This is a genomic window from uncultured Tessaracoccus sp. (assembly GCF_947286155.1).
Lineage (GTDB): Bacteria > Actinomycetota > Actinomycetes > Propionibacteriales > Propionibacteriaceae > Arachnia.
This window is the reverse complement of the sequence record NZ_CAMYPD010000021.1, coordinates 1-44664: the sequence shown is the minus strand read 5'-3', so window position 1 is coordinate 44664 and position 44664 is coordinate 1. Positions and strand designations below refer to the sequence as shown.

At 65.0% G+C, this 44664-nt stretch carries 44 protein-coding genes; 10 read left to right on the top strand and 34 right to left on the bottom strand.

Going from position 1 to position 44664, the window contains the following annotated elements; genetic code table 11:
- Positions 1–251: 251 nt before the first annotated feature.
- From Q0X68_RS07050 to dxr, 5 genes are read right to left on the bottom strand one after another with little or no spacing between them, the layout of a single operon-like run.
- Positions 252–2024: a proline--tRNA ligase gene (locus Q0X68_RS07050; protein ID WP_297749518.1), complete on the bottom strand. Its 1773-nt coding sequence runs from the start codon at positions 2022–2024 to the stop codon at positions 252–254.
- Positions 2025–2080: 56 nt separating this feature from the next.
- Entirely contained in the window at positions 2081–2917 is an 837-nt protein-coding gene (locus tag Q0X68_RS07045) for a DUF4081 domain-containing GNAT family N-acetyltransferase (protein ID WP_297749515.1), read from the bottom strand.
- 23 nt (positions 2918–2940) lie between these two features.
- Entirely contained in the window at positions 2941–4083 is a 1143-nt protein-coding gene (ispG, locus tag Q0X68_RS07040) for a flavodoxin-dependent (E)-4-hydroxy-3-methylbut-2-enyl-diphosphate synthase (protein ID WP_297749512.1), read from the bottom strand.
- Positions 4084–4102: 19 nt separating this feature from the next.
- Entirely contained in the window at positions 4103–5386 is a 1284-nt protein-coding gene (locus Q0X68_RS07035; protein WP_297749509.1) for an RIP metalloprotease, read from the bottom strand.
- Positions 5383–6576 (bottom strand): 1-deoxy-D-xylulose-5-phosphate reductoisomerase, encoded by a 1194-nt coding sequence (gene dxr, locus Q0X68_RS07030; RefSeq protein ID WP_297749506.1) that lies wholly within the window; start codon positions 6574–6576, stop codon positions 5383–5385. Before dxr ends, Q0X68_RS07035 begins: the two co-directional genes overlap by 4 nt.
- 64 nt (positions 6577–6640) lie before the next feature.
- Here dxr and Q0X68_RS07025 point away from each other — a divergent pair, with 64 nt between their 5' ends.
- Entirely contained in the window at positions 6641–7327 is a 687-nt protein-coding gene (locus tag Q0X68_RS07025; RefSeq protein ID WP_297749503.1) for a phosphotransferase, read from the top strand.
- A gap of 9 nt (positions 7328–7336) precedes the next feature.
- Here the strand turns inward: Q0X68_RS07025 and gdhA are convergent, their stop codons facing one another.
- From gdhA to rpsB, 7 genes are all read right to left on the bottom strand, one after another.
- Complete coding sequence (gene gdhA, locus Q0X68_RS07020; RefSeq protein ID WP_297749500.1) at positions 7337–8674, bottom strand: NADP-specific glutamate dehydrogenase; 1338 nt, start codon at positions 8672–8674, stop codon at positions 7337–7339.
- Positions 8675–8800: 126 nt separating this feature from the next.
- Positions 8801–9922 carry a 23S rRNA (adenine(2503)-C(2))-methyltransferase RlmN gene (gene rlmN / locus Q0X68_RS07015; protein WP_297749497.1) on the bottom strand — a complete coding sequence of 374 codons (1122 nt, stop codon included), beginning with the start codon at positions 9920–9922 and terminating at the stop codon, positions 8801–8803.
- A 1-nt stretch (position 9923) separates the two neighbouring features.
- On the bottom strand, positions 9924–10793 hold the full coding sequence (locus tag Q0X68_RS07010; RefSeq protein WP_297749494.1) for a phosphatidate cytidylyltransferase: 870 nt from the start codon (positions 10791–10793) through the stop codon (positions 9924–9926).
- A complete protein-coding gene (gene frr, locus Q0X68_RS07005; RefSeq protein ID WP_366127930.1) occupies positions 10790–11347 on the bottom strand; it encodes a ribosome recycling factor in 558 nt (185 codons plus the stop codon). The genes Q0X68_RS07010 and frr overlap by 4 nt, the downstream gene beginning before the upstream one ends.
- Before the next feature lie 23 nt (positions 11348–11370).
- Positions 11371–12084: a UMP kinase gene (pyrH, locus tag Q0X68_RS07000; RefSeq protein WP_297749491.1), complete on the bottom strand. Its 714-nt coding sequence runs from the start codon at positions 12082–12084 to the stop codon at positions 11371–11373.
- A gap of 97 nt (positions 12085–12181) precedes the next feature.
- Complete coding sequence (gene tsf / locus Q0X68_RS06995; protein ID WP_297749488.1) at positions 12182–12991, bottom strand: translation elongation factor Ts; 810 nt, start codon at positions 12989–12991, stop codon at positions 12182–12184.
- A 38-nt stretch (positions 12992–13029) separates the two neighbouring features.
- Positions 13030–13965 carry a 30S ribosomal protein S2 gene (gene rpsB, locus Q0X68_RS06990; protein WP_297749485.1) on the bottom strand — a complete coding sequence of 312 codons (936 nt, stop codon included), beginning with the start codon at positions 13963–13965 and terminating at the stop codon, positions 13030–13032.
- Between the two features lie 303 nt (positions 13966–14268).
- Between rpsB and Q0X68_RS06985 the strand changes: the two genes are divergently transcribed.
- Entirely contained in the window at positions 14269–15171 is a 903-nt protein-coding gene (locus Q0X68_RS06985; protein ID WP_297749482.1) for a peptidoglycan DD-metalloendopeptidase family protein, read from the top strand.
- A 14-nt stretch (positions 15172–15185) separates the two neighbouring features.
- On the opposite strand, the gene Q0X68_RS06980 is transcribed toward Q0X68_RS06985, so the two are convergent.
- Positions 15186–16079, bottom strand: coding sequence for a tyrosine recombinase XerC (locus tag Q0X68_RS06980; RefSeq protein ID WP_297749479.1), 894 nt, complete (start codon positions 16077–16079; stop codon positions 15186–15188).
- Between the two features lie 66 nt (positions 16080–16145).
- Between Q0X68_RS06980 and def the strand changes: the two genes are divergently transcribed.
- The 3 genes from def to Q0X68_RS06965 all read left to right on the top strand — a co-directional run bounded on the left by def (position 16146) and on the right by Q0X68_RS06965 (position 19211).
- On the top strand, positions 16146–16760 hold the full coding sequence (gene def / locus Q0X68_RS06975; RefSeq protein WP_297749476.1) for a peptide deformylase: 615 nt from the start codon (positions 16146–16148) through the stop codon (positions 16758–16760).
- A gap of 12 nt (positions 16761–16772) precedes the next feature.
- Entirely contained in the window at positions 16773–17750 is a 978-nt protein-coding gene (locus Q0X68_RS06970; RefSeq protein WP_297749473.1) for a bile acid:sodium symporter family protein, read from the top strand.
- A 330-nt stretch (positions 17751–18080) separates the two neighbouring features.
- The gene (locus Q0X68_RS06965; RefSeq protein ID WP_297749470.1) at positions 18081–19211 is read left to right on the top strand and encodes a hypothetical protein; all 1131 of its coding nucleotides are present in this window, start codon (positions 18081–18083) and stop codon (positions 19209–19211) included.
- A gap of 184 nt (positions 19212–19395) precedes the next feature.
- On the opposite strand, the gene Q0X68_RS06960 is transcribed toward Q0X68_RS06965, so the two are convergent.
- From Q0X68_RS06960 to Q0X68_RS06915, 10 genes are all read right to left on the bottom strand, one after another.
- Complete coding sequence (locus Q0X68_RS06960) at positions 19396–20289, bottom strand: NAD(P)-dependent oxidoreductase (protein WP_297749467.1); 894 nt, start codon at positions 20287–20289, stop codon at positions 19396–19398.
- Positions 20265–21293, bottom strand: coding sequence for a cytochrome P450 (locus Q0X68_RS06955; protein WP_297749464.1), 1029 nt, complete (start codon positions 21291–21293; stop codon positions 20265–20267). The genes Q0X68_RS06960 and Q0X68_RS06955 overlap by 25 nt, the downstream gene beginning before the upstream one ends.
- Positions 21293–22702, bottom strand: coding sequence for a class I adenylate-forming enzyme family protein (locus tag Q0X68_RS06950; RefSeq protein WP_297749462.1), 1410 nt, complete (start codon positions 22700–22702; stop codon positions 21293–21295). The genes Q0X68_RS06955 and Q0X68_RS06950 overlap by 1 nt, the downstream gene beginning before the upstream one ends.
- Positions 22699–23433, bottom strand: a complete 735-nt coding sequence (locus Q0X68_RS06945; protein ID WP_297749524.1) for a glycosyltransferase family A protein — start codon at positions 23431–23433, stop codon at positions 22699–22701. Before Q0X68_RS06945 ends, Q0X68_RS06950 begins: the two co-directional genes overlap by 4 nt.
- A gap of 1 nt (position 23434) precedes the next feature.
- Entirely contained in the window at positions 23435–24430 is a 996-nt protein-coding gene (locus Q0X68_RS06940) for a 3-oxoacyl-ACP synthase III family protein (RefSeq protein WP_297749459.1), read from the bottom strand.
- Positions 24430–25692, bottom strand: a complete 1263-nt coding sequence (locus tag Q0X68_RS06935) for an SPFH domain-containing protein (protein ID WP_297749456.1) — start codon at positions 25690–25692, stop codon at positions 24430–24432. The genes Q0X68_RS06940 and Q0X68_RS06935 overlap by 1 nt, the downstream gene beginning before the upstream one ends.
- 13 nt (positions 25693–25705) lie before the next feature.
- A complete protein-coding gene (locus Q0X68_RS06930) occupies positions 25706–26140 on the bottom strand; it encodes an NfeD family protein (protein ID WP_297749521.1) in 435 nt (144 codons plus the stop codon).
- 57 nt (positions 26141–26197) lie between these two features.
- A complete protein-coding gene (locus Q0X68_RS06925) occupies positions 26198–26983 on the bottom strand; it encodes an ABC transporter ATP-binding protein (protein ID WP_297749453.1) in 786 nt (261 codons plus the stop codon).
- Positions 26984–27049: 66 nt separating this feature from the next.
- The gene (fabI, locus tag Q0X68_RS06920) at positions 27050–27823 is read right to left on the bottom strand and encodes an enoyl-ACP reductase FabI (RefSeq protein WP_297749450.1); all 774 of its coding nucleotides are present in this window, start codon (positions 27821–27823) and stop codon (positions 27050–27052) included.
- 17 nt (positions 27824–27840) lie between these two features.
- Positions 27841–28548, bottom strand: coding sequence for a beta-ketoacyl-ACP reductase (locus Q0X68_RS06915; RefSeq protein ID WP_297749447.1), 708 nt, complete (start codon positions 28546–28548; stop codon positions 27841–27843).
- A gap of 87 nt (positions 28549–28635) precedes the next feature.
- Between Q0X68_RS06915 and Q0X68_RS06910 the strand changes: the two genes are divergently transcribed.
- The 5 genes from Q0X68_RS06910 (at position 28636) to Q0X68_RS06890 (ending at position 33823) form a co-directional block, all read left to right on the top strand.
- The gene (locus Q0X68_RS06910; RefSeq protein WP_297749444.1) at positions 28636–28950 is read left to right on the top strand and encodes a DUF3099 domain-containing protein; all 315 of its coding nucleotides are present in this window, start codon (positions 28636–28638) and stop codon (positions 28948–28950) included.
- On the top strand, positions 28947–29714 hold the full coding sequence (locus Q0X68_RS06905; RefSeq protein ID WP_108871700.1) for an SURF1 family protein: 768 nt from the start codon (positions 28947–28949) through the stop codon (positions 29712–29714). Before Q0X68_RS06910 ends, Q0X68_RS06905 begins: the two co-directional genes overlap by 4 nt.
- A complete protein-coding gene (locus Q0X68_RS06900; RefSeq protein ID WP_297749440.1) occupies positions 29711–30493 on the top strand; it encodes a putative RNA methyltransferase in 783 nt (260 codons plus the stop codon). Before Q0X68_RS06905 ends, Q0X68_RS06900 begins: the two co-directional genes overlap by 4 nt.
- 66 nt (positions 30494–30559) lie before the next feature.
- On the top strand, positions 30560–31915 hold the full coding sequence (locus Q0X68_RS06895; protein ID WP_297749437.1) for a glycoside-pentoside-hexuronide (GPH):cation symporter: 1356 nt from the start codon (positions 30560–30562) through the stop codon (positions 31913–31915).
- A 9-nt stretch (positions 31916–31924) separates the two neighbouring features.
- Complete coding sequence (locus tag Q0X68_RS06890; protein WP_297749434.1) at positions 31925–33823, top strand: alpha-glucosidase; 1899 nt, start codon at positions 31925–31927, stop codon at positions 33821–33823.
- A gap of 6 nt (positions 33824–33829) precedes the next feature.
- Here the strand turns inward: Q0X68_RS06890 and Q0X68_RS06885 are convergent, their stop codons facing one another.
- The 11 genes from Q0X68_RS06885 to Q0X68_RS06835 all read right to left on the bottom strand — a co-directional run bounded on the left by Q0X68_RS06885 (position 33830) and on the right by Q0X68_RS06835 (position 44184).
- Positions 33830–34288, bottom strand: coding sequence for a hypothetical protein (locus Q0X68_RS06885; protein WP_297749431.1), 459 nt, complete (start codon positions 34286–34288; stop codon positions 33830–33832).
- 42 nt (positions 34289–34330) lie between these two features.
- The gene (locus Q0X68_RS06880) at positions 34331–35929 is read right to left on the bottom strand and encodes an ABC-F family ATP-binding cassette domain-containing protein (RefSeq protein ID WP_297749428.1); all 1599 of its coding nucleotides are present in this window, start codon (positions 35927–35929) and stop codon (positions 34331–34333) included.
- Positions 35930–36079: 150 nt separating this feature from the next.
- Positions 36080–36454 (bottom strand): metal-sulfur cluster assembly factor, encoded by a 375-nt coding sequence (locus tag Q0X68_RS06875; protein ID WP_297749425.1) that lies wholly within the window; start codon positions 36452–36454, stop codon positions 36080–36082.
- Positions 36454–36897, bottom strand: a complete 444-nt coding sequence (gene sufU, locus Q0X68_RS06870; RefSeq protein ID WP_297749423.1) for a Fe-S cluster assembly sulfur transfer protein SufU — start codon at positions 36895–36897, stop codon at positions 36454–36456. Before sufU ends, Q0X68_RS06875 begins: the two co-directional genes overlap by 1 nt.
- Entirely contained in the window at positions 36887–38143 is a 1257-nt protein-coding gene (locus tag Q0X68_RS06865) for an aminotransferase class V-fold PLP-dependent enzyme (RefSeq protein ID WP_297749420.1), read from the bottom strand. Before Q0X68_RS06865 ends, sufU begins: the two co-directional genes overlap by 11 nt.
- Positions 38140–38904, bottom strand: coding sequence for a Fe-S cluster assembly ATPase SufC (gene sufC / locus Q0X68_RS06860; protein ID WP_297749417.1), 765 nt, complete (start codon positions 38902–38904; stop codon positions 38140–38142). The genes Q0X68_RS06865 and sufC overlap by 4 nt, the downstream gene beginning before the upstream one ends.
- Positions 38905–38924: 20 nt before the next feature.
- Positions 38925–39266 (bottom strand): non-heme iron oxygenase ferredoxin subunit, encoded by a 342-nt coding sequence (locus Q0X68_RS06855; protein WP_297749413.1) that lies wholly within the window; start codon positions 39264–39266, stop codon positions 38925–38927.
- The gene (locus Q0X68_RS06850; protein WP_297749410.1) at positions 39263–40414 is read right to left on the bottom strand and encodes a SufD family Fe-S cluster assembly protein; all 1152 of its coding nucleotides are present in this window, start codon (positions 40412–40414) and stop codon (positions 39263–39265) included. Before Q0X68_RS06850 ends, Q0X68_RS06855 begins: the two co-directional genes overlap by 4 nt.
- Positions 40415–40460: 46 nt before the next feature.
- Positions 40461–41906 (bottom strand): Fe-S cluster assembly protein SufB, encoded by a 1446-nt coding sequence (gene sufB, locus Q0X68_RS06845; RefSeq protein ID WP_297749407.1) that lies wholly within the window; start codon positions 41904–41906, stop codon positions 40461–40463.
- Positions 41907–41910: 4 nt separating this feature from the next.
- Positions 41911–42552, bottom strand: a complete 642-nt coding sequence (locus Q0X68_RS06840; RefSeq protein WP_297749404.1) for a metalloregulator ArsR/SmtB family transcription factor — start codon at positions 42550–42552, stop codon at positions 41911–41913.
- Between the two features lie 1197 nt (positions 42553–43749).
- Positions 43750–44184, bottom strand: coding sequence for a hypothetical protein (locus tag Q0X68_RS06835; protein WP_297749401.1), 435 nt, complete (start codon positions 44182–44184; stop codon positions 43750–43752).
- Positions 44185–44664: the final 480 nt, after the last annotated feature.

Sequence of the window (44664 nt, the reverse complement as noted above, 5' to 3'; positions counted from 1 at the left end):
GAGTCGGGCTCGCGTTGAATCAGCCCGTGCAGATAACACGCCGCGCCACCGCCCAACGACGCGGACGCCCCGCCGCGCAGGAGCGCCGCCCACGCGAAGGCGTGCCATGTCACCTCGCCCACGATGTACAGCCCGTCGGCCAGCTTGTGCCACTGCGTACTTAACCGTCGGAGGGCTGACCGCGCCGCCCAAGATAGATCAAGTTCATGGTGGGCAGACGCGCCACGAACTTGATCTATCTTCGCGTGTTGCTACGGACGAGCGAGCGCGTGGGCTTCGTCGACGATGTTCTCGACGGGGATCTCGCGCTTCTCCCCCGTGCGCCGGTCGCGCAGCTCGACGATGCCGTCGGCCAACGCGCGCCCGACCACCACGATGATGGGCATGCCCATGAGCTCGGCATCCTTGAACTTCACGCCAGGGCTGGCCTTGCGGTCGTCGTAGAGTACCTCGACGCCGCGCTCGTCGAGCGCCGTCGCGATGCGTTCGGCCTCCTCGAAGATGGCTGCGTCCTTGCCCGTCGCCACCACCTGCACCTGGAACGGAGCCAGTTCGAGCGGCCAGCACAGGCCGAGCTCGTCGTGCGTGGCTTCGGCGACGGCGGCAATCGCGCGCGAGACACCGATGCCGTACGAGCCCATGGTGACGGTCACGAGCTTGCCGTTCTCGTCGAGCACCTTCAGCCCGAGCGCCTCGGCATAGCGGCGGCCGAGCTGGAAGATGTGCCCCATCTCGATGCCGCGCTCAAGCGTGAGCGGACCGGACCCGTCGGGCGAGGGGTCACCTTCGCGCACTTCAGCCACGTCGATCACGCCGTCGGGCGTGAAATCACGTCCGACGGTGAGGTCGACCACGTGATGCCCGTCGATGTTGGCGCCGGTCAGCCAGCGCGTGCCCGTCACCACGCGCGGATCGCACAAGTAGCGGATCTTCGACTGGGAATCCTCGCCCAGAATCTTCTCGCCGTCTTTGACCGGGCCGATGTAGCCCTTGACCAGCGCGGGATGGTTGCGGAAGTCCTCATCGCCGAAGTCCTGCACCTCGGCGGGCGCGACGGCGGCTTCGAGGCGTTTCTCGTCAACGGAGCGGTCGCCCGGCAGCCCGATGACGAGGGGTTCGCGGATGCCGTCGGGGTGCGCCAGCATGACGACGACGTTCTTCAGCGTGTCGGCGGCCTCCCATGGCCTGTCGTCACGCGGGAACAGCGAGTTGGCCTGGTCGACGAGCGTCTCAATCGTCGCGGAATCCGGGGTGGGGTGCACCTGCGCGGCGGGGATGCCGTCGAGCGAGAGCGGTTCGGGTGCGGGAATGCGCACGGCCTCGACGTTCGCGGCGTAGCCACCCGGCGAGCGTACAAACGTGTCCTCGCCGATGGGCGAGACGGCCAGGAATTCCTCCGACGCGGACCCGCCCATCGCGCCCGCCATCGCGGAGACGATGACGTATTCGAGGCCGAGCCGGTCGAAGATGCGCTGATATGCCTGACGGTGCAGCTGGTAGCTGGCCTCGAGCCCTTCGTCGGTGACGTCGAAGGAGTACGAATCCTTCATCACGAACTCGCGCCCGCGCAGCAAGCCAGCCCTGGGACGGGCCTCGTCGCGGTACTTCGTCTGAATCTGGTACAGGTGCAGCGGCAGGTCTTTGTAGGAGTTGTAGAGGTCCTTCACCAGCAGGGTGAACATTTCCTCGTGGGTGGGCCCAAGCAGCATGTCCACCTTGCGGCGGTCCTGCAGGCGGAAGAGGTTGTCGCCGTAGTCAGTCCACCGTCCGGTGGCTTCGTAGGGTTCGCGCGGCAGGAGCGCCGGGAAGTGCACCTCCTGCGCCCCGATCGCATCCATTTCTTCGCGCACGATGGCTTCCACCTTGCGCAGCACTTTCCACCCGAGCGGGAGCCACGAGTAGATTCCCGGGGCGGCGCGGCGAACGTAGCCGGCCCTCACGAGCAGCTTGTGGCTGGCAACCTCAGCCTCGGCCGGGTCGTCGCGCAGTGTGCGAACGAAGAGCGAAGAAAGTCGAGTAATCACGCACGCAACTGTAGCCCGTTACCCCGCAGTCTTGCGGTGACCGCATCACAGCACGCTCAATAATGCACCGTCGAGAGGCTGCCGACGGTACGGAAGCCGAGCCGATCGTAGCTACGCAGCGCAGGCACGTTGAAGTCGTTCACATACAGTGACACCACCGGGTAGCGCCGCTGCACGAGCGTCATCATCTGCGCCAGCGCTCGCGTCGAGAGGCCCTGCCCTCGTAGGTCAGGGCGCACCCACACGCCCTGCAACTGCACTTGGTTGCGATGGCGAGGGCCGAGGTCAGCCTTGAAGACCACCTCGTCGTCTTCGACGATGCCGTAGGCGTCGCCTTGGCGGAGACGATCAAGCACGAAGGTTTCGTACCCAGGCCCGTACTTGAACGGCGACGAGCCAATCTCGCCGGTGTACATGTCGACAGAAGCATCGAGATACGCCTGGAACACGCCCTCGTCGAGCTGCTGCACGCGCGGGTCACCGTCGACGGCGACCGGCTCGTCGAGCACCATGAGCGGCTGCTTGCGACGCACATTGCTGCAGGTGCTCCACATCTCCCCGAAGCGCTGCGACAACCCCGTGAACAGCCCGAGCGCGGCAAAGCTCGGGCCGACGATCGACGTAGCCCGACGATAATCTCCGAGCTCATCGACGAACAGCGGCAGCGCTGCGGGGTCGGTGGTGGTGACGAAGATGGTGCCGCCGTCGAGGCAGATGCCGCGAATCTGATCGTCGCGGTCGAAGTACGCAAGCAGCCTGCCTAGGCGACAACGATCCGCGCCGGCCTGCCCAATCCGGGACGTGAGAAAGAGGTTCTCGTGCGGCGACGACTCGAGGAACGCCAAGGCCAGGTTCGTCTCGTCGGAGCGCAGAACGCGGAGCCGTCCAGCCATGGGTGCCTGGTTCCAGAACGCTCTCAGGACACCGACACCTGCGGGCTGCCGACCTCGCCCATCTCGTCGGCGATGCGTCGCGCTTCGGCCAGCAGCGTCTCGACGATGTCTTCCTCAGGGACGGTCTTGATGACCTCGCCTTTCACGAAGATCTGCCCCTTGCCGTTGCCAGATGCGACGCCGAGGTCAGCCTCGCGAGCCTCGCCGGGGCCGTTGACGACGCAGCCCATCACGGCCACGCGCAGCGGAGCCTCAAGCCCTTCGAGGCCCTCGGTGACCTGCTCGGCCAGGGTGAATACGTCAACCTGTGCGCGCCCACACGACGGGCAGCTCACGATGTCGAGCTTGCGTGGGCGAAGATTCAGCGACTCCAGAATCTTGACGCCCACCTTCACCTCTTCCACCGGCGGCGCGGAGAGCGACACACGGATGGTGTCGCCGATGCCCTGGCTGAGCAGCGCGCCGAACGCGACGGACGACTTGATGGTGCCCTGGAATGCCGGGCCTGCCTCCGTCACGCCGAGGTGCAGCGGGTAATCGCACTGTTCCGCCAACTGCTGGTAGGCCTGCACCATGACCACCGGGTCGTTGTGCTTCACGGAGATCTTGAAGTCTCGGAAGCCCACCTCTTCGAACAGCGAGGCCTCCCACATCGCGGATTCGACGAGGGCTTCCGCCGTCGGCGCCCCGTACTTGTTGAGGAGACGCTTGTCGAGCGACCCGGCGTTCACGCCAATGCGGATGGACACGCCCGCGTCCTCGGCTGCCTTCGCGATCTCGGCCACCTGATCGTCGAACTTTCGGATGTTGCCAGGGTTGACGCGCACCGCCGCGCACCCCGCCTCAATGGCCTGAAACACGTAGCGGGGCTGGAAATGGATGTCGGCGATCACCGGGATCTGCGACTTCTTCGCAATGATGTGCAGCACGTCGGCATCGTCTTGACTGGGGCAAGCGACACGGACGATGTCACAGCCGGCAGCCGTCAGCTCAGCGATCTGCTGCAGCGTGGCGTTAATGTCGGTGGTCTTCGTCGTGCACATGGACTGCACGGATACGGGTGCGTCCCCACCCACGAGCACCTTCCCGACCCGAATCTGCCGGGACTTGCGTCGGGGGCTGATGGTGACTGGTGCGGGTGCTGGCATGCCAAGGCTCACGGTCATGAAGCTGAGTCTAGCCCCCTCACTGCAGCTGCAACGGCGACACAAGGTCTGCGACGATCAACACCAGCCCGCAGATCAGCAGCAATCCGCCGACGATGAAGATCATGGGCAGTCCCTTGGCCGTATCGAGCGGGCCCGGATCTGGTTTCCCGCGCAGCTTGCACCACTGCCTGCGCAGCCACTCGATGATCGCCCCAGCGATGTGCCCGCCGTCGAGCGGCAACAGCGGGACGAGGTTCAACAACGCGACGAAAAGGTTCACCGATCCCAACAGCGAGAACCAGGTAGCGGCCTTGTCGCCCCACGACAGCGACTCATCGGCGCCGATCTCCCCCGCAATCCGAGATGCGCCGACGATCGACAGCGGCGAATTCACGTCGCGCGGCTTGCCAGTCACCACGTCCGCCGCCACGTTGTACACCCTGACGGGCAGGCTCGCGAGCGCCACGGTGGATTGTTTCGTCATCGTCCACATGAGGTCGACGGTCTCCCCCGGCCCGCCGCGACGCATCTCGCGCGTCGGGGTCACCCCGAGGAAACCCGCCTCGACGGTGCGCGTCGGATCGAGCTGATCGGGGACGTGGTTGAGGCGCGTGTGCACCGCGGGGAGCTCGATGCGCTCGCCGCCGCGCAGCACCGTGATGCGCGCCTCACCGTCGCGGTTGTCCCGGATGAGCTGGCTCACCTGCTCCCAGCTCGAGACCTCGTGCTTGTTGAACGCGACGATCACGTCACCCGGCTGGATACCGGCCTCGCGTGCGGGGGTGGGCGGATCGTCGGCGTTGCACGTGGTGTCGGAGCGGTTAGCGGCGACGACGCACTCGCTCACGGCGGCGACCGTCGTCGTCGACACGGCCATGCCGTGGAACAGATTGATGCTGAGGAAGATGAGGAAGGCCAGCAGGATGTTCATGGCTGGCCCGCCCAGCATGATGATGATCTTTTTCCACGTCTTCTGCTGGTAGACGAGGCGGCCGTCGTCCTCCGGCGTGATCTCGTCCCACTCGGCGGCGCGCGCGTCGTCGGCCATGCGCGCGAGCCAGTTTCTGCGCTGGCCTGGACGCGCAGGCGGATACATGCCGACGAGCCTGACGTAGCCGCCCAATGGGATCCATTTGAGGCCATACTCAGTCTCGCCCCGGCGCGTGGACCAGATGCGTTTACCGAAGCCAACGAAGTATTCGGTGACTTTCACGCCGAAGATTTTGGCCGGAACGAGGTGCCCAATCTCATGCAGCGCAATCGACGCCATGATGAGGGCGAAGAACAGAATGGCCAGCCCGACGATGATGAGTGCGCTCACTGGCCCTCCCCCGCGAGTGCCGCGGCGCGGGCGCGTCCCCACTGATCGGCGGCGAGCACGTCGTCGAGGGTGAGGGCATCGTCGCTCACATGCCCGTTTGCGAGGTGCTCGTCGAGGCATCGGGCGATGGTGTCAGTGATACCGAGGAACGACAGGCGGCCGTCGCAGAAGGCGTCGACGCAGGCCTCGTTGGCTGCGTTGAACACCGCCGGAGCAGTGCCTCCGGCCTTGCCAGCGCGCCGAGCGAGTTCGACCGCCGGGAAGGTGGCGTCGTCGAGGGGCTGGAACGTCCACTGCGCAGCACGCGACCAGTCGCAGGGCTCAGCGGATCCTTCGAGGCGGTCGGGCCAGGTGAGCGCCAACCCGATGGGCAGGCGCATGTCAGGCGGCGAGGCCTGGGCGATCGTCGAGCCGTCCCAAAACTCCACCATCGAGTGCACCACCGACTGCGGATGCACCGTCACGACGATGTCGTCGAGGTCGACGTCGTAGAGCAGCGCCGCTTCAAGCAGCTCGAGCCCCTTGTTCACCAGCGTCGATGAATTGATGGTGATAACCCGCCCCATATTCCAGGTCGGGTGCGCCATGGCCTGCTCCGGCGTGACCGCCTGCAACTCAGCCCGGGTACGCCCGCGGAACGGCCCACCACTGGCCGTGAGAATGAGCCGACGCACCTCCTCGCCCCGACCGCTGCGCAATGCCTGCGCGAAGGCGGAGTGCTCGGAATCGACGGCGACGATCTGCCCCGGCTTCGCTGCCGACGTGACGAGCTTTCCCCCGATGACCAGGGATTCCTTGTTCGCCAGCGCCAGCGTCGTGCCCTGCTCGAGCACGGCGAGCGTCGGCTCGAGGCCGGCTGCCCCGGTGATGGCGTTAACAACCACGTCGCACTCCCGGCCAGCCAGGCGCGTCGACGCGTCCGGGCCGACGAGAAACTCCGGCTCGTGCGGCGCGATGCCGCGCTGCTGGCTCTCCGCCGCAATCGCCTCGCGCAGCTCGTCGAGCTTGTCAGCGCGGGAGAGGGCGACACACTCGGGCTCGAACTCGACGACCTGCTGGGCGAGCGTCGCGATATTCCCGCCCGAGGCCGACAGGCCCACCACCTGGAACTGCTTTCGCCTGGTGGAGATGACGTCGAGCGTTTGGGTACCGATCGAGCCGGTGGATCCGAGGAGAACTACAGTACGCACGGCCCCAGTGTGGCACGCCCCGCAAAGGCGCTGCGTTTCCCGGGTCCATGGCAGGATGAACACCATGTCTTTCGACGCGAAACCCGCCCCCGGAACGCCCTGCCCGCCCACCATCGCGCAGTGGGCCGCCGCGCACGACTACGACGTGGCAGCACTGATGTGGCAAGGCCCGACGGGAGCCGTCACCGCCAAACTCGTGCGCGACGACCACCCCGACGTGTTCGCCAAGCACTGCGATGAGGATCCCATCGACGAGGCCGAACGGCTGTCCTGGCTGTACGGGCGACTCGCCTGCCCTGCGATCGTCGACTACGCCCAATTGGACGATGGATTCGTCCTCGCCACCATGGCGCTGCCTGGGTGCTCCGCGGCCGCCGATCAGTGGCGTGATGAGCCGCGACGCGTGGCCGCCGCCGTCGGCGAAGGGCTCGCCCAGCTGCACTCCCTCGACCCCACGCAGTGCTTCTTCGACCCTCCCGAATGGATTTCCGACGATGTGGGCAGCCATGTCGTACTCCTCCACGGCAACCCGGTGGTGTCCAACGCACTGCTCACCGACGACGGCGCATTCGCCGGGTTCGTCGGCGTCGGGCAGCTTGGGCCAGGAGATCCGTGGGCCGACCTCGCCGTCGCATCATGGTCGTTGACGAACCACTTCGGGCTGGACGCCGGGGGCGAATTGTTCGCGTCCTACGGCGTCCAGCCCGATGAAGACCGCTGCCAGCACTACCTCAGCCAGCGGGAGCACTGAGCGGCGCTACTACACCACACCGAAGGCGTGCATCGCCTCGGCAACCTTGGCGAAGCCTGCGATGTTGGCACCTGCGACGTAGTCGCCAGGCATGCCGTAGCTCTCCGCCGTCTCCGCAACCTGCTCGTGAATGTTGACCATGATCTCGTGCAGTCGACGCTCGGTGTAGTCGAAGTCCCACGAATCGCGCGACGCATTCTGCTGCATCTCCAGCGCCGAGGTGGCGACACCGCCCGCGTTCGCAGCCTTCGCCGGCCCAAAGAGCACACCGGCCTGCTTGAACGCCTCGATGGCTTCCGGCGTCGACGGCATGTTCGCGCCCTCCGCTACCGCCTCGACACCATGCTTGATGAGGCTGGCGGCGTCGTCGCCATTCAATTCGTTCTGCGTTGCGCACGGAATAGCGATGTCCGTCGGCACGCTCCAGATGCTGCCCGACGTGACCAGCTCGGCGGAGCCGCGGCGTTCGACGTAGTCGGAGACGCGTCCGCGCTCCACTTCCTTGACTTGCTTCAGCAGCTGCAGGTCGACGCCGTCCTTGTCGACGACGTAGCCGGAGCTGTCGGAGAACCCGATCACCTTGCCGCCGAGCTCTTGCGCCTTCTCGATGGCGTAGATGGCGACGTTGCCCGAACCGGAGACGGTGACCGTCTTGCCGTCGAAGGACGAACCACGCGTCTTCAGCATCTCCTCGGCAAACCAGACCGTGCCGTAACCCGTCGCCTCGGTGCGCACCAGGGAGCCGCCCCAATCGAGGCCTTTACCCGTGAGCACACCGGCCTCGTAACGGTTCGTAATGCGCTTGTACTGCCCGAACAGGAACCCAATCTCGCGGCCACCGACACCGATGTCGCCTGCGGGCACGTCGGTGTACTCGCCGAGATGGCGGTAGAGCTCGGTCATGAACGACTGGCAGAAGCGCATGATCTCGCCCTCGGAGCGTCCGTGAGGGTCGAAATCGGAGCCGCCCTTGGCGCCACCGATCGGCAAACCAGTCAGCGAGTTTTTGAAGATCTGCTCGAAGCCGAGGAACTTGATGACACCCAGGTACACGCTCGGATGGAAGCGCAAGCCCCCTTTGTAGGGGCCAAGGGCGGAGTTGAACTCGACGCGGAAGCCGCGGTTGACCTGCACTTCGTTGTTGTCGTCCGTCCACGGAACGCGGAATATGATCTGGCGCTCGGGCTCGCAGATGCGTTCCAGCATTTTCCATTCGAGGTATTCGGGGTGGCGGTGGATCACCGGATCCAACGACTCGAAGACTTCGCGCACAGCCTGATGAAACTCGGCCTCGCCTGGGTTTCGGGCGACGACAGTGTCGAACACTGCCTCGAGAGCTTGATCCATGAGTTCTCCTAACGGTTGCTGAACCGCGCCACACTCTAATGGTGGGTGGGCCATCGCCATCGCTTAGGAACCGCGCCTGTCCACGGAGTGAAACAGCCGCCAAAAATCTGATACCCTGCCCACCCGCTACGACGCCGAGGCAGCCAGCTGCCCGCACGCGCCGTCGATGTCGGAACCGCGCGTGTCACGAAGGGTGACGGGAACACCGCGTGCTTCGAGGGCCTCGATGAACGTGCGCTCATCGGATTTGCGCGACGCGGTCCACCGCGACCCGGGCGTCGGGTTGAGCGGGATGAGGTTGACGTGCACCCAGCCCCAGTCGCCCCGTCGCTGCAGCACGTTGGCGAGCTGGATGGCGTGCTCCTTGGAGTCGTTAATGTCGCGCATCATCGCGTACTCGATAGAGACGCGACGCTTGGTGTGCTGCGCGTACTCGAAGGCGGCATCGACCACTTCGTCGACCTTCCAACGCGAATTGATGGGCACGAGTTCGTCACGCAGTTCATCGTTGGGCGCATGCAGGCTGAGCGCCAACGTGATGGGGAGGCCTTCGTCGACGAGCTGCTGCATGCGCGGCACCAGCCCGACGGTGGAGACGGTGATGCCGCGAGCGCTCATACCGAACCCGTTGGGGCTTGGCGCGACGAAGGTGCGAATGGCGCCGAGCACCGCCTTGTAGTTCGCCAGGGGTTCACCCATGCCCATAAACACGATGTTGTTGAGCCGCGCGGTGGTCTCCGGAATGACGCCCTGGGCGAGCATCTGGTTGGCTGCGAGCACCTGCGCCACGATTTCAGCCTGCGAGAGGTTGCGTCTGAGCCCGCCTTGACCGGTGGCGCAAAACGGGCACGCCATGCCGCAGCCTGCCTGCGACGAGATGCACAACGTGGTGCGCCCCGGGTAGCGCATGAGTACCGATTCGAGCAGCGAGCCGTCGAACAGGCGCCACAGCGTTTTCACCGTGCGGCCCTGGTCTGCGGTTTGCTGACGAACCTGAGTGAGGAGTTCAGGGAACAGCTGGTCCCCCAGCTCCGCTCGGATGGCGGCAGGCACGTCGGTGAAGCTGTTCGCGTCGTCTTCGAGACGGTCGAAGACGTGCCTCGAGATCTGGTCGGCTCGAAATCGCGGGAGACCCATGGCGACGATGGCGTCCTTGCGCTCGTCGGTGGAGAGATCAAACCAGTGCTTCGGCGGCTTACCACGCGGTGGCGCTTCGAAGACCAGGGGCAGCTGTTTGCGAGGCTCCATGTCACGATCCCATCGTCAGGTTGAGGATGAACCACCCAACAGGCAGAGCCATCAGCATCGAGTCGAGTCGATCCATGATGCCGCCGTGGCCGGGCAGCCAATTCGACATATCTTTCACGCCCACGTCGCGTTTGATCAGCGACTCGGTGAGGTCACCCACCGTCGCTGCGATGGCGACGAGGATGCCGAGCGGAATACCCACCCACCAGGCAATGTGCAGCATGAAGTGCGCGCACACCGTGGCACCGATCGTCGTCCAGATGAGGGCGCCCGCGAACCCTTCCCAGGTTTTACTGGGGCTGATTTTGGGCGCCATCTTGTGCTTGCCGAACAGCACGCCGGTGGCGTAGGCGCCGGTGTCTGATAGCACGACGCAGACGAGCAACGTGGCGATGCGCGCCGAGCCGTCGTCGGGGGCCATGAGCAATGCCACGAAGAGCCCAATGAGAGGAATGTAGGCGATCACGAACGAGCTTGCGGAGACGTCGCGAACGAATCCCAGCGGCTCGGAGCGAAAGAGCCTGGCCACGATGCAGGCGAGCACGGTGCCGCCGAGCGTTGAGACGATGACCGTCATCGGAGACACCCCGACGTCAGGGTTGGCGGCCACCCAATACACACCAGACAGGCACAGCGCCGTTCCGATGACGATGGGCACCGTCTCCACATGCATACCGACGAGGCGCAGCGCACGGCTGACCTCTACCACCGCGAGGCAGAGCATCAGCGTCACGTAGGCGACGAAGATCCAGTCGATCCACACCAGCCCCACGACGATGGGAGCCAGCAACGCGAGACCGACGCCGATTGCGACAGGAAGGTTCCTGCCTGCACTCGGCGCCGGGCGCTTGACGACTGGGTGCGGCCTCAAATTTCGAGGAGCTCCTGCTCTTTACGCTTCAGGATTTCGTCCACCTGGTCGACGTGCTTCTTCGTGATGCCGTCGATGGACTTCTCAGCGCGGGCGAGATCGTCCTCGCTGATGTCGCCGTCCTTCTCAGCCTTCTTGAGCGCGTCCATGGCGTTGCGTCGAGCGTTGCGCACCACCACGCGCGCGTCCTCGGCCTTCTGCTTGGCGAGCTTGGTGTATTCCTTGCGACGTTCTTCCGTCAGCGTGGGCATGACGCAGCGAATAGCGTTGCCGTCGTTGCTGGGGTTCACGCCGAGGTCGGCGTCGCGGATGGCCTTCTCAATGGCGCCAATCGAGCTGCGGTCGAAGGGGGTGATGAGCATGGTGCGCGCATCCGGCGAGGTGAACGTCGCCAGCTGCTGCAGCGGCGTCGGGGCGCCGTAATAGTCGGCGTTCAGCTTGTTGAACATTGCCGGGTGCGCACGTCCGGTGCGGATGGTGGCAAGGTCTTCTCGTGCGAAATCAACCGCGGCCTCCATGGCCTTGGTAGCTTCCTTCTCGGTTTCGGCGATCATGGACGACCGCTCCTTCCTGTTCGTTAGTTCGAGACCGTGGTCCCGATTTCCTCACCAGCAATGACGCGGGCGATGTTTCCAGTCTTGGACAAGTTGAAGAAAATGAGATCGAGGTCATTGTCGCGTGCCAGCGCAATGGCGGTGGCGTCGGCCACCTTGAGGTCTTTGTTGAGGAAGTCGGCGTAGCTGAGGTGCTCGTATTTCTTGGCATCCGGGTTGGTGCGAGGGTCGGAATCGTAGACCCCGTCGACGCCGTTCTTGCCCATCAGCAGCACCTCAGCGCCGATCTCCAGGGCCCGCTGGGCGGCGACGGTGTCCGTCGAGAAGTACGGCATGCCGGAGCCTGCACCGAAGATGACGAGCCGCCCCTTCTCCATGTGGCGCTCCGCGCGACGCGGAATGTACGACTCGGCCACCTGGCCCATGGTGATTGCGCTCTGCACGCGGGTCTCGATGCCTGCCTTCTCGCAGAAGTCTTGCAGTGCGAGGCAGTTCATGACGGTGCCGAGCATGCCCATGTAGTCGGCGCGGTCGCGATCCATGCCGGACTGCGAGAGCTCTGCACCGCGGAAGTAGTTGCCACCGCCCACGACGACGGATACTTGCGTTCCCCCGCGCACCACGTCGGCGATCTCCTTGGCGATTTGTGACACCACGACGGGGTCGACCCCGAGCTTGCCACCGCCAAACACCTCACCGGAGAGTTTGAGCAGTACACGATGGAATGGCTGCGGCATGTGAGGACCTCCTGATGTGCGCGTGCGCCGCGGGGAATCCCACGCGGCGCACGCCACTCTACTGTGTTTCTCTGTTTCGCGAGGACAACCCCTCGGCTCAGCCCTGGATAGCGAAGCGAACGAAGCGCTGCACCTTCATGCCAGCAGCGTCGAGCACGTTGCCGACGGTCTGCTTGTCTTCCCACACCGCAGGCTGGTCGACGAGGCACACTTCCTTGAAGTAGCCGTTCAGGCGGCCCTCGATGATCCGCGGGATAGCCTTCTCAGGCTTGCCTTCCTCGACGGCGGTGGCTTCGGCGATGCGACGCTCGTTGGCGACCGTCTCCTCCGGCACCTCATCACGGGAGACGAAGGTCGGCATCATGGCGGCAATCTGCATGGCCACCTGGTGAGCCAGCGCATCGTCGCCACCCTCGTACTCGACGAGCACGCCAACCTGCGGGGGCAGGTCGGAAGCGCGACGGTGGAGGTACAGGTGCGTGGTGCCCTGGAAGTTCGCGACGTTGGCGAGCGACAGGTTCTCGCCCGTCTTCGCGCCGAGCGCCTTCACAGCGTCCTCGACGGTGCCGTCGTCGAACTTCGTGGCGTTGGTGGCCTCGACGTCGGCCGCGCCGGACTCGGCAACGGTGTCGACGATCTTGTCGGCCAGTTCGACGAACTCGGCGTTCTTGGCGACGAAGTCGGTCTCAGCGGCGAGCTGGATGAGCACGCCGTCCTTGCCAGCGACGATGCCGTTGGTGGCTTCGCGGTCTGCGCGCTTTGCCATCTTGGCCAGGCCGTGCACACGGAGGTTCTCCACGGCCTGCTCGAAATCGCCGTTGGCCTCGGTGAGGGCCTTCTTGGCGTCCATCATGCCCGCGCCAGTGGCGTCGCGAAGCTTCTTCACGTCAGCGGCGGTAATTGCCATTGCGTAATCCGTTCTTGCTCGTTGGTGGAGTCGGTTGGTTACTTGGTCTCGGTCTCAGACTTGGCGTCGTCAGCCTTGGCAGGCTCCTCGGCCAGTTCCTGCGCAGCAGCGGCCTCGGGGGCAGCCGCCTCGACGATCTCGGCAGATTCTTCAGCGACGGGAGCGTCGGCGGCTTCAGCCTCGTCCTGCTTCTCAGCAGGCTTGGCCTCGTCTTCGGCACCCAGCAGCTCGCGCTCCCAGTCGGGCATGGGCTCGGCCTCGGAGTCTTCGCCAGTCTTGCCCTGCGAGCGCTCGATCAGGCCCTCGGCCACGGCGTCGGCGATGATGCGGGTGAGCAGCGCGACGGAGCGGATCGCGTCGTCGTTGCCAGGCACCGCGTAGTCGACCTCGTCGGGGTCACAGTTGGTGTCGAGGATGCCAACGATCGGGATGTTCAGCTTGCGCGCCTCGTCGACGGCGAGGTGCTCCTTCTTGGTGTCAACCACCCAGACGGCCTGCGGGGTCTTACCCATGTCGCGGATGCCGCCGAGGGTCTTCGACAGCTTGTCCTTCTCGCGCTCGAGGCCGAGCAGTTCCTTCTTGGTGAGGCCGGAGGCGGCGACGTCGGTGAAGTCCATGGCCTCGAGTTCCTTGAGGCGCTGCACACGCTTGGAGACGGTGTCGAAGTTCGTGAGCATGCCGCCCAGCCAACGCTGGTTCACGTAGGGCATGCCGACGCGGGTGGCCTGCTCGGCGATGCTGCCCTGGGCCTGCTTCTTGGTGCCGACGAATAGGATCTGTCCGCCTCGCGCGACGGTGGACTTGACGAAGTTGAATGCCTTGTCAATGTAGGTGAGGGAGAGCTGCAGGTCGATGATGTAGATGCCGTTGCGCTCGGTGAAGATGAAGCGCTTCATCTTGGGGTTCCAACGACGGGTCTGGTGCCCGAAGTGAACGCCGTTTTCCAGCAGCTGCCTCGTGGTTACGACGGCCATGGCCGTTCCTTTCGCGGTTGGCGCAGCGCGCACAACCTCATATCGGGTGGGCGACGCCCACGGTGGTTAGTCCTGATGCGCTCGGCGCCCAACCCGTCTAGACGGGACCACTGAGCAACCGGGGCAAGCCCGCAGCGCATGCGAAGTCACCCACGTGTGCGGGTGCGGGTGCGATTCTAGCGGAACCTCGGCCAGCCCCCAACTGCCGAGCGCATCAGCTGCCGTGCGGGTATCCGTCGAGAGTTATCCACAGATTTCAATTCGCGTGCAAGTTTCGGGCGTGTCGCTGCCATAACAAAGGGTATGAAGAAACTACTGCTCATCTTCCTCCTGCTCGTGGCGTGGAGCGCAACCCCAGCCCATGCGTCGGGCCTCGAACTCACGATGCCTGTCGATGGCCCGGTCGTGCGCGGCTTCGACGCGCCCGCCCACCGCTACGGCCCCGGCCACCGCGGCGTCGACATCATGGCCAGCCCGGGCACATCCGTGCGCGCCGCCGCGCAAGGGCGCGTGCACTTCGCCGGCGTCGTCGCGGGGCGCCCGTCGGTATCCATCGATCACGGCAACGGACTACGCACCACCTACACGCCGGTCTCCGGCAGCGTGCGCAAGGGCGAGGTGGTGACGTCGGGCCAGGTGATCGGCACACTGCAGCCGGGGCATTGCACGCCCGCCTGCCTGCATTGGGGGCTCACCGACGGCACCGACTATCACGATCCGCTCCCCTACCTCACACTTCGTCGAGTACGGCTGGTACCCATGGGGACGGCGCCTGTGGTTCCGGCAGCGTTGCCGGCTGCGACGGTGGGTGTCGAGCCGGTTACGCCTGGGCAGGCGCCTGTGCGGGGGCCGGTCACGTCGAAGTTCGGCATGCGCGTGCACCCGGTCACCGGCATCTACAAATTGCACGACGGGGTGGATTTCGGAGCGGCGTGTGGCGCGCCCATCCATGTGCCGTGGGCAGGCGAGGTGGTCAAACGCGATACCACCAGGGGATACGGGCTACGAGTCCACGTGCGTCACGAGAACGGTCTCGTCACGGCCTACGCCCACCTGCCGCGTTTCGACGTGCAGATCGGCCAACACCTCGACGCGGGCGCGCAGGTGGGTGTGGTGGGCACCACCGGGTACTCCACCGGGTGCCATCTGCACTGGATGGCGTGGAAGGGTGGGGCACTCGTCGACCCGCTGACGTTGTTGCGGTGAGTTGGCGCGGCTGGTCAGGCGCGCGGATGGGCCTGCTGAAAGGCCTGCCGGAGGCGCTCGGAGGTGACGTGGGTGTAGATCTGCGTGGTCGCCACCGACGCGTGCCCCAGCATCTCTTGCACGCTGCGCAGGTCGGCGCCTCCGTCGAGCAGGTGCGTCGCCATGGCGTGCCGCAGCCCGTGGGGGCCGATCTCCGCACCGGGGCCGGCGGCGGCCGTCGCTTCGTGCACGACGCGTCTAGCCACCCGTGGGTCGAGCGCTCCCCCGCGCGCGCCGAGGAAAAGCGTGTCAGGGCTCCGCGGCGTGGCCACCTCGTCGCGGCGCTCCAACCAGGCCGCGACGGCGCTAGCAGCCGGTGCTCCCATCGGCACTGCGCGTTCCTTGGCGCCCTTGCCCATCACGCGAACCGTGCGGTGCTCGGCGTCCACGTCCCGAATCTTGATGCTGGTGAGTTCCGAGATACGCAGCCCGCTCGAATACAGCAGCTCGACGATGGCTCGATCGCGGGCGGCCAGTGGGTCGTCGCTTTCCACCAGGCGCGTCGTAGCGCTCGCCATGACGTCGTCGATTTCCCCGTGCGACAGCACCTTCGGCAGCCGACGTGAGCGCTTCGGCGCCACCAGCCTGAGCGCGGGGTCGTCGTCGATGAACCCTTCTCTGGCCGCCCAGGCGAAGTAGCCGCGCACGCACGCCACCCGACGCTGGATCGACGAGGCGGCTGTCCCTTGGTCTGCCATGTCAGCCAACCAGGTTCTGAGCGTGGTCAACGTGACGGCGCGCGGATCGTCGATGTGGGCTGCGAGCAGGCGGAGGTCAGCGCCGTAGGCACGTACGGTGTGCGGCGAGAGCCCACGGTCGATGGCGAGGTGTTCGCTGTACTCCTCGATCAGGGCTTCCCAGGCGGCCATAGATTCGAGACTACGACGGGAGACGGCATAATGGGCGGAGCAAAACGTCGAAGGCAAGGATTCACAATGACGGACCTCACCACCGGTGGCACCGTGCTCCCCATCACCCGCTGGGGCACGCCCGTGATGCATCAGCAAACGCGCCCTGTGGAGCAGTTTGATGAGGAGCTTCAGCAGCTGGTGAGGGACATGTTCGCCACGATGGAAGCTGCCGAAGGCGTCGGTCTGGCCGCCACGCAGGTGGGCCTCGACCTCTCCGTCTTCGTCTACGAGTGCCCCGACGCAGACATGAACATCCAGCGCGGGGTGGTGTGCAACCCGGTGGTCACTCTGCCCGAAGGGAAGGAGCGCGTGCTCGATTCATCGGAGGAAGGCTGCCTCTCCTACCCGGGTGGATACGCGACGGTCTCCCGCCCCGACTACGCCGTCTGCCGCGGGCAGGACGCGTCGGGCAACGACGTTGAGGTGGTCGGCACTGGCTTGCTCGCTCGTTGCTTGCAGCATGAAACCGACCACCTCAACGGCACCGTCTACGGCGACCGCATCTCGTCGCGTGCTCGCCGCAAGCTCGACAAGGAAGTGGCCGAGCTTGACTGGCGCTACCCCGCCGACTGGCCGGTGAGCCCGAAGCTCACCGCGGCCATACCTCCTGGCATGGCCGACGAAGACGCCGCCGAGTAGCGTCGAGCCCCCGTGAAGTTCAAGATCGATCGGATGACGCTCGTCATCCTTGGCGCGCTGGCGCTGGCGATCATCGTACCCATTTCCGGGCGGCCAGCGGAGATCTACGACTTCGCCACGAAGGTGGCCGTGTTCGTGCTGTTCTTCGGCTACGGCGCGCGACTGAGCACCGCGGAAACGCTGGCGGGCATCAAGCACTGGCGCCTGCACCTCACCATCCTGGCGTTCACGTTCGTGCTGTTCCCCCTCATCGGCGCCCCGATGCTGCTCATGCCTGACGGTTTCGTGTCTGACCCCGTTCGGATCGGGCTCGTGTACCTGTGCCTAGCGCCGTCGACGGTGCAGTCGTCGATCAACATGACCTCCCTGGCAGGCGGCAACGTGCCGGCGGCCATGATGTCGGCTACGGCGTCGAATGTGTTGGGTGTGGTGCTCACGCCCGCGCTGGTCATGCTGCTCTTCCCGTCGGCCAGCGGTGGGCTGTCGTGGCAGATTGCCCTCGACGTGTTCGTCCAGCTGCTGCTGCCCTTTTTCTTGGGCCAGCTCTCCCGCGTCTTCACGGCTACGTTCATGGCACGTCATAAAGACCGTCTGAAGCTCCTCGACCAAGCGGTGATCGTGCTCATCGTCTACGGTGCGTTCTCTGAGATGTTCGCCAGCGGCATGTGGCGGCGGCTCAGCTGGTCTGATCTGCTCGTGACGTTGGCGTTCACGCTCCCCCTGCTCGCGCTGATGTTGTGGTTGACGTGGCACGTCGCCGGCTGGCTCGGGTTCCCACGCGAAGATCAGATTGCCGTCATGTTCTGCGGCACAAAGAAGTCACTCGTGACCGGCGTACCCATCGCGTCCGTGCTGTTCCCCGCATCCATCGTGGGCATGCTCGTCGTGCCACTCATGATCTACCACCAGGCGCAGATCATCACCTCCAGCATCATCGCCGCCCGGCTCGCCGCCAACACTCCGGAAGACGAAGCGAGCGCGAGTTCTTAACCCCCCCCGGCCCTGCCGCAGACGCCTGCTTTATAATTGATGTGCTTAGGAGAGCAGTCGCAGTACTCTCCCCCTTAGCGTTCACCATCGATGCTGAAACTAAGGAACGCTGTGTCGCATTCAAAGTTCACCCGGCTCCAGACCGTCGCAACCCTTGCACTTTTCTCATTGTGTTCGATGCAAGGTTGTTCGGTTTCACCTCAACCGAGCCCTGAGCCACAGGGCGCTCACCACTCCGCCAACGGCGGCACAGAGCCATCCCCCACCTCCGACGCGACTGCCTCCAGGAGCGCACCGACGCCGCAACGCCACGGCACGGATGACCACGGCGTGACAGTCCATGATGCACATGGAACGTCGATTTCGTTTCCCATCGTAGATCTGTCGTCTGCAAGCCCGATAACACTGCCCGAAATCGTCAAACTGGGTCGAGCTCCTGCAGGAAACCCTGATCGCATTGTGCTCGCCCTCGCGTCCAATGCCGCGTTGGTGAGCTTCGATCCCAGCGAGAACAGAGATTCCGAGGAGATAGTGAAGAGCGGACGGGTCGGCCTTCTCTACGACAACCAATCCTCCAAGCTGTTCGACAGCACAGCACATATTCGTAGTGATGGCTTGGCTCGGCAAACGTACGCTGGCGATATCGACGACAACTGGGCTGTATGGATGGAGACGAGCTCCACCGATTTGAGCCAATCTAACTGGCGTCTCTTCTCGCAACGACTATCCGGTGGCACGCCACGTCTCATTGCGGCTGCGGAGGATCAGCTTTCCTCCGGCGCATCCGAAGTACCGCTGTTGGGTGGAGATCCGGTTCCCAAACTCTCAGCTGGACTGGTTTGGTGGTGGACAGCCACGCAGCAACAAGATGGGACATTTGGTGTCCGGGTCTTGGCAGCCGATCCAGCGGGAGGAGAACCCAAGGAGATGCTTGCCTCCGGCTACTATGTCTCTGCTATCGATGACGGCGTCGTCGCGGTTCAGCTTGAGCACAACACCCCTGATTCACACAACGATACGAAGTATCAGGAAGTAGGCGTGGTACGCATTGACACATCCGGCCTCGTCACCAACGTCATTCGTTACTCCGCCGCCAATGCAGAGGACGATGAAGGTGTGGGCGTATCCGAGTTGGCGTCCGGCGGAGACGTAGTGGCCGCACTCATCCAAGATGACATCATCATCGTTCGCGCAAACGGTGCACCGATCGCTCGCATCCCTCTCCCAGTCAACACAGAAGTCGGGGAACTGGCTGTGTGTTCCGGGAAGGTGGCCTTCACACCCACGTCCGTGGGTAGTGAAGGAGACAAGGTGTTCATCTTTGACACCGCGACGAGCACGCTCAGCTCGATGAAAGCACCACATGCTTACTCTTCCGTCATGTGTTCAGATACACGGCTCGCATGGGGTCAGCTCGAGGAACCCAACTACATCACGACGCATGTCTCGAAGTGGGAATAGCGCCAGCCTTATGCAACTAGCTGCATTAGGAATGCTGGAACCCACCAAAATAGGTGGGTTCCAGCATTCCTAATCTACGGTGCTCCTTATTCCGCGTAGGCTGGGTTTCGGCCTGAGTCGTGCAGGCCGAGCTGGCGGCCCGGTACAGCGACGACCCCCGCCTGAGCCGCCACGTCGGCGACGCTCAACGCGGCTCGACCCGCGCCCAGTCCAGATCGTGCACCCGCACCTTGCCCGCATCCCAGCCGGCGGCGAGGGCCTTGCGCACGTCGTAGGTGTGCTCGTGGGTGATGAGGTCCAGCGAATAGCGGTTGATGCCCGGCAGCCGTGGGCCAATGAGTTCTACCGGCAAAAGCGGAAGCCTGAGCGGCCTCAGCGCCCGGCCCGTCACCTGCCCCAACACCGAGATGAGCACGTCGTCGCGAGAATACGGCTCAGGATCGGCGATGTTGTATGCCCCGGGTGCCCACGCAAGTGCCTGCACAGCAGCGCGGGCGAGCCCATTGACGTCGGTGAGGCTCAGCTGCACGTCGGGACCGGGCAGCAGCAGCGTGTGCCCCCTGACCAGGCGCCGTAGCCTCGGCACCAGGTGGCGTTCGTCGAGCCCGTAGACCGCCGTCGGGCGCAACACCACGGCGCCGTGCGCCAGGGCCATCATCTCGCCCACGGCCTTGGTGCGTCCGTAGTGGCCGAGGTGGCCCTCGGTCGTCGGATGGGACTCGTCGGCTAGGTGCCGCTGCTGGCGTGTGGAGTAGACAGACGAACTCGACATCCACACCACCGGGCGCTCCCCCACCACGTCCAACAGACGGCTGGCGCCCTCGACGTTGACCGCCCGGAAGTGCCGCGCCTGGCCCGTGTCCCCCACGGCTGCCGCGCAGTGCACCACCGCGTCGCACCCGCTGAGGTCCGGGGTCTCGCAGGCGGCGTCCCACCGTCGAAACTCTCCCGGCACCGGAGTCCTGCCCAGCGCGACGACACGGTGCTGCCTCTGACGCAGCGCCTGCGCCACGTGCCTGCCGACGAACCCGCTCGCCCCCGTCACGGCCACCGTCAGCGCAGCCACAATGACCTCCACTGCGGCAGCCCGGCACCGACGTCGGGGACTGCACGTATGACGCGGGGCCGGATGGGAGCGAAGGTACGCAGCGCGTCCGCGATCATCGCCAGCGCCAATCCGCGGCCCGGACAGGCGTGGGAGCCCGCACCGAATGCCAGTTGTGCCTGGGCCGGCGGCTGCGGATGATGCACGCTCGGCTCCGGTCGGGCAATCGCAGGCAGCAGGTACAGCAGCAGATGTTGCCCCCGACGCACCGGGCGTCCCTCAACCTGGCTGTCATCCCCGACGATCCGCGGCAACAGCGGCGAAGGTGCGATCACGCGCACGAGTTCGGCAGCCATCACCTCCGGGTCGCGCTGGGCGTCCGGGAAAAGGTCATCGTCGGCGCACCAAGCCAGCGCGCGGGGAATGGCACTCATCATGGTCGTGGTGGCAGCGACGGCCAGCATCGCCTCGCTCGGCCCCAGCCCGGGAAACTCCTTCTCCAGGGGTGCCATGAGGTTGCGGGACGTGTCGCCGGCCAGGTGAGCACGCACGGAGATGGCGGCGACGACACGTGTAGCGGCGGTGAGGGCCAGGGCACGCTCACGATCGGCAGTCATGCTGAGCAGGTCCAGTGTGACGAGCCCCGACACGATGCGGGACATCGTCACCACGTCGACGGCCTCTGCGGTCATCGCCTGCGCGTACTGATCCAACACGGGCTGCCAATGGCGGGCGAGCCCGCGGATCCCCGCACCCGTCAGCGCTGCCCCCAACTCGCGTCGGGACTGCCGGTGCGCGCTCCCGTGCCCGTCGAACCAGCTCTCGCCTGCGCTGCCTTGGCCACGCACGAGCCCCCCGGTGGTGTGTTTGTCGGTGCGATCCAGCGGCACCTTCGTGAGGACCCCACGCACACCCTCAGCGCTGGCGACGATCCGTCGCCCCGGCAGGCCCGTGTGCCTGCCGATCCCGAGCGCCGCGAACACCAGCGGATGAGCGGCCACGTGTACGAACCGGTCGCGGATGCGTGCCTTCCCCATCAGCGCCCCTGCCCCTTCCGGATGTGCTGCTGCACCAATGCCCGGGCTGCCTGACGATCAGGTTTGTTCGAGCGGCCGGAGGTGGGCACGGTGTCGAAGATGATGTGATCGACGACGAGCCCCAGCTCCCGAGCCCTGCGTTGGAGCACCCCGCGCAGCTTGTCCGAGCGGGCTCCCGCATCCACGAGCAATGCCAGCTCCTCGTCCCCGTCATCGGCGGGTACGCCGAGCAGGAGCGCGACGTCGACCCCTTCGACGGTGAGCCTCGGCTCATAGAGGCCTGGGTAGATGTTGTCTGTGCCCCGAAGGATCATGTCCTTGCGGCGTCCTTGAAGCCACAACTCGCGGCCCTCGAGCACGCCCAGGTCGCCGGTGGCGACATCGTCGCGCCATGCCCCATCGATGCATCTCGGGGCCATCGAGCGGCCGGAGAGGATGATCTCGTCATCCTCGATGCGCGCGTCCACGCCGTCGAAGAGCCGGCCCACGTGATCGCCGCGCGCGTCGTCGGTGAGCTTGTTGCGCGACTCGATCACCGCGGCCGGGAAGACCTCGGTCATTGCGTACACTCCCCACGCCTCGTCAGCACCGGCTGCGCGCAGCCGGGAGAGCAGATTGGCCGTCACTGTGGCCGAGCCCGCGAAGACGCGGCCGGTCGTCGTGGCTCCTGCAGCCAGCGCGGCACGCCACTGGGGCGGGGTCAGATAGGTGTGGGATGGACGCCATTTCCGCAGCTGCCCGGCCAGTCGTCGGGGATTGCGTGCGGGCAGCACGATGGGTTTGCCGAGCGCGTAGGCCGGCAGCATCGCGAAGAAGGTGCCCGCCATGACGGGCCCCGGAGCATCGGCGTCGAAGAGGGTCGAGACCATCTCCGCGCCCGCCGACAACGAACCGGCCGTGTGCACAACGCCCACCGGATGCGAGGTGGTGCCGGAGGTGAACACCGTCAGCGCAGACTGGTCCTCCTCCACTCCATAGCGCCGCACCTGCGCGCCACCCACATCGTCGATGGAGATGATCTCCGGCCAGATCCTCCAGTCCGGCAGTCCTGCCGGGCGCCGCAGCCAGCCCGGCCCCTTGAGCAGGAATCTGAGCCCCGGTTCAGCGACGACGAAGTCCGGCACCGTCTCCTCAAGCCTGCTCTGCACCAGCTCGGTGCCGCCTTTGGGACTGATAAGGTCGATACGGACTCCCATGCCGACCGCCGCGAGCGCGAGCGCGAACGAGGCCGGGCCGGGGCGGGCCATGAGGACGAAGTTGCGGGCCTTGCGTTTGCGCAGCCCGCCAGCGTACGTCCGCACCAGATCGGCGAACTCTGCACGCGAGATCCGATCGAGCCCCAGGAAGGCCGGGTCGTCGGGACGATCGGCGAGCCCGTCGAGCACGCGTTGCAGCAGCAGCTCACTCATCGCGGGTCCTCCTCCTTCCCGCCGGCGCCCTGGTCCAGGTACCAGCGTGCCGTCTGGACGACACCCATCGCCTTCAACCGCCGTGTCGAGTTCTCACTGACCATGCCGCGGCACTGCACGATGCGCGGCGTCGTGGCACGCATCGCATTGAGAAATTGCCTGTCCGTGGGGGCGCCGCGCCGCAGCCAACCACCTGAGGCGAGGTAGGCGTCAGCGCGCACTGCCATGTTGTTGCCGGCGTGCATGCGGTAGGGGGTGAGAAACTGTGGCCCGCGATTGGTCGGGCGCCACCGTCCGAACCACGCCGCCAGCCGCACCTGGGCAGCAAACACAAGCCGCGCCGGCAACCCGTTCTCATCGCGACGGGCGGTGATTGCCCCGCACACCAGATCGGCCTCCCTGATCGCTTCCCGGGCGTGGGCAAACCATTCAGGTCTTGGCAGACAGTCGGCGTCCGTGCGGGCAAACCACGGCGCGCCCCGGGAGATGAGCCAGCGTGCACCGGTGTCCGCGGCGCAGCCCACTCCCTTCTCCGGCTCGGCCAGGACCGTGACCGGAAACGGTGCCGACGTCGCGAAACGCCGCACGACGTCGGCGGTGTCGTCGGTGGAGGCGTTGTCGACAACCACAAGCTGAAACTCGTGGCACGTCTGCCGGGCGAGCGCGTCGAGTGTGGCTGCAATGCCGCGCGACTCGTTGTACGCGGGGATCAACACGCCGGGCACAGCCATCTCAGCCACGCTCCCACGGCATGACCTGGATGGAGATACCACCACCCAGCCCAACGAGCAGGCTGCGCTCGCCGGGCGTGATGCCCTCCCAGACTCGCGAGAGCTGAATGGGCAGCGACGCGGAGGCGACGTTGCCCAGCTCCGGTACGGTCCACACGAGTTGTTCGCGGCGCGCGCCCACGACAGCACAGAATCGTTCGGCATACGGCACCGTCACCTGGTGGACGAAGACGTGCCGGAAGTCCTGCACGTGCCGACCGTCGCGGCGCAGCAGGGCGTCGATCACATCGGGCCCCATAGATTCGAACGCGAGCCGCAGCTCCGCGCCGGCACCTGTGAAGTAGAGCTTGTCGAAATCGAATGGATGCCGGGAGCCACCACCGAAGATGCCGCCGACATCCCAGTGCTCGGAGCGGGTCTCAGCCATCGGCCGCCCGAGGCCTGGGCCCGGCCCTTGGCCCAGCACCACGGCCCCACCAGCGTCGCCGAAGGTGAAGCCTGCGAAGTGCGTCATGAACTGCCGAAGCGATTCCAGTTGCCACCTGATCGAGCGCGTCGGGGTCTCCCCCGTGACCACCAGTGCCCGCGAGTACGCGCCCGAGGCGAGCAGTGTCGTCGCGATCTCGATCGCGTTGATGAACGAGTTGCAGGCGTTGGTCACATCGAAGGCATGGGCGCGGATGCCCAGCTCGTGCGCGACGACGTGCGCGGTCGCAGGCTCGATGAAGTCTCGTGAGGCGGATGCGAACACCAGCAGGTCTACCTCCGACGGTGCCACGTGTGCTGCCTCCAGCGCTGTCTGCCCAGCGCGGGCGGCGAGCGTCGAGGCGTACTCACCTTCAGCCACCATGCGTCGGGTACGGATGCCGGTAACCCGTTCGACGACACCCTGCGGCAGCCGGAATCCAGAGGCCTGACGGATGCGATCCTCAATCTCCGCAGAAGGCACAACTCTCGAGGGCAGGGCCTCGGCCGCGCCCAGCACCGTGATGCCCACTAAGCGGTGGGCCCCCCGTGTTGTTGCGGGGGCTGAGGCGCAGCCTCCTGGGCCTGCGGCTGTGCGACAGAAGTCTGCGGGGCCAGACCCTGTTGCTGCGCCGACGCCTGCAGCGGGGGCTCCAGCTGCGACGGCGCCCCTGCGATCTGCTCAGTGGTCGGCCCCTGTGCCTGCTTGCCGGTGGCCTTGCGCCTGGCAGCGCCCTGGTCGTCGAGTGATTGGGCCTCGTCGATAGCCTGCTGGACAGTCTCCTGCGAGGCCTTGCGGTCCTTCTCCGTCTGCTCAGCAATCTCGGCCTGGACGTCGATTTTCTCCGGCGGCGTGAAGCGTTTTGCTCCCTCGGAGACGTAGGTGCGGCTCTCGTTGCCGTTGCCGCCGCCCATCGCGTTGCCCAAGCCCTTGAGCGCGTCATTGAGTTCGGAGGGCACAACCCACACCTTGTTGGAATCGCCTTGCGCGAGCTGCGGCAGCATCTGCATGTACTGATAGGCTAGGAGCGCCTGGTCGGGCTGACCGGCATGGATGGCCTGGAACACCGTCGTGATCGCCTGCGCCTCGCCCTCTGCCCGCAGCATCGCAGACTGACGGTCGGCTTGCGCCCGCAGCACCGCCGCTTCCCGCTCACCTTGGGCGCGCAGAATGGCCGACTCGCGGTCACCGCCCGCGTTCAGCACCTGCGACTGACGCTGGCCCTCGGCGAGTAAAATCTGGGCCCGCTTGTCGCGCTCCGCGCGAGCACCCTTCTCCATGGCGTCGCGGATCGTCGCCGGCGGCTCAATCGAGCGAAGCTCAACGCGGTTGACCTTGATGCCCCACTTGCCTGTGGCTTCGTCGAGCACCGAACGCAGCCGTTGGTTGATCTCCTCGCGGGAGGTGAGCGTCGCCTCCAGATCCATGCCGCCGATGATGTTACGCAGGGTGGTCATGGTGAGCTGTTCGATGGCTGCGCGGTAGTTCTGCGCCTCGTACGCGGCGCGGCGGGGTTCGACGATCTGGAAGTAGATCACGGAGTCGATCGACACCATGAGGTTGTCCTCCGTGATGACGCCCTGCGGTGGGAACGAGACCACCTCTTCGCGCATATCGAGCAGGTACGCCACGCGGTCGAACAACGGCAGGATCAGGTGCGGGCCGGGGCCCAGCACTTTGTGCATCTTGCCCAGGCGCTCGATGATGGCCATCTGTTGCTGACGAATAATTTTCAGACTCATCGCTAGCAGCAAAATCACTAGCACGATGAGAGCACCGATTACGTATTCCACGTCACGTTCCTTTCTAGAATCCGGCGTCGAGCGGTGTTGCTGAAGAGGATGGGTACACGAGCAGCGTGATGCCGTCCATGCCGAACACTTCGATGTGTTGTCCTTCGAGAATCCGCACCTGCGGATCGTACGGGCGGGCTTCCCACACCTGCCCGTCGACGCGCACTTCGCCGCCGCCGGGCGTAATCTCGGACGTCGCTACCCCTGTGGCGCCGACGAGCTGATCGAGCGACGAGCGGTAGCCGGGCGAGTTCCGAACGCGGTCGAGCAGCGATGGGCGAAGCAGCCACAACGTGAACGCCGCTACCGCGATACCCACGAGCGCCTGCAGCCACACCAAACCGGGCGCGACGAGCCACGTCGCCCCCGCGGCCAGGGCGCCCACGGCGAGCATGAGGAGTGTGAGATCCAGGGTGAGGAGCTCGGCTGCGGCAAGGGCGATAGCCATGAGCCCCCAGCCGATCCAGCCGTTGTCACGGAACCACTCGACGAGCCAACCCACTGGTCACGCTCCTCGCGCGGCCCACCGGCCGTCGATGTAGTTCACACGCAGTGCGGTGTCGAATGCGTCACTGAGGTTGGAGGAGGTCAAGGTGTCGTGCAGAGGACCTGAGGCGACGATGCGCCCGTGGTTCATCAGCATGCAGTGCGTGATACCGGCCGGGATTTCCTCGACGTAGTGCGTCACCAATACCGAGGCGGGCGAGAACGAGTTCGAGAAGAGGTCACCCAGTGTGGCGACGAGTGCCTCGCGGCCGGCGATGTCGAGGCCGGCGGCGGGTTCGTCGAGGAGGAGTAACTCGGGGTCGGTCATGAGGGCGCGCGCCACCTGCACGCGCTTTTGCTCGCCGGATGACAGCGTGCCGAACGTGCGGTCGGCGAACTGCGCGATGCGGAACTCGTCGAGCAGCTGATCGGCGCGGGCGAAATCCCACTCGTCATAGTCTTCGTTCCACCGTCCGACGACAGCGTAGGCCGCGGAGACGACGAGGTCGCGCACTTTCTCGTGCGCCGGGATGCGTTCGGCTAGCGCCGACGAGGTGAGGCCGATGCGGGGACGCAGCTCGAACACGTCGACGGCGCCAATCACTTCGCCGAGCACACCGACGACGCCGTCGCTCGGGTACAGCTGCGCGGCGAGGAGCTGCAGCATCGTGGTTTTGCCGGCGCCGTTGGGGCCGATCACCACCCAGCGCTGGTCTTCGTCGATGCGCAGGTCGATGTTGTCCAGCAGCACCGCCTGCCCACGTCGAACCGTGACGCCCGCCAATTCCGCTACCGCTGTTGCCATGTTCCCAAGCCTACCTGCCGCGGGCTTCGTCGGCGGGCGATCCAACCGCGAGCCGCCTAGCTGCGCTCAAGCCCCCGTCGAGTGGAGACCGCCGTCGACATGCACCATCTCCCCCGTCGTGGCGGGGAACCAGTCGGACAGCAGCGCGACGACGGCTTTCGCCGCCGGGCGGGCGTCCTTGGCGTCCCAACCCAGCGGGGCGCGTGTGCCCCAGATGTCGTTGAACTCGCTCGCGCCGGGAATGGCCTGCTTCGCGAGGGTGTCGATGGGGCCGGCTGCCACAATGTTGGAGCGGATGCCGTCGGGTCCGAGGTAGCGGGCGAGGTAACGCGACGTCGACTCCAGCGCCGACTTCGCCACACCCATCCAGTCGTAGGCCGGCCACGTGACTTGCGCGTCGAAGGTGAGCCCGACGATGGAGCCTCCGTCTGCCATCATCGGCTTGGCCGCCATGGCGAGGGACTTCAACGAGTACGCGGAAATCTGCAGCGCCTGTGCGACGTCGGCCCACTCAGTATCGAGGAATCGCCCGCCGAGCGCGGTCTTTGGGTTGGCGAAGGCGATGGAGTGCACGACGCCATCGAGGCGCTCACCGAAGTGCGGTTCGAGTGCCGCGGGCAGTCCGGTGAGGTGCTCGTCGACGGTGACGTCGAGCTCAATCACCGGCGGTGTCGGGTCGAGCCGCTTTGCGACGCGGTTGGCGAGCCGCAGCGCGCGCCCTGCTCCGGAGATGACGACGTTGGCGCCTTCTTGCTGCGCGATGTCGGCGACGACGTACGCAATCGATGTGTCGATCGTCACGCCCGTGACGAGAATGTTCTTGCCTTCGAGGATGCCCATGTGTTCGTCCTTATCTCTCAGTGCCCCATGCCTAGCCCGCCATCCACGGGGATGACGGCGCCAGTGGTGTAGCCGGCCGCATCGCCCGCGAGGAACAGCGCGGCGGCGGCGACGTCGTCGACGCTGCCCAGTCGGCCAGCGGGGATGCGCTGCTCGTAGCCTTTGATGACGTCGGCGTCGAGGGCCTTCGTCATGTCGGTGTCGATGAATCCGGGCGCGATCACGTTGCAGGTGACCCCGCGGGCGCCGAGCTCACGGGTGACGCTCCGCGCCATGCCGACGAGGGCCGCCTTCGAGGACGCGTAGTTCACCTGGCCAGGGTTGCCCATGAGGCCGACCACGGACGAGATGAGGATCATCCGACCGAAGCGAGCGCGCATCATCGGGCGCGCTGCCCGCCTGACGACGCGGAACGTGCCGGTGAGGTTGGTGTCGAGCACCTGCTGCCAGTCGTCGTCGGACATGCGCATGAGCAGCGTGTCCTTCGTGATGCCTGCGTTGGCGACGAGCACCTCCACCGGCCCGAGTTCACGTTCCACCTGCTCGAACGCCTCATCGACAGAGCTCTGGCTAGTGATGTCGCACTGCACGCCGAGCACTCCGTCGGGCACCTCCCCGCTGCGGTAGGTGGCCGCGACGCGGTAGCCGGCGTCGCGGAATGTCTCGGCCATGGCGCGGCCGATCCCTTTGGATCCGCCGGTGACAAGTACCACTCGATCAGTCATGGACTGCAACCTACCGGAGCCAGGCGCGCACCGGACTGTGTAATTCCCACAGCATTTCCTCGCTCATGCTGGAGTAGGCTGGCTCGCATGGCCAGAAGCGACGAGGGAACCCACCATGCTCCCATCGCTCCGCGTGGTCACTCGCTCGACGTGGAGGAACGCCAAAAGCGGTACACCATTACCATGATCGTCCGCACGGCGTGCTTCCTGCTGTTCCTCGTCGTTCCTGGATGGTGGAAGATCGTGGCGCTAGCGGGCGCGGCTGTCATCCCCGCGTTTGCCGTCGTGCTGGCCAATGGGGAAGATCACCGCGCAACCCACTACGCTTCCGACGACGACACCGACGACCCGCTAGCCCTACCGGCAGCCGAGGTGATTCCCGGGGAGGTGGAGCCGGAATGAAAAAGAAGATGATTGTGCGTTGGGTTGCGCTCGTCGTACTCATCGCAGCGCTGGCCTATACCTTCGTGCAGCTGGGCGAGTGGCAGCTGCGACGCCTGGACGAACGCCGAGCGAGCAACGCGCGCGTCATCGAGCATTCACACGAGCAACCTGTGCCGTACGAGCAACACATGAACCGGGTGATGACCGACGACGACGAGTGGCACGTCGTGACCGTCACCGGCCAGTACACCGGCGAGACGTTCCAGGTGCGCTACCGCAACCAAGACGGCCCGGGCACCGAGGTGGTCTCCCCCATGCGCGCCACCGACGGGCGCACGGTGCTCATCGACCGCGGGTTCATTCCTCGCCCCAACGGCCAGCCCGACCCGGAGCCTCCGCCACCGCCCGACGGAGAAGTCACCGTCACGGGCTACGTGCAGCGCAATGAGCGCGGCAAGGACGAGGCCGTGGTGCCACACGAGTACAAGGTGCGGCTCATCAACTCGGACAAGATTGGCGAGTCGCTCGGCGTCGAGCTCGTCAACGGCTACGTGGCCGCGTTCGAGTCCAGCCCGGCCGACGCCACGTCGCTGCAGCCCATCGCGCTACCCAGCCTCGACGAGGGCCCGCACCAGGGCTACGCGTGGCAGTGGTTTTCATTCGCGGTGATCGCAGGTATTGGCGTGATTGTGCTGATCCGCGCCGACATCCGCGACTACCGCAAGGCCCAACGCAAGAAGGCGCAGCGTGCCGCGAAGGCCGACGCGGCGGAGCAGCAATGACGGCATTGGCAACGGTGGCGCCGTGGCTACGATGCCCCGTGTGCGCAGGTTCCATGGCCCTCGACGAGCGCTCCCTGCGCTGCGATCACGGCCACACCTTCGACGTCGCGAAGCAGGGCTACGTCAACCTGCTCGGCCATGGCGCTCCCCAGCACGCTGACTCTGCGGAGATGGTGTCCGCTCGCCAGCGCTTCCTGCACGCCGGCTGGTACTCCCCCATCGCGGATGCGGTGCGCGAGGCCTTGTCAGGCGCCGATTCGGTGGTGGAGGTGGGAGCCGGGCCCGGCTACTACCTGGCGCACGCGCTGCGCGCGGGTGCGACGGGGCTCGCCACCGATATCTCAGTGCCAGCGTGTCGGCGGGCGGCCAAGGTGGATGCCCGCGTCGCGGCCGTCGTCGCCGACACGTGGGCGGGTCTGCCGCTGCGGGACGCGTGCGTCGATGCGGTGCTGTGCGTCTTCGCCCCGCGCAACATGTCGGAGTTCCAGCGGGTGCTCAACCCAGGCGGGCGAGTGTGCATCGTCGTGCCCAACGAGGGCCACCTGGCTGAACTGCGCGCGGCGGAGGGCCTCCTCGGCATCGACGGCGACAAGGCCGAGCGCCTCACCGCGTCGTTGGCCGATGCGACGACCACCCGCCTGCGCTTCCCGCTCGATCTCGACGCCGAAGCCGCGACAGACCTCGTCGGAATGGGACCGAATGCATTCCACCAACGCCAGGTGGCGGCCGCCTGCTCCACCACCGTCGACGTGAGCGTCGTCGTCGGCAGCTACCAGTAGGCGTCCCGGGCCACCATTTGTCCGGTTGCTCGTCCGCGCCCAAGGCGCGAGCACTACGCTGAGACGGTGGCAGCTCTCACCTACGGATTGGGCACGCTCGGTCGCGACATGGTTGCCGGCATGGTGAGCATGTTCCTCATGTTCTATCTCACCGATGTGCTGGGCATCGGTGGCCAGACGCTGGTCGTCGTCACCGGCGTGATGGTGTTCATGCGCGTCTTTGACGCGATGAACGACCCCTTCATGGGCTGGATCGTCGACAACACCCACACCCGCTGGGGGAAGTTCAAGCCGTGGATGGCGATCGGCACCGCATGCTGGGCTGTCACGAGCATCCTCATGTTCACCTATTTCGGGCTAGACGGCTGGCGGTTCGTCGTCGTGTTCACGCTGGTGTACGTCGCCTTCGAGATCGCGTACACCATCAACGACATCTCCTATTGGGGCATGCTCCCCTCGCTCACCAGAGACCAGAAGCAGCGAGAGCGCATCGGCATGGTGGCGCGCGTGTGCGCGAATATCGGCCTGTTCGCTGTGGTCGTCGGGATTGTGCCCATCACGAAGGCAATGGAACGGGCGGTGGGCGGGCCGAGCCAGGCGTGGTTCTGGTTCGCCGTGATCCTCGCGGGCATCATGGTGGTGTTCCAGCTGCTGCCGATCTGCTTCTCCAAAGAGCAGGTGCACACTCGCAACGAAGCAACGACGCTGCGCGGCCTGTGGCAGGCCGTCGCGAGCAACGATCAGCTGATGTGGACCACCTTAGGAATGGTGCTGTTCATGACCGGCTACACCACCACGACGGCGCTGGCGCTGTACTACTTCAAGTACGTGTTTGGCGACGAGAACACATACTCGGTGTTCGCCGCGCTCCTAGGCGTCACGCAAATCGTGGCGTTGCTACTGTTTCCCGTTGTCGCACGCTATTTTCGACGCTTTACGATCCATCTGGGCGCGACGATCATCATGGCCGTGGGGTACGTCGTATTCCTCTCGACGGGCACCTCGCTGCTGGGCGTTGGAGTAGCCGGGGTACTCCTCTTTGCGGGGCAGGCGCCGATTCAGTTGCTCATGGTGATGTTCATCGCAGACAGTGCCGAGTACGGGCAGTGGAAGTTCAAGCGGCGCAACGAAGCGGTCACCTTCGCCCTCCAGCCGTTCATCTACAAGTTCTCAAACGCGTTGGCGACGGCGGTCGTCGGCATCACGGTGATGCTCAGCGGAATCGCGGATGCCGGTGCTCTCGGAGCTTCCGGTATCGACGAGTCGGGGAAGACGGTGGTGCGCATGGCCATGTTCGGCCTCCCCGCGGTACTGGTGGTGGTGAGCTGGGCGGTATTGCGCGCCAAGTATCGCCTTGACGAGGCCACCTACCAAGGCATCGTCGACGAGCTTCGCGAGCGCGAACAATCAGCGGATGCATAGACTGACACCATGAGCGGTGCCCCATTCACCAGGAAGACCAAACTCCGCGACTTTCTGCGCCACCCTCTGGCCAGCGACATAGCGGACAAGCTCACCCTCTACACCGGGGCTCCGACGTGGTTGCCTGGTGTGCTCGGGCCGCTCCGGGTGAGCACGATCGACCGCCTCGCGGGGCTCGCCGGCGGCAAGGGACTCGTCGACCAGTTCATCGACGTGTGCAACTCCATCGACGGCACCCTGACGCATGATGGCCCCGACGAGCACCCGTGGTGGCGCAGCGCCGTGTTCTACCAGATTTACCCCCGCAGCTTCTGCGACTCGGACGGCGACGGCATCGGCGACATCCGGGGCATCATCGACAGGCTCGGCTACCTCCAAGACCTCGGAGTCGACTGCCTGTGGCTCTCCCCAATTTTCGCCTCCCCCAATCGCGACATGGGCTACGACATCAGCGACTACCGCGCGATCATGGACGAGATGGGCACCCTCGATGAGGTCGACGAACTCATCGCGCAATGCCACGCGCGCGGCATGCGCATCATCCTTGATCTCGTCGTCAACCACACCAGTTCCGAGCATGCCTGGTTCCAGCAGGCCCTCGCCGATCCGAAGGGGAAGTACGGTGACTACTACTTCTTCGTCGAAGGATCCCCCGATACACCACCGACGAACTGGCAGTCGTTCTTCTCCGGCTCGGCGTGGCGATGGCTGCCGGAGCAGGGCTACTGGGTGCTCCACCTCTTCGACGAGCACCAACCAGATCTCAACTGGGACAACCCTGACGTGCGCCGAGAAGTGGCTGAGCTCGTGCGCTGGTGGCTCGACCGCGGCGTCGACGGCTTCCGCATGGACGTCATCAACTACATCTCGAAACCCGCTGAGCTCACCGACGGACACCCCCTCGTCGGGGAGCTGCTCGATTTTACCGGCATCGAGCACTACTTCTACGGCCCGCGCCTCGACGAATACCTCGCCGAGCTGCGTCGCGAGGGCTTCACGCGCCCCGACGGATCCACCGCCGTCATGATCGGCGAAACCCCAGGCATCGGTATTCAGACTGGACGTCTGCTCAGCAGCTGGTCGCGCCAAGAGATGGATCTCGTCTTCAACTTCGACGGGCTGGAGAATCCAGGGCGCCTGCGGTGGGACTCCTACACCTACGACCTCAACTACCTGGCACGGTTCTGGAGCCACTACAACGCGCAGCTCGGGGAGGGCGACTGGGTGGCGCTCTTCGTCGAGAATCACGACAACCCGCGCATGGTCAGCAAGGTCTGCCCCGACGCAGCACACGACCCCGCACTACGACAGCGTGTGGCGAAGCTCATCGCGGCGATGCAGCTCACCATGCGGGGTACGCCGTTTATCTTCCAGGGCCAGGAGCTCGGCACGGTCAACGAGCCGTTCACCGGACCGTCAGATTTGCGGGATGTGGAATCGACGAACCGTTACGCGGCGCTCAAGGGCGAGGGGCTCAGCGATGCTGAGGCGTGGGCACAGATCATCGCGGGTTCACGAGACCACGCCCGCACGCCGATGCGCTGGACGGAAGACCAGGACGACAGCCAGGCGTGGTTGCCGGGGATAGAGCGGGAACCGGGGTTCTCGGCGGAGGCGCAGCAGGCCGACCCCGGATCGGTATGGCACTGGTATCGCACCTTGCTGCAGCTTCGTCGGGAGCATTCGGCGCTGGCAACCGGACGGCTCGAGGTGGTGCACCATCGCAAGGACGTCTTCTGTTTCGTGCGTCGCGACGATGCATCAAGCTGGTTGATTGAGCTCAACCTGGGCGGGAAGCAGCGTCGGCGTCCGAGAGCGACGGGCAACCCCACGCCTGTCATTGGGGCTCGGGGCGCGACGATGGCTCCTTGGTCGGTGACCATCAGCCGACTCGACGCTGCGGGCTGAGCGACGTCACACGCACACGCTGCGTTCGTCGGCGGGCAGCATGTAGGTGTCGCCCGACGAGACTGGGGCTTCCGGACCGAAGGCGCGCATTTCAGCCGCCGCGTAGATGAGCACACACGTGCCTTCCGTGCGCGTCGCGGCAACGGCGGCATGGTACTCATACTCGCCGTGGTCGATGACAGCGGCACCATCTTCGGCCACGATCATGGCGATGCGGGGTATGGAGTTGGATCCGCCGAGGCTGAGCACACACGTCGTGCCCCCGGACACCTCGGAGTGGTACACCTCGGCGCGCAGCACGCCCGAATCCGTGGTGGCATGGAGGCCGTCGCGGTCGACCAGCGGAATAGTGGCGACGAGATCGCCATAGCAGTTTTCGACGACGTGCGCCGAGGCCTGCGCAGGAACGACAGCGCCTGCGATCAGCAGTGCCGAGCCGAGGAGCGCGTTGCGAAGGCGGTGCATTGCTTCATGGTATCGCTCCCGCATAGCGGGGCGGAAGCGTGGCTAGGCCAGGTCGATGAGTTCGGCGTAGTCGTCGCTCCAGAGGTCTTCGACGCCGTCGGGAAGGACGAGCACGCGGTCGGGCTCGAGCGCCTCGACTGCGCCGGGGTCGTGCGTGACGAGCACGACGGCACCGGAGTAGGTGCGGATGGCGTTCAGCACCTCGGCACGCGACGCCGGGTCCAGGTTGTTCGTCGGCTCGTCAAGCAACAGCACGTTCGCGGCGGAGACGACGAGCATGGCGAGCGCCAATCTGGTTTTCTCGCCGCCCGACAGTACTTTCGCGGGCTTGTCGACGTCGTCGCCGGAAAACAGGAATGAGCCGAGCACGCTGCGCACCTCGGTGTCGTTCAGGCTGGGCGACGAGGAGCGCATGTTGTCGAGCACCGAGCGCTCGACGTCGAGGGTTTCGTGCTCCTGCGCGTAGTAGCCGAGTTTGGCGCCGTGCCCGTAGCGCACCTCGCCCGCGGTGGGTTCCTCGATGCCGGCGAGCAGCCGCAGCATCGTCGTCTTGCCTGCGCCGTTGAGGCCCAAGATGACTACTTTCGAGCCGCGGTCGACGGCGAGGTCGACGGCGGTGAACACTTCCAGTGAGCCGTAGTGCTTGCTGAGCCCTTCGCCCATGAGCGGCGTCTTGCCCGACGGGGCCGGGTCCGGGAAGCGAATGTGCGCCACCTGGTCTTGCGCCCGCTCGCCTTCGACCCCGGCGAGTAGCTTCTCCGCCCGCTTGGCCATGTTCTGGGCGGCGACGGCTTTCGTCGCTTTCGCACGCATTTTGTCGGCCTGCGCCATGAGCTGGCTGGCCTTGCGCTCCGCGTTGGCGAGCTCCCGACGGCGACGTTTCTCGTCGGTCTCGCGCTGCAGGAGGTAGCGCTTCCAGTCCATCGAGTAGATGTCCAGCTCCGAGCGGTTGGCGTCGAGGTGGAACACCTTGTTCACCACGTCGCCGAGCAGTTCGACGTCGTGGCTGATCACCAGCAGCCCACCCGGGAAGGTCTGGAGATAGTTGCGTAGCCAGTGGATGGAGTCGGCGTCGAGGTGGTTGGTGGGCTCGTCGAGCAGCAGGGTGTCGGCGTTGGAGAAAAGAATGCGCGCCAGCTCGATGCGTCGGCGCTGACCACCAGACAGCGTCTTGAGCGGCTGCGTGAGCACGCGGTCGGGCAGGCCGAGGTTCGACGCGATCCGCGCGGCCTCCGATTCCGCGGCGTACCCGCCGGCCGCGACGAAGGCGTTCTCCGCTTTGGCGTACGCTGCCATGGCTGCCTCGCGTTCGCTGGCGGTACCGTCGGCCATCGCCGCCTCGGCTTCCTGCATCCGCTTGGCCGCGTGGTCGAGCCCGCGGGCGCCGAGGATGCGGTCGCGGGCGATCTGTTCCGGGTCGCCCGAGCGCGGATCCTGCGGCAGGTAGCCGAGCGTGCCGGAGCGCATCACCTTGCCAGCGGCAGGCAGGGCTTCGCCGGCGAGGATTCTCGTCAGCGTGGTTTTGCCTGCGCCGTTGCGCCCGACGAGCCCAATCCGGTCGCCGGGAATGATCTGAAACGACACCGGCGACAGCAACAGCCTCGCTCCGGCCCGCACTTCTACATCGTTTGCCCGCAGCACGGTTGGCTAGTGTACGCGTCTTGGCCGCGCGACGGGCAACGTCGGGTATAGGCCGGACAAACAACACAGTGTGAGATCTGTTACGGAAAAGCGCAACAAATCTCACACTGTGTGGTGTCTCGCGACGGGTGCCCCGCCAGCTGGGCAGGTTCAGATGCTGAAGCCGATGGCGCGCAGCTGCTCGCGGCCGTCGTCGCTGATCATCTCGAGCGTCCATGGCGGCAGCCACACCCAGTTGATGGTCACCGAGTTGGCCAGCCCGTCGAGCACGTACTTCGTGTCGTACTCGATCTTGTCGGTCAGCGGGCACGTCGGCGAGGTGAGCGTCATGTCGAGCGTGACGTTGGCTTCGTCGTCGATAGTGACCCCGTACAGGAGCCCCAGGTCGACGATGTTCACCATCAACTCTGGGTCGACGACGTCACGCATGGCCTCTTCGATGTCTTCCACCGTGGGTTTCGCCGGCGGCTGGTTCACGTCGGGGAGCTCGTCCTTGACGAGGTCGCTTGGGCGAGGTTCGGTCATCACTGCTCCTTCGCTTGGGCCTGGAGGATGGCGTCGCGTACTGCGGCCCACCCCAACAGTGCGCATTTGACTCGTGCGGGGAATTTCGCGACGCCGGCGAATGCGATGGCGTCTTCGAATCGGTCTTCGTCGGGCACCCGCTCCCCCTTCGATTCCATCACCTCGACGAACTCGTCGTACAGCTCCATCGCGTGCTGCACATCGTTGCCGATGAGGAGGTCGGTCATGATCGACGTCGAGGCCTGCGAGATCGAGCACCCCTCCGCAGAGTACGAAACGTCGTCGACGGTGTCGCCGTCGAGATGCACCCGCAAGGTGAGCTCGTCGCCACACGACGGGTTCACGTGGTGCACTTCGACGTCGTGCGGGTCGCGGAGCCCCGAGTGATGCTTCTCGCGGTAGTGATCCAAAATGATGGTTTGGTACAGCTCATCAACGTTCACGTGAACCTCCAAGCTTGGGCGCGAAGTAGTCGCGGGTGTAGACGAGCGCGTCGGCCAGCGTGTCGATCTCTTCCTTGGTGGTGTACAGGTAGGCGCTCGCGCGCGTCGACGACTGGAAACCCAGCCGCTTGTGCAGCGGGCGCGCACAGTGGTGCCCACCCCGGATGGCTACCCCGCGGCTGTCGAGCAGCTGCATCACGTCGTGCGGGTGTACCCCGTCGATGTTGAACGAGATGGCCGAGCCGCGATCCACCGCCTCGGCGGGCCCCAGTAGCGTGAAGCCGTCGATCGCCGTGAGCTTCGCCAGCGCGTACTCGGTGATCTCATGCTCATGCGCTTCGATCGCTTCCATGCCGATGCTTTCGAGGAAGTCGATAGCCGCGGCGAGCCCCACGGCCTGCACGATGGGCGGCGTGCCGGCCTCGAAGCGGTACGGCGGGGCCGCGTACGTGGAGCGCTCCATCTCCACGACCTCGATCATCTCGCCACCGCCCAGGAACGGCGGCAGCGTTTCGAGCAGATCATGGCGACCCCACAGCACACCGATGCCGGTAGGCCCGCACATCTTGTGGCCAGTGAACGCGACGAGGTCAGCGCCCAGCTGCGCCACGTCCGTCGGCTGATGCGGCACAGCCTGCGATGCGTCCACCACCATCGTCGCGTCGACGGCATGCGCCAGCTGCGCGACCTCAGCGACGGGATTGCGCGTGCCCAGCACGTTGGACACCCAAGTAAGCGTCACGATCTTGGTGCGCTCGTTGATGAGCCCTTCCGCCTTGGCCTTCTCAACGTCGAGGCGCCCGTCATCGGTGACATCGAACCAGCGCAGCGTCGCGCCCGTGCGCTCGCACAGGAGCTGCCACGGCACGATGTTGGAGTGGTGTTCCATCACCGACGTGACCACCTCGTCGCCGGGCTGCAGCGACGCGCCCAAGCTGTTGGCGGCCAAGTTCAGTGCCTCGGATGCGTTCTTGGTGAAGACCACCTCTTCGGGCCGGGCAGCACCAATGAACCGTGCAATCTTCGCCCGCGCACCTTCGTAGGCCTCGGTGGCTTCCGCCCCCAGCACGTGCATGGCGCGCGCCACGTTGGCGTTGTGCTGCAGGTAGTGCTCCTCGATCGCATCGACGACGCACTGCGGCTTCTGCGACGTGTTCGCCGAATCCAAGTAAGTGAGCGGCCAGTCCCCCACCTGCTTGTGCAGGATGGGGAACTGTGCGCGGACCTTCTCGATGTCCAGCATCAAGCCTGCGCCGCCTGCTTGATGTAGGACTCGTAGCCTTCGGCTTCCAGCTTGTCGGCGAGCTCGCGGCCGCCGGACTCGACGACATGCCCGTCGACGAACACGTGCACGAAGGCGGGCTCGATGTAGCGCAGGATGCGGGTGTAGTGCGTGATGAGCAGCACCGGCTTCTCACCGGATGCGGCGTAGCGGTTCACGCCCTCGGAGACCACCTTCAGCGCGTCGATGTCGAGCCCGGAGTCGGTCTCGTCGAGGATGGCGGCCTTCGGGTTGAGCAGCTCGAGCTGCGCGATCTCGTGGCGCTTTTTCTCACCGCCGGAGAAGCCCTCGTTGACGGAGCGTGCCGCGAACGACTTGTCCAGGTTGAGGCGTCCGAGCCCTTCCTCGACGTCCTTCACCCAGGTGCGCACCTTCGGCGCTTCGCCGTCGAGTGCGGTCTTCGCGGTGCGCAGGAAGTTCGAGACGGACACGCCAGGCACCTCGACGGGGTACTGCATGGCCAGGTAGAGGCCGGCCTTGGCGCGCTCGTCGACGGAGAGCTCGCTCAGCTCCACGCCGTCGAGGGTGACGGAGCCGGAGGTGATTTCGTACTTCGGGTGGCCTGCGATGGCGTAGGCCAGCGTGGACTTGCCGGAGCCGTTGGGGCCCATGATCGCGTGGATTTCACCGGGATTGATGGTGAGGTTCACGCCCTTCAGGATTTCCTTCGGGCCTTCCTCGGTGAGGACGTTGGCGTGCAGATCAGAGATAACGAGAGTGGACATAACAGGTGCTCCTGTGGGTTCTACTGGAAGTCGGTGATGGGTTGGGAGGGATCGACTTGCACGTCGCTGCCCTCCTGCCGGACGGGGAAGACGCGCACCGGCTCGGTGGCGGGCAGCTGGATGGCTTCACCAGTGGCGAGGTCGAAGGCGCCGCCGTGGAGGTAGCACTCGATGGTGCAGCCCACCACGTCGCCGTCGGAAAGCGCCACTTTGCCGTGCGTGCACTCGTTTTCGAGGGCGTACAGCTTGCCGTCGTGGCTGACAATGGCCAGCTCGAGCGGCCCGTCGTCAGCCTCTACCTCGACGGCGAGCGGCACGTCGTCGGAGAGCTCATCTGCGGTTGCGACGGTGACCCAGCTCACGCTGTGGCTCCTTCGACGGCTTCGAGCTCTTGCTCGACGCGCGCCAGCATGAGCTCTTCGATGTCCGGCACACCGAAGCGGCGGATGATGTCGTAGAAGAAGCCGTGCACGATGAGTCGACGCGCCTCGCGCTCCGGAATGCCGCGGCTCATCAGGTAGAACAGCTGGAGGTCGTCGAACCGTCCCGTGGTGGACGAGTGCCCGGCGCCTTCGATCTCGCCGGTCTCGATCTCCAGGTTCGGCACCGAATCCGCCTGGCACCCTTCCGTGAGCAGCAGGTTCTTGTTGGATTCGTAGGTTTCGATGCCCTCGGCGGCCTTGCGGATGAGGACGTCGCCGATCCACACCGAGTTCGCGCCCTCGCCCTGCAGCGCACCGCGATAGTCGACGTTCGACTTGGTGCGCGGCTCGTTGTGATCCACGAACAGGCGGTGCTGGACGTGCTGCCCGCCGTCGACGAAGTACAGCCCGTAGCTCTCGATCCCGCCGCCAGGCCCGTCGAAGCGCATGTTCTCCTGCAGGCGTACGACGTCGCCGCCAAGTGATGCGCTCATCGTCTTCACGTGCGCGTCGCGCCCGACGAGCACCGAACGCTGACCGCCGTGCACAGCCCCTTCGCTCCAGTCCTGGACCGTCACGATGTTCACGTTCGCGCCGGCACCGATGATGAAGTCGGACTTCTCGGCGAAGGTTCCGTTGCCAACGAAGCGCAGCACGATGGTGGCCTGCGCGTTGGCCCCCACCTTCACGACGACGTGCTCGCGCGCCTGCGAGCCGTCGCCGCGGCACGTGATGGTGACACGCTGGGAGAGCTGCGCGTTCTCCGCCACCTCAATCAGCGTGCGGCGAACGGCCTTCTCGGCTGCGATGGCGGCAACCCGGTCGACGGGTGCCTCAGCAGCCAGGTTGCGGGCCTCGTCCGCGGTGAGCTCGGTGATGGTGACGCCTTCGGGAACGTCGGATTCCCACTCCAGCGTGGCCGCTTCGGCTTGCTCGTCGAGCAGCGCCTTGATGCGTCGCATGGGTGAGAATCGCCAGATCTCCTCGCGTCCGGTGGGCTGCGGGTGATCGTCGAGATTCCACGAAGGGATGGGGTGCAGATGGGATTCGACGCGCTCGAGCGCGCCAGCCACGTTGGGCTTCGTCATGGTCAATGTTGTTCCTTACGTTGCGCCGATTGGAGGATGGGTGCGGTCAGCCGACCGCGCCTTCCATCTGCAGTTCAATGAGTCGGTTCAGTTCGAGCGCGTACTCCATGGGGAGTTCGCGGGCGATGGGCTCGACGAAGCCGCGCACGATCATGGCGGTGGCCTCCAGCTCGGTCATACCGCGGCTCATCAAGTAGAAGAGCTGGTCTTCCGACACCTTCGAGACGGTGGCTTCGTGCGCCATCGACACGTCTTCCTCGCGGATATCCACGTAGGGGTAGGTGTCCGAGCGGGAGATGGTGTCGACGAGCAGCGCGTCGCACATCACGCCCGACGACGAGTGCGTCGCGCCCGGCTGCACCTGCACGAGGCCCCGGTACGCTGCACGACCGCCGCTGCGGGCAACCGACTTCGACACGATGGAGCTCGACGTGTGGGGCGCGCAGTGCACCATCTTGGAGCCCGTGTCTTGGTACTGGCCCTCGCCGGCGAACGCGATGGAGAGCGTCTCGCCCTTGGCGTGGGGGCCCATGAGGTAGACGGCCGGGTACTTCATGGTGACCTTGGAGCCGATGTTGCCGTCGATCCATTCCATCGTCGCGCCTTCCTCACAGGTGGCGCGCTTGGTAACGAGGTTGTAGACGTTGTTCGACCAGTTCTGGATGGTCGTGTAGCGGCAGCGGGCGCCCTTCTTCACCACGATTTCGACGACGGCGGAGTGCAGGGAATCCGACTTGTAGATCGGTGCGGTGCAGCCCTCGACGTAGTGGACGTAGGCGTCCTCGTCGACGATGATGAGCGTGCGCTCGAACTGGCCCATGTTCTCCGTGTTGATGCGGAAGTAGGCCTGCAGCGGGATGGTGACGTGCACGCCCTTCGGCACGTAGATGAAGGAACCACCCGACCACACCGCCGAGTTCAGCGACGCGAACTTGTTGTCGCCTGCCGGAATGACGGTGCCGAAGTACTCCTTGAAGAGCTCCTCGTGCTCCTTGAGCGCGGTGTCGGTGTCGAGGAAGATGACGCCCTGGCGCTCCAGTTCCTCGTTGATCTTGTGGTAGACCACCTCGGATTCGTACTGCGCCGCCACGCCTGCGACGAGGCGCGCCTTCTCCGCTTCCGGAATGCCGAGCTTGTCGTAGGTCTCCTTGATGTCTTCCGGAAGGTCATCCCACGTCTGGGCCTGCTTCTCCGTCGAACGCACGAAGTACTTGATGTTGTCGAAGTCGATGCCGGAGAGGTCTGCTCCCCACTTGGGCATGGGCTTCTTGTCGAACAGCTTGAGCGACTTCAGACGGAAGTCGCGCATCCACTGCGGCTCGTCCTTCATGTCGGAGATGTTGTTGACGACGGCTTCGTTCAGGCCGCGCTGCGCGGCGGCGCCTGCCTCGTCGGAGTCATGCCAACCCCACTGGTATTTGCCGAGCGCCGCCAGGTGCTCGTCCTGCGTGGCACCGGTGCCCGGCGCCTGCTGAGGTGCGGTCTGGGTCATGGGTTCACTTTCTCTTGGGGATGGGGGTGGGAATAGGTGCGGGGACGTGCGTGGTGCACACCCCGTCGCCGTGGGCGATGGTGGCGAGGCGCTGGACGTGGGATTCGAGCAGCCTGCCGAACAGTTCTGTCTCGATTTCGCACAATATGGGGTACTCGGCGGCAACTTCAGCCACCGGGCAGTGGAACTGCACGATCTGGTCACCGGAACGGACCGGGCGCAGACCGGCAGCGTAGTTCTCGGCTGCGAGCGCTTCGACGAGGAGGTCGACGGCGGGGCGCTCTGGCTGCGCCTCGCGCGACGCACTGAACCGCTGCTCAATCACCGCGACGCGTTCCTGCGCGAGGCCCTCGATCTCGGTAGCGCCAAGCCTGCGGAGGGCCATGAGCGCGAGCTTGTCGTACTCGTGCTGGAATTCGGCTCGGCCTGCGTCGGTGAGCACAAATACCTGCGACGGACGCCCCCGCCCGCGCGGACCGTAGACCCGCTCTTCTCTCGACGTGAGGGTGCCGTCTTCCAACAACACGGCGAGGTGGCGTCGCACTGCGGCAGGAGTGAGCGACAGTGCTTCCGCCAGCTGCTTCGCAGTCTGCGGCCCGTTGTGCAAGATCAGGTGCACAACTCTTTCCCTCGTGGGCGCGTCCATCACACCTCCTCCTGCGAAATTACAAACACTATCCTTGCCAATTATGCGCCCAGACTCAAGTGAGGATTCCCTTACTCGGAAGATGTGCACCCAGACAGCTCACGGCATCTATGCAAGTGAAGAACCACAGGGTCTGGCGCTATGGAAGCGCACCTCGACGCGGACGACAAGGGATCCGGCCGGGCTCGACGAACCGTACACGCTGGACTGGACACTGCAGTGGCGCTCAGACGATCAACAGCCCTCAATACACACTCTTAGGCGCCACAAACCCCCTGCTCGACGCCGGCCGACTTCTACCCTTCACCCACTCTATAGCTTTGAAGAGGCGCTATAGCCTGCTCTCATAGATCTCCCAGCCCATACCAGAGCCACAGCCTTCGAGCTCTCGGGAAAGGGACTCCAAGAAGCGAGAGTTATCTTCCTCAAAACCATCCCCCAGGCTCCACCATACATGAGGGCGCCCACCCCATTTTCTGACCATAATAACGGCTCCGTCCCAGCGAGCCCATCGCATATCAAGCATTCCAAACTCAGCGATATCATCCGCATGATACCGGCGTGTCACCAAGAGACCTCTATACACCAACGTGCAGTTCGCTTTCTCCACAACTACGCCAGCACGAAGCCCTCGGCACAGAAGAATCACACACAGCATCAAGGAGAAACTCACAAAAAGCATATCAAATAGCATCCTGGGGGGCTCATCAAGAATATATAGAAGAGTTACTGCGACTCCTGCAGCGGGTAAACCTACAACTTTTACTCTGCCATGTGGCAGAGTTCGCCCCTTCCCCCGGAAGAATTGTTTCAAGACATGCAACAGGATCACCTCCTTGCTCTGCAAGTATCATAGAGCGCGCGGCGAACGAATGTAGGACTCACATACAACCAGGCCTCAAACCGCTCACCTCGTAGCCGCAGGCCGAGAGCCCGAACTCTTAGTACAAGCGCCACTGCAACCCTTTCCCCACCTGTCTTCTAGCCTCTTTTCTACCCAATCGCTATTCCCAAGCCCTTGGGCATTCCTCGCAAGGCCACTCGCAGCCATCCTCCACCATGCTGGGCCTGTGGAATTTTGTTCGTTGATGGCACCGCGGGGACAGACGTCGCAGGCTTCGCTACCACCCACGTGGCGCCCAAGAAAGTCAAGATCCACGACTACTCGACGACCGCTGGCGGACGTTGGCCACACGTTCAAGGCTCCTGGTACACCTTCGGCACGACTGAAAACTTATGACACTGGATATGAATTTCGAACCAATCTCCGTCAACAATAAAGGTTAGCAACCCTTCACTTGAGCGGCCCACAAGACGGATTCCCAGCATACCGTAGTGGCCGTCATTTTCATCAAATAAAATCTTTCCTGTCTGCCCTAAAACTATTTCCGAGCACTTTTCCCAGACCATCCGAATAAAGATACCACTCGATCGCTGACAATTCGGGGAACAACTACCCCCAGGAAATCCAACCATGTCCATGAACAGAGCGTCATCTTCAACAACAACCCTCTTCACATAGAAGTCGGACTTCAAATCAACTATCTGGCCTAGCGCACAGACTTCATGCTCGACGTGCGAGACGTCCCAATCCCCAAAGCCTTGCTCATAACACGAGATTCCGTGGATCACCGCCTGCTCCTTATGAGGTGATAGTGAACCCGGGTCAGATCTCTCCAGTTGCTACTCTTCACCGGATCCTTCTTTCCCATAAACGGGGGACGGCCGTAGCGATGGAGATACTGATGTGGCGTCTTGACTGAATTGTGCGATCGCCCATGCAAGTCATAATGAGTAATTCCTTTCTTGCTACGTATATTTACCCGATCCTTTCCCCTATTCAATATACGGGATAGATATTTAGCGTACTTCACCTTACCCGAACTGTTGGCAATTTTTGCAGCTCTTACCGCTTTAGATAGGCCCCGGACTATACGGCCGCCTCGAATCAACCAAGATGCCGTTCCGAGCACCGGTATGAATCCAGCCGCGGTGAGGGCGATATCCCATTTGTACTTCCACAGTACCTTGCCGACCTTCCGCAGCCAGCCTCATTCGCCGGTGGTGTCTTGTTTGTTGATGGGGTCGTTGGGGTAGGCATACGGGGTGTCG

Coding starts and splice junctions, on each gene's coding strand:
- sufC (WP_297749417.1), bottom strand. CDS start 38,904: ATGTCCACTCTCGTTATCTCTGATCTGCACGCCAACGTCCTCACCGAG.
- fabI (WP_297749450.1), bottom strand. CDS start 27,823: ATGGGCATCCTCGAAGGCAAGAACATTCTCGTCACGGGCGTGACGATC.
- Q0X68_RS06905 (WP_108871700.1), top strand. CDS start 28,947: ATGAAAAAGAAGATGATTGTGCGTTGGGTTGCGCTCGTCGTACTCATC.
- Q0X68_RS06885 (WP_297749431.1), bottom strand. CDS start 34,288: ATGCACCGCCTTCGCAACGCGCTCCTCGGCTCGGCACTGCTGATCGCA.
- ispG (WP_297749512.1), bottom strand. CDS start 4,083: ATGACCGTGAGCCTTGGCATGCCAGCACCCGCACCAGTCACCATCAGC.
- Q0X68_RS06980 (WP_297749479.1), bottom strand. CDS start 16,079: ATGGCCGCCTGGGAAGCCCTGATCGAGGAGTACAGCGAACACCTCGCC.
- Q0X68_RS06945 (WP_297749524.1), bottom strand. CDS start 23,433: ATGGCTGTGCCCGGCGTGTTGATCCCCGCGTACAACGAGTCGCGCGGC.
- Q0X68_RS06950 (WP_297749462.1), bottom strand. CDS start 22,702: ATGAGTGAGCTGCTGCTGCAACGCGTGCTCGACGGGCTCGCCGATCGT.
- def (WP_297749476.1), top strand. CDS start 16,146: ATGACGGACCTCACCACCGGTGGCACCGTGCTCCCCATCACCCGCTGG.
- rpsB (WP_297749485.1), bottom strand. CDS start 13,965: ATGGCCGTCGTAACCACGAGGCAGCTGCTGGAAAACGGCGTTCACTTC.
- Q0X68_RS06840 (WP_297749404.1), bottom strand. CDS start 42,552: ATGGACGCGCCCACGAGGGAAAGAGTTGTGCACCTGATCTTGCACAAC.
- Q0X68_RS07025 (WP_297749503.1), top strand. CDS start 6,641: ATGTCTTTCGACGCGAAACCCGCCCCCGGAACGCCCTGCCCGCCCACC.
- Q0X68_RS06985 (WP_297749482.1), top strand. CDS start 14,269: ATGAAGAAACTACTGCTCATCTTCCTCCTGCTCGTGGCGTGGAGCGCA.
- Q0X68_RS06955 (WP_297749464.1), bottom strand. CDS start 21,293: ATGGGGAAGGCACGCATCCGCGACCGGTTCGTACACGTGGCCGCTCAT.
- pyrH (WP_297749491.1), bottom strand. CDS start 12,084: ATGCCGCAGCCATTCCATCGTGTACTGCTCAAACTCTCCGGTGAGGTG.
- Q0X68_RS06930 (WP_297749521.1), bottom strand. CDS start 26,140: ATGGCTATCGCCCTTGCCGCAGCCGAGCTCCTCACCCTGGATCTCACA.
- Q0X68_RS06890 (WP_297749434.1), top strand. CDS start 31,925: ATGAGCGGTGCCCCATTCACCAGGAAGACCAAACTCCGCGACTTTCTG.
- tsf (WP_297749488.1), bottom strand. CDS start 12,991: ATGGCAATTACCGCCGCTGACGTGAAGAAGCTTCGCGACGCCACTGGC.
- Q0X68_RS06915 (WP_297749447.1), bottom strand. CDS start 28,548: ATGACTGATCGAGTGGTACTTGTCACCGGCGGATCCAAAGGGATCGGC.
- frr (WP_366127930.1), bottom strand. CDS start 11,347: ATGATCGCCGAAACCGAGAAGGAAGCTACCAAGGCCATGGAGGCCGCG.
- rlmN (WP_297749497.1), bottom strand. CDS start 9,922: ATGGAGCCTCGCAAACAGCTGCCCCTGGTCTTCGAAGCGCCACCGCGT.
- Q0X68_RS06925 (WP_297749453.1), bottom strand. CDS start 26,983: ATGGCAACAGCGGTAGCGGAATTGGCGGGCGTCACGGTTCGACGTGGG.
- gdhA (WP_297749500.1), bottom strand. CDS start 8,674: ATGGATCAAGCTCTCGAGGCAGTGTTCGACACTGTCGTCGCCCGAAAC.
- Q0X68_RS07045 (WP_297749515.1), bottom strand. CDS start 2,917: ATGGCTGGACGGCTCCGCGTTCTGCGCTCCGACGAGACGAACCTGGCC.
- sufB (WP_297749407.1), bottom strand. CDS start 41,906: ATGACCCAGACCGCACCTCAGCAGGCGCCGGGCACCGGTGCCACGCAG.
- Q0X68_RS06910 (WP_297749444.1), top strand. CDS start 28,636: ATGGCCAGAAGCGACGAGGGAACCCACCATGCTCCCATCGCTCCGCGT.
- Q0X68_RS06900 (WP_297749440.1), top strand. CDS start 29,711: ATGACGGCATTGGCAACGGTGGCGCCGTGGCTACGATGCCCCGTGTGC.
- Q0X68_RS06850 (WP_297749410.1), bottom strand. CDS start 40,414: ATGACGAAGCCCAACGTGGCTGGCGCGCTCGAGCGCGTCGAATCCCAT.
- Q0X68_RS06875 (WP_297749425.1), bottom strand. CDS start 36,454: ATGACCGAACCTCGCCCAAGCGACCTCGTCAAGGACGAGCTCCCCGAC.